General features: G+C 67.9%; 61 protein-coding genes and 4 tRNA genes (2 of these 65 cut by a window edge). 22 read left to right on the top strand and 43 right to left on the bottom strand.

The window, feature by feature from the left end:
• The 3 genes from JVH1_RS27415 to rplJ all read right to left on the bottom strand — a co-directional run.
• On the bottom strand, positions 1-303 hold the start of the coding sequence (locus JVH1_RS27415) for an ABC transporter ATP-binding protein (protein ID WP_005258257.1). It extends 792 nt beyond the left edge of the window; the window shows 303 of its 1,095 coding nt (coding positions 1-303); it begins with the start codon at positions 301-303; its stop codon lies off the left edge, out of view.
• 303 nt (positions 304-606) lie between these two features.
• Positions 607-993, bottom strand: a complete 387-nt coding sequence (rplL, locus tag JVH1_RS27410; RefSeq protein WP_005252104.1) for a 50S ribosomal protein L7/L12 — start codon at positions 991-993, stop codon at positions 607-609.
• Between the two features lie 78 nt (positions 994-1,071).
• On the bottom strand, positions 1,072-1,632 hold the full coding sequence (gene rplJ / locus JVH1_RS27405) for a 50S ribosomal protein L10 (protein ID WP_005252102.1): 561 nt from the start codon (positions 1,630-1,632) through the stop codon (positions 1,072-1,074).
• Between the two features lie 460 nt (positions 1,633-2,092).
• Between rplJ and JVH1_RS27400 the strand changes: the two genes are divergently transcribed.
• Positions 2,093-3,712 carry an MFS transporter gene (locus JVH1_RS27400; RefSeq protein WP_009474665.1) on the top strand — a complete coding sequence of 540 codons (1,620 nt, stop codon included), beginning with the start codon at positions 2,093-2,095 and terminating at the stop codon, positions 3,710-3,712.
• Positions 3,713-3,778: 66 nt separating this feature from the next.
• Here JVH1_RS27400 and rplA read toward each other — a convergent pair whose 3' ends face one another.
• From rplA to JVH1_RS27345, 11 genes are all read right to left on the bottom strand, one after another.
• Entirely contained in the window at positions 3,779-4,495 is a 717-nt protein-coding gene (rplA, locus tag JVH1_RS27395; RefSeq protein ID WP_005252097.1) for a 50S ribosomal protein L1, read from the bottom strand.
• A gap of 157 nt (positions 4,496-4,652) precedes the next feature.
• Complete coding sequence (gene rplK, locus JVH1_RS27390; protein ID WP_005252095.1) at positions 4,653-5,087, bottom strand: 50S ribosomal protein L11; 435 nt, start codon at positions 5,085-5,087, stop codon at positions 4,653-4,655.
• Between the two features lie 59 nt (positions 5,088-5,146).
• Positions 5,147-6,013, bottom strand: coding sequence for a transcription termination/antitermination protein NusG (gene nusG, locus JVH1_RS27385; RefSeq protein ID WP_009474666.1), 867 nt, complete (start codon positions 6,011-6,013; stop codon positions 5,147-5,149).
• Positions 6,014-6,071: 58 nt separating this feature from the next.
• A complete protein-coding gene (gene secE / locus JVH1_RS27380; protein WP_009474667.1) occupies positions 6,072-6,524 on the bottom strand; it encodes a preprotein translocase subunit SecE in 453 nt (150 codons plus the stop codon).
• 31 nt (positions 6,525-6,555) lie between these two features.
• Positions 6,556-6,628: transfer RNA gene (locus JVH1_RS27375), tRNA-Trp, on the bottom strand.
• A gap of 184 nt (positions 6,629-6,812) precedes the next feature.
• Positions 6,813-7,238 carry a (3R)-hydroxyacyl-ACP dehydratase subunit HadB gene (gene hadB, locus JVH1_RS27370; RefSeq protein ID WP_005252091.1) on the bottom strand — a complete coding sequence of 142 codons (426 nt, stop codon included), beginning with the start codon at positions 7,236-7,238 and terminating at the stop codon, positions 6,813-6,815.
• Positions 7,225-7,788 (bottom strand): (3R)-hydroxyacyl-ACP dehydratase subunit HadA, encoded by a 564-nt coding sequence (gene hadA / locus JVH1_RS27365; protein ID WP_009474668.1) that lies wholly within the window; start codon positions 7,786-7,788, stop codon positions 7,225-7,227. The genes hadB and hadA overlap by 14 nt, the downstream gene beginning before the upstream one ends.
• Positions 7,789-7,877: 89 nt before the next feature.
• A complete protein-coding gene (rpmG, locus tag JVH1_RS27360) occupies positions 7,878-8,045 on the bottom strand; it encodes a 50S ribosomal protein L33 (RefSeq protein ID WP_003941903.1) in 168 nt (55 codons plus the stop codon).
• Between the two features lie 61 nt (positions 8,046-8,106).
• Positions 8,107-8,179 (bottom strand) — tRNA-Met (locus JVH1_RS27355).
• Positions 8,180-8,224: 45 nt separating this feature from the next.
• Positions 8,225-8,297: transfer RNA gene (locus JVH1_RS27350), tRNA-Thr, on the bottom strand.
• Positions 8,298-8,513: 216 nt separating this feature from the next.
• A tRNA-Tyr gene (locus JVH1_RS27345) sits at positions 8,514-8,596 on the bottom strand.
• Positions 8,597-8,795: 199 nt separating this feature from the next.
• Here JVH1_RS27345 and JVH1_RS27340 point away from each other — a divergent pair.
• Complete coding sequence (locus JVH1_RS27340; protein WP_007298080.1) at positions 8,796-9,287, top strand: YajQ family cyclic di-GMP-binding protein; 492 nt, start codon at positions 8,796-8,798, stop codon at positions 9,285-9,287.
• A gap of 70 nt (positions 9,288-9,357) precedes the next feature.
• Here JVH1_RS27340 and htpX read toward each other — a convergent pair whose 3' ends face one another.
• Both htpX and JVH1_RS27330 read right to left on the bottom strand, forming a co-directional pair.
• Complete coding sequence (htpX, locus tag JVH1_RS27335) at positions 9,358-10,218, bottom strand: zinc metalloprotease HtpX (RefSeq protein ID WP_005252087.1); 861 nt, start codon at positions 10,216-10,218, stop codon at positions 9,358-9,360.
• A 143-nt stretch (positions 10,219-10,361) separates the two neighbouring features.
• Complete coding sequence (locus JVH1_RS27330) at positions 10,362-11,417, bottom strand: polyprenyl synthetase family protein (RefSeq protein ID WP_009474671.1); 1,056 nt, start codon at positions 11,415-11,417, stop codon at positions 10,362-10,364.
• 130 nt (positions 11,418-11,547) lie between these two features.
• Between JVH1_RS27330 and JVH1_RS27325 the strand changes: the two genes are divergently transcribed.
• Positions 11,548-12,810: a geranylgeranyl reductase family protein gene (locus JVH1_RS27325; RefSeq protein WP_009474672.1), complete on the top strand. Its 1,263-nt coding sequence runs from the start codon at positions 11,548-11,550 to the stop codon at positions 12,808-12,810.
• 3 nt (positions 12,811-12,813) lie between these two features.
• Here the strand turns inward: JVH1_RS27325 and JVH1_RS27320 are convergent, their stop codons facing one another.
• From JVH1_RS27320 to menD, 5 genes are all read right to left on the bottom strand, one after another.
• A complete protein-coding gene (locus JVH1_RS27320) occupies positions 12,814-13,512 on the bottom strand; it encodes a demethylmenaquinone methyltransferase (protein ID WP_009474673.1) in 699 nt (232 codons plus the stop codon).
• A gap of 62 nt (positions 13,513-13,574) precedes the next feature.
• Positions 13,575-14,951, bottom strand: a complete 1,377-nt coding sequence (locus JVH1_RS27315; RefSeq protein WP_009474674.1) for an NAD-dependent succinate-semialdehyde dehydrogenase — start codon at positions 14,949-14,951, stop codon at positions 13,575-13,577.
• Positions 14,952-15,007: 56 nt separating this feature from the next.
• Positions 15,008-16,153, bottom strand: coding sequence for a glycosyltransferase family 1 protein (locus JVH1_RS27310; RefSeq protein ID WP_009474675.1), 1,146 nt, complete (start codon positions 16,151-16,153; stop codon positions 15,008-15,010).
• A 72-nt stretch (positions 16,154-16,225) separates the two neighbouring features.
• Positions 16,226-16,666, bottom strand: a complete 441-nt coding sequence (locus JVH1_RS27305) for a DUF3592 domain-containing protein (protein WP_009474676.1) — start codon at positions 16,664-16,666, stop codon at positions 16,226-16,228.
• On the bottom strand, positions 16,663-18,288 hold the full coding sequence (gene menD, locus JVH1_RS27300; RefSeq protein WP_009474677.1) for a 2-succinyl-5-enolpyruvyl-6-hydroxy-3-cyclohexene-1-carboxylic-acid synthase: 1,626 nt from the start codon (positions 18,286-18,288) through the stop codon (positions 16,663-16,665). The genes JVH1_RS27305 and menD overlap by 4 nt, the downstream gene beginning before the upstream one ends.
• A 93-nt stretch (positions 18,289-18,381) precedes the next feature.
• Between menD and JVH1_RS27295 the strand changes: the two genes are divergently transcribed.
• Together JVH1_RS27295 and JVH1_RS27290 are read left to right on the top strand one after the other, a co-directional pair.
• Entirely contained in the window at positions 18,382-18,978 is a 597-nt protein-coding gene (locus tag JVH1_RS27295; protein WP_009474678.1) for a flavin reductase family protein, read from the top strand.
• Positions 18,979-19,039: 61 nt separating this feature from the next.
• The gene (locus JVH1_RS27290; RefSeq protein ID WP_009474679.1) at positions 19,040-19,867 is read left to right on the top strand and encodes a siderophore-interacting protein; all 828 of its coding nucleotides are present in this window, start codon (positions 19,040-19,042) and stop codon (positions 19,865-19,867) included.
• Positions 19,868-19,922: 55 nt separating this feature from the next.
• On the opposite strand, the gene JVH1_RS27285 is transcribed toward JVH1_RS27290, so the two are convergent.
• The 3 genes from JVH1_RS27285 to JVH1_RS27275 are packed head-to-tail and all read right to left on the bottom strand — an operon-like array spanning position 19,923 to position 22,074.
• The gene (locus JVH1_RS27285; protein ID WP_009474680.1) at positions 19,923-20,369 is read right to left on the bottom strand and encodes a hypothetical protein; all 447 of its coding nucleotides are present in this window, start codon (positions 20,367-20,369) and stop codon (positions 19,923-19,925) included.
• 45 nt (positions 20,370-20,414) lie between these two features.
• Positions 20,415-21,416, bottom strand: a complete 1,002-nt coding sequence (locus JVH1_RS27280) for an o-succinylbenzoate synthase (RefSeq protein WP_011594872.1) — start codon at positions 21,414-21,416, stop codon at positions 20,415-20,417.
• 4 nt (positions 21,417-21,420) lie between these two features.
• Positions 21,421-22,074, bottom strand: coding sequence for a PaaI family thioesterase (locus JVH1_RS27275; RefSeq protein WP_009474682.1), 654 nt, complete (start codon positions 22,072-22,074; stop codon positions 21,421-21,423).
• 73 nt (positions 22,075-22,147) lie between these two features.
• On the opposite strand from JVH1_RS27275, the gene JVH1_RS27270 reads away from it, so the two are divergent.
• Positions 22,148-23,041: a 1,4-dihydroxy-2-naphthoyl-CoA synthase gene (locus JVH1_RS27270; protein WP_009474683.1), complete on the top strand. Its 894-nt coding sequence runs from the start codon at positions 22,148-22,150 to the stop codon at positions 23,039-23,041.
• Positions 23,042-23,070: 29 nt separating this feature from the next.
• Here JVH1_RS27270 and JVH1_RS27265 read toward each other — a convergent pair whose 3' ends face one another.
• Positions 23,071-25,398, bottom strand: a complete 2,328-nt coding sequence (locus JVH1_RS27265) for an arylsulfatase (protein WP_037197096.1) — start codon at positions 25,396-25,398, stop codon at positions 23,071-23,073.
• Between the two features lie 153 nt (positions 25,399-25,551).
• Between JVH1_RS27265 and JVH1_RS27260 the strand changes: the two genes are divergently transcribed.
• From JVH1_RS27260 to JVH1_RS27215, 10 genes are all read left to right on the top strand, one after another.
• On the top strand, positions 25,552-26,001 hold the full coding sequence (locus JVH1_RS27260) for a hypothetical protein (RefSeq protein WP_009474685.1): 450 nt from the start codon (positions 25,552-25,554) through the stop codon (positions 25,999-26,001).
• 3 nt (positions 26,002-26,004) lie between these two features.
• On the top strand, positions 26,005-26,400 hold the full coding sequence (locus tag JVH1_RS27255; RefSeq protein WP_009474686.1) for a VOC family protein: 396 nt from the start codon (positions 26,005-26,007) through the stop codon (positions 26,398-26,400).
• A 79-nt stretch (positions 26,401-26,479) separates the two neighbouring features.
• Positions 26,480-27,688 carry an inorganic phosphate transporter gene (locus JVH1_RS27250; RefSeq protein WP_009474687.1) on the top strand — a complete coding sequence of 403 codons (1,209 nt, stop codon included), beginning with the start codon at positions 26,480-26,482 and terminating at the stop codon, positions 27,686-27,688.
• A gap of 10 nt (positions 27,689-27,698) precedes the next feature.
• Complete coding sequence (locus tag JVH1_RS27245; protein WP_009474688.1) at positions 27,699-27,965, top strand: hypothetical protein; 267 nt, start codon at positions 27,699-27,701, stop codon at positions 27,963-27,965.
• Positions 27,966-28,010: 45 nt separating this feature from the next.
• The gene (locus tag JVH1_RS27240; protein WP_011594875.1) at positions 28,011-28,364 is read left to right on the top strand and encodes a DUF3349 domain-containing protein; all 354 of its coding nucleotides are present in this window, start codon (positions 28,011-28,013) and stop codon (positions 28,362-28,364) included.
• A gap of 2 nt (positions 28,365-28,366) precedes the next feature.
• Complete coding sequence (locus JVH1_RS27235; protein ID WP_009474690.1) at positions 28,367-28,666, top strand: DUF3349 domain-containing protein; 300 nt, start codon at positions 28,367-28,369, stop codon at positions 28,664-28,666.
• A complete protein-coding gene (gene menE / locus JVH1_RS27230; RefSeq protein ID WP_009474691.1) occupies positions 28,663-29,808 on the top strand; it encodes an o-succinylbenzoate--CoA ligase in 1,146 nt (381 codons plus the stop codon). Before JVH1_RS27235 ends, menE begins: the two co-directional genes overlap by 4 nt.
• A 169-nt stretch (positions 29,809-29,977) precedes the next feature.
• Positions 29,978-30,892, top strand: a complete 915-nt coding sequence (locus JVH1_RS27225) for a hypothetical protein (RefSeq protein WP_009474692.1) — start codon at positions 29,978-29,980, stop codon at positions 30,890-30,892.
• 126 nt (positions 30,893-31,018) lie between these two features.
• Positions 31,019-32,005 carry a daunorubicin resistance protein DrrA family ABC transporter ATP-binding protein gene (locus JVH1_RS27220; RefSeq protein ID WP_043778864.1) on the top strand — a complete coding sequence of 329 codons (987 nt, stop codon included), beginning with the start codon at positions 31,019-31,021 and terminating at the stop codon, positions 32,003-32,005.
• On the top strand, positions 32,002-32,832 hold the full coding sequence (locus tag JVH1_RS27215) for an ABC transporter permease (protein ID WP_009474694.1): 831 nt from the start codon (positions 32,002-32,004) through the stop codon (positions 32,830-32,832). The genes JVH1_RS27220 and JVH1_RS27215 overlap by 4 nt, the downstream gene beginning before the upstream one ends.
• Positions 32,833-32,884: 52 nt before the next feature.
• Here the strand turns inward: JVH1_RS27215 and tatA are convergent, their stop codons facing one another.
• The 3 genes from tatA to JVH1_RS27200 are packed head-to-tail and all read right to left on the bottom strand — an operon-like array spanning position 32,885 to position 35,336.
• On the bottom strand, positions 32,885-33,052 hold the full coding sequence (tatA, locus tag JVH1_RS27210) for a Sec-independent protein translocase subunit TatA (protein WP_005252050.1): 168 nt from the start codon (positions 33,050-33,052) through the stop codon (positions 32,885-32,887).
• A complete protein-coding gene (locus JVH1_RS27205; protein ID WP_009474695.1) occupies positions 33,052-33,726 on the bottom strand; it encodes a Rid family hydrolase in 675 nt (224 codons plus the stop codon). Before JVH1_RS27205 ends, tatA begins: the two co-directional genes overlap by 1 nt.
• Positions 33,727-33,755: 29 nt before the next feature.
• Entirely contained in the window at positions 33,756-35,336 is a 1,581-nt protein-coding gene (locus JVH1_RS27200) for an FAD-dependent oxidoreductase (RefSeq protein WP_009474696.1), read from the bottom strand.
• 226 nt (positions 35,337-35,562) lie between these two features.
• Between JVH1_RS27200 and JVH1_RS27195 the strand changes: the two genes are divergently transcribed.
• Positions 35,563-37,077: an APC family permease gene (locus tag JVH1_RS27195; protein ID WP_009474698.1), complete on the top strand. Its 1,515-nt coding sequence runs from the start codon at positions 35,563-35,565 to the stop codon at positions 37,075-37,077.
• Entirely contained in the window at positions 37,077-37,817 is a 741-nt protein-coding gene (locus JVH1_RS27190; RefSeq protein ID WP_043778813.1) for an IclR family transcriptional regulator, read from the top strand. Before JVH1_RS27195 ends, JVH1_RS27190 begins: the two co-directional genes overlap by 1 nt.
• A 9-nt stretch (positions 37,818-37,826) precedes the next feature.
• Here the strand turns inward: JVH1_RS27190 and JVH1_RS27185 are convergent, their stop codons facing one another.
• A complete protein-coding gene (locus tag JVH1_RS27185; protein ID WP_051033667.1) occupies positions 37,827-41,078 on the bottom strand; it encodes a BTAD domain-containing putative transcriptional regulator in 3,252 nt (1,083 codons plus the stop codon).
• Positions 41,079-41,154: 76 nt separating this feature from the next.
• Here JVH1_RS27185 and JVH1_RS27180 point away from each other — a divergent pair, with 76 nt between their 5' ends.
• Positions 41,155-42,024 carry a 1,4-dihydroxy-2-naphthoate polyprenyltransferase gene (locus tag JVH1_RS27180; protein ID WP_009474701.1) on the top strand — a complete coding sequence of 290 codons (870 nt, stop codon included), beginning with the start codon at positions 41,155-41,157 and terminating at the stop codon, positions 42,022-42,024.
• A gap of 13 nt (positions 42,025-42,037) precedes the next feature.
• Here the strand turns inward: JVH1_RS27180 and JVH1_RS27175 are convergent, their stop codons facing one another.
• The 4 genes from JVH1_RS27175 to JVH1_RS27160 all read right to left on the bottom strand — a co-directional run bounded on the left by JVH1_RS27175 (position 42,038) and on the right by JVH1_RS27160 (position 44,085).
• Entirely contained in the window at positions 42,038-42,418 is a 381-nt protein-coding gene (locus tag JVH1_RS27175) for a phage holin family protein (protein WP_009474702.1), read from the bottom strand.
• Positions 42,419-42,477: 59 nt separating this feature from the next.
• On the bottom strand, positions 42,478-43,044 hold the full coding sequence (locus tag JVH1_RS27170) for a Clp protease N-terminal domain-containing protein (protein WP_009474703.1): 567 nt from the start codon (positions 43,042-43,044) through the stop codon (positions 42,478-42,480).
• Between the two features lie 6 nt (positions 43,045-43,050).
• Positions 43,051-43,266, bottom strand: a complete 216-nt coding sequence (locus JVH1_RS27165) for a hypothetical protein (RefSeq protein WP_005258323.1) — start codon at positions 43,264-43,266, stop codon at positions 43,051-43,053.
• Between the two features lie 66 nt (positions 43,267-43,332).
• Positions 43,333-44,085, bottom strand: coding sequence for a 1-acyl-sn-glycerol-3-phosphate acyltransferase (locus tag JVH1_RS27160; protein ID WP_009474704.1), 753 nt, complete (start codon positions 44,083-44,085; stop codon positions 43,333-43,335).
• 126 nt (positions 44,086-44,211) lie between these two features.
• Here JVH1_RS27160 and JVH1_RS27155 point away from each other — a divergent pair, with 126 nt between their 5' ends.
• A complete protein-coding gene (locus JVH1_RS27155; RefSeq protein ID WP_009474705.1) occupies positions 44,212-44,757 on the top strand; it encodes a GNAT family N-acetyltransferase in 546 nt (181 codons plus the stop codon).
• Here JVH1_RS27155 and JVH1_RS27150 read toward each other — a convergent pair.
• Together JVH1_RS27150 and JVH1_RS27145 are read right to left on the bottom strand one after the other, a co-directional pair.
• Positions 44,745-45,854: a PLP-dependent cysteine synthase family protein gene (locus JVH1_RS27150; RefSeq protein ID WP_009474706.1), complete on the bottom strand. Its 1,110-nt coding sequence runs from the start codon at positions 45,852-45,854 to the stop codon at positions 44,745-44,747. The genes JVH1_RS27155 and JVH1_RS27150 overlap by 13 nt on opposite strands.
• Positions 45,851-46,228, bottom strand: coding sequence for a DUF4229 domain-containing protein (locus JVH1_RS27145; RefSeq protein ID WP_009474707.1), 378 nt, complete (start codon positions 46,226-46,228; stop codon positions 45,851-45,853). The genes JVH1_RS27150 and JVH1_RS27145 overlap by 4 nt, the downstream gene beginning before the upstream one ends.
• Before the next feature lie 187 nt (positions 46,229-46,415).
• On the opposite strand from JVH1_RS27145, the gene JVH1_RS27140 reads away from it, so the two are divergent.
• The gene (locus JVH1_RS27140) at positions 46,416-46,643 is read left to right on the top strand and encodes a BldC family transcriptional regulator (protein ID WP_005252019.1); all 228 of its coding nucleotides are present in this window, start codon (positions 46,416-46,418) and stop codon (positions 46,641-46,643) included.
• A 136-nt stretch (positions 46,644-46,779) separates the two neighbouring features.
• Positions 46,780-46,983 carry a hypothetical protein gene (locus JVH1_RS27135; protein ID WP_009474708.1) on the top strand — a complete coding sequence of 68 codons (204 nt, stop codon included), beginning with the start codon at positions 46,780-46,782 and terminating at the stop codon, positions 46,981-46,983.
• Between the two features lie 47 nt (positions 46,984-47,030).
• On the opposite strand, the gene JVH1_RS27130 is transcribed toward JVH1_RS27135, so the two are convergent.
• The 8 genes from JVH1_RS27130 to JVH1_RS27095 form a co-directional block, all read right to left on the bottom strand.
• Positions 47,031-48,335, bottom strand: coding sequence for a MinD/ParA family protein (locus JVH1_RS27130; RefSeq protein WP_016882781.1), 1,305 nt, complete (start codon positions 48,333-48,335; stop codon positions 47,031-47,033).
• Between the two features lie 95 nt (positions 48,336-48,430).
• Complete coding sequence (gene ccsB / locus JVH1_RS27125; protein ID WP_009474711.1) at positions 48,431-49,408, bottom strand: c-type cytochrome biogenesis protein CcsB; 978 nt, start codon at positions 49,406-49,408, stop codon at positions 48,431-48,433.
• Positions 49,405-51,069 (bottom strand): cytochrome c biogenesis protein ResB, encoded by a 1,665-nt coding sequence (locus JVH1_RS27120; protein WP_009474712.1) that lies wholly within the window; start codon positions 51,067-51,069, stop codon positions 49,405-49,407. Before JVH1_RS27120 ends, ccsB begins: the two co-directional genes overlap by 4 nt.
• Positions 51,066-51,896 carry a cytochrome c biogenesis CcdA family protein gene (locus tag JVH1_RS27115; protein WP_009474713.1) on the bottom strand — a complete coding sequence of 277 codons (831 nt, stop codon included), beginning with the start codon at positions 51,894-51,896 and terminating at the stop codon, positions 51,066-51,068. Before JVH1_RS27115 ends, JVH1_RS27120 begins: the two co-directional genes overlap by 4 nt.
• Positions 51,893-52,492 carry a TlpA disulfide reductase family protein gene (locus JVH1_RS27110; RefSeq protein ID WP_009474714.1) on the bottom strand — a complete coding sequence of 200 codons (600 nt, stop codon included), beginning with the start codon at positions 52,490-52,492 and terminating at the stop codon, positions 51,893-51,895. Before JVH1_RS27110 ends, JVH1_RS27115 begins: the two co-directional genes overlap by 4 nt.
• Positions 52,489-53,148 carry a histidine phosphatase family protein gene (locus JVH1_RS27105; RefSeq protein ID WP_009474715.1) on the bottom strand — a complete coding sequence of 220 codons (660 nt, stop codon included), beginning with the start codon at positions 53,146-53,148 and terminating at the stop codon, positions 52,489-52,491. Before JVH1_RS27105 ends, JVH1_RS27110 begins: the two co-directional genes overlap by 4 nt.
• Before the next feature lie 79 nt (positions 53,149-53,227).
• Complete coding sequence (gene hemL, locus JVH1_RS27100) at positions 53,228-54,553, bottom strand: glutamate-1-semialdehyde 2,1-aminomutase (RefSeq protein WP_009474716.1); 1,326 nt, start codon at positions 54,551-54,553, stop codon at positions 53,228-53,230.
• Between the two features lie 61 nt (positions 54,554-54,614).
• Positions 54,615-54,902, bottom strand: the 3' portion of a protein-coding gene (locus JVH1_RS27095; protein ID WP_009474717.1) for a VOC family protein. 225 nt of this gene lie beyond the right edge of the window; only the last 288 of its 513 coding nucleotides appear in the window; its start codon lies beyond the right edge, outside the window; it ends in the stop codon at positions 54,615-54,617.

Raw genomic sequence — 54,902 nt, 5'->3', positions numbered from 1 at the left:
GTCGAACAGGTTCATCGAGCCGAACAGGGCGCCGTCCTGGAACAGCACACCGAACAGCTTGCGGATCTCGTAGAGCTCCTTGCTGGAGCACTCGAGAATGTTGGTGCCGTCGATCACGATCGAGCCCTGCTCCGGGCGGAGCAGACCGATCAGCGACTTCAGAAACACCGACTTACCCGTACCCGACGGCCCGAGCAACGCACTGACCTCACCGGCGGGAAGGGTCAACGTGACGTCCTGCCAGATCCTCTGCGAGCCGAACGACTTGGTCAGTCCCTCGACGGATACCTCGACTCCCACCATTACCTCCGCGACCGTTCGATGCACTCACCCCGTGTGGGTTGGGTCACTCTATCGCATCGACGTGTTACCTGTGACAAGGGATGCTACTCATGAGTAAGGAAGCATGCCAACAGCGGGTCCCACTATGCAAAACAACGCGTCTGAACTGGGATAACGGTAGCGAAATTTCTGGGCGCGCGTCCAGCTTTCGGCCAGGAATCTCGACACTCCGAAGCCGTCCGCGGACGCAAAAAGAGGGCCACTCCCCACGGATGGGGAGTGGCCCTCTTCGTCTGCTCGGTGAGCAGCGCGGAAGAGACCGTCTTACTTGACGGTGATCTTCGCGCCGGCAGCCTCGAGCTTCTCCTTGGCGGCGTCGGCCGCGTCCTTGGCAACCTTCTCCAGGATCGCCTTCGGAGCACCCTCGACGAGGTCCTTGGCTTCCTTCAGGCCGAGGCCGGAAACGACCTCACGGACGACCTTGATGACCTGGATCTTCTTGTCGCCGGCCGACTCGAGGACGACGTCGAACTCGTCCTGCTCCTCAGCAGCCTCGGCGGCAGCCGGTGCTCCGCCTGCAGCGGCAACGGCGACCGGGGCAGCGGCGGTGACCTCGAAGGTCTCCTCGAATGCCTTCACGAACTCCGAGAGCTCGAGGAGGGTGAGCTCCTTGAACTGGTCCAACAACTCTTCGGTGCTGAGCTTCGCCATTGTGGCGGTCCTTCCTGTAAGTCCCATGTCGCTGATCCGCGACCGGGCGGGGTTATAGCAGTGATGCGCGGGTGCGGATCAGCTTTCGGCTGCAGCCTCGGCGGGAGCTTCGGCAGCTCCGCCTTCTGCGGCCTTCTTTTCCTGCAGTGCAGCAGCCAGTCGGGCCACCTGCGAAGCAGGAGCGTTGAACAGGCCTGCGGCCTTTGCCAAGTTGCCCTTCATCGCGCCGGCAAGCTTGGCCAACAGGATCTCGCGGGACTCGAGGTCCGCGATCTTGTTGACCTCGTCCACGGACAGCGCAGCGCCGTCCATGTAGCCGCCCTTGATGATGAGCGCCTTGTTGTCCTTAGCGAAGTTCTTCAGAGCCTTCGCAGCATCGACGGGCTCGCCCTTGATGAATGCAATGGCGGTCGGACCGACGAAAAGGTCATCAAGGCCCTCGACGCCCGCTTCAGCAGCGGCACGCTTGACCAGGGTGTTCTTGGCGACGGAGTAGGTGGCACCTTCTCCGAGAGCGCGTCGCAGTGTCGTGATGTTGCCCACCGTCAGACCACGGTATTCCGTGATCACAGCAGCGGTCGAACCCTTGAACTGCTCGGTGATCTCCGCAACCGCGGAAACCTTCTCAGGCTTTGCCATACTTCGCCTCCTCTCATGACAGTCGTTATCCCACTTCGGAACCGCTGCGCACCGCCGGAATCCCGGAGCACACAATCCACGACATGCAAAACGCCCCGGTGCAGGGCACACGGGGCGTGAAAGGAAACGATACGGTCAGGGCGCGAGCCCACAACCGATACGCATCCCCCTACCTCGTCCTCCTGCGTGGGCCGCCGGACATTCCCGGACTTTCAATCACACCCTTGCGGGAGTGATCACCAACGGTCTTGGGTAGAACATGATTTGGGGTGAAGTTCAATTACTGCATTGAACTCCGCAGGACAGATTACGGCATGGCCTGCACAACCGCCAAATCGCGGCCGGACCCCGACCGTCATAGTGACCGGCGTCACTCGGCATGCGGGGGTGTGGTTCATCAGACTGCAGCTGCTCCCATTATCTGTTACGAGACGTAACAGATATGAGTTAGCTTTTCCTCATGACAATCCTCGAAGCCCGGGCCGTCGCGACCGGATCCCGGACACGCCGCTTCCTCGCGCTCGCCGTGATCTGCCTGGCCGAACTGCTGGTCGTGCTCGACAACACCATCGTCAACGTCGCTCTCCCGTCGATCGGTGTCGAACTCCGCACCAGTGTCAGCGGCCTGCAGTGGGTCGTCGACGCCTACACGCTGACGTTCGCGGGCCTGCTCCTGGCATTCGGCAACCTCGGCGACCGCTACGGTCGTCGACGCGTCATGGTCATCGGGCTGATCGGCGTCGCCGTCATGTCGATCGCCGGCGCCAACGCCGAGAGTCTGGGGCAGGTCATCGCGGCCCGCGCGGCGATGGGTGTCTTCGCGGCCGCAGTCTTCCCCGCGACCCTCGCCCTCGTCATCAACATCTTCACCGACGTCCGCGAACGGGCGCTGGCCATCGCCGCCTGGACTGCGATGGCCGGATTCGCGATCGCCATCGGGCCGATGGCCGGCGGGTGGCTGCTCGAGCATTTCAGCTGGCACTCCGTCTTCTGGATCAATGTTCCGATTGCGGTGGTCGTGGCAGCAGCGACGCTGCTCCTGGTGCCGGAATCACGCGCCTCCGTCATCGGACGCATGGACCTCGTCGGAATCGCCGCCTCGATCACCGGAATCACCGTCCTCGTGTGGGCCATCATCGAGGCCCCTCACCACGGGTGGACGTCGTCCGTCACCGTCGGCGCCATCGCCGTGTCGATCGCGGTCCTGGTCGGGTTCGTCCTCTGGGAACTGCGCACCGAGCACCCGATCCTCGACCTGCGGCTGTTCCGCAACCGCAGGTTCTCCCTGCCCGCCCTCGCGATCGCCATCGGGTACTTCTCGATGTTCGGCTTCCTGTTCCTCATCACGCAGTACTTCCAGGGCGTCCGGGAGTACACGCCGTTCGAGTTCGGTGTCGCGTCGCTGCCGTTCGCGGTGTCGGTGGCGGTCGGCGCCCCCGTCGCCACACTTCTGGCGCAGCGAGTCGGGACGACCCCGGTCATCGTGTTCGGCCTCCTCCTCACCGGTGTCGGGCTGTACCTCGGCGGTCAGGTGGCCGTCGACAGCAGCTACCTGACGGACGTCCTCCCGTCGATGGTGTCGATGGCGCTCGGCTTGGCCATCGTGCAGGGGCCCGCCACCGAGTCGATCATGGCATCGCTGCCTCTCGACGAGGCAGGAGCAGGCTCCGCCGTGAACGACACGACGAGGGAAATCGGTGGAACGCTGGGTGTCGCCGTGCTCGGATCGATCGTCGCGTCGTACTACGCGACGACGATAAGTCCGGTGCTCGACAGGATTCCTGCCACATTGATGAACGACGACGAGAAGGGCTTCGCGCGTGCGACGGTCCTGAGTGTGCTCGAGATCCGGAATCGGGAGATCCCGCCGTTCCTCGAACAGCAGCGTGAAAATCTCATCCTCACCATGAAGACGACGGTGTTGCAGGGGTCGCACACTGCGTCGCTCGTCGCGGCGGGCGCGGTGGTGGTCTGCGCGGTCGTCGTCGCGATCTTCATGCCCTGGGCGCCGGCACGCACGGATTCCGTGATGCTGGCGTGGCGGAAGAAGTCCGAATCGGGCACGGGCGACGAAGACTGATCCCGGAAAAAGCAGTTCGGCCGGTACGGGAGATTTCCGTACCGGCCGAACTGTGTGAAGCGTGACTTACGCGTCGGCATCCTCGAGAAGGTTGCGGGTGCGGTTCGGGTCCACCGGGATGCCCGGGCCGGTGGTGGTCGAAACGGTGACCTTCTTGACGTAGCGGCCCTTCGCAGAGGACGGCTTCGCACGCAGGATCTCGTCCAGCGCGGCGCCGTAGTTCTCCACCAGCTTGGCGTCGTCGAACGACGCCTTGCCGATCACGAAGTGCAGGTTGGCCTGCTTGTCGACGCGGAAGTTGATCTTTCCGCCCTTGATGTCCGCGACAGCCTTCGTGACGTCAGCCGTCACGGTGCCGGTCTTCGGGTTCGGCATCAGGCCACGCGGTCCGAGGACGCGGGCGATGCGGCCGACCTTGGCCATCTGATCGGGAGTCGCGATGGCGGCGTCGAAATCGAGCCATCCACCCTGGATCCGCTCGATGAGGTCCTCGGCACCGACGGCGTCGGCTCCAGCTGCCTCGGCCTCGGCGGCCTTCTCTCCGACTGCGAACACGATGACGCGGGCGGTCTTACCGGTGCCGTGCGGCAGGTTGACCGTGCCGCGGACCATCTGGTCCGCCTTGCGGGGGTCGACGCCCAGGCGGACTGCAACCTCGACGGTCGCGTCCATCTTGCTCGACGACGTCTCCTTCGCCAGCTTCGCAGCCTGCAGCGGGCTGTATAGCTTGTCGAAGTCGATCTTCTCAGCGGCGGCGAGATACGCCTTGCTGCGCTTTGCCATTTCTTCTGTCCTAACTTCTCACCGCAGTGTGTGTCTTGTCTGCGATGGTGAATGGTTCAGTAGTGGTCTGGGCCTGGCCGGCCCTCCCACGCTTTCTTCGACGGCGGTGCCATCAGTCGATCGCCGACGACGGTGCCGCCGATCGATCAGGGCTGACTCAGCCGTCGACCGTGATACCCATCGAGCGTGCGGTGCCGGCGATGATCTTCGCGGCCTGCTCGATGTCGTTCGCGTTGAGGTCTTCCTGCTTGGTCTTCGCGATCTCGCGCACCTGATCCATGGTCACGGAAGCGACCTTGGTCTTGTGCGGCTCGCCGGAGCCCTTCTGCACGCCTGCAGCCTTGAGCAGCAGCTTGGCAGCCGGAGGGGTCTTCAGCTTGAAATCGAAGGTCCGGTCTTCGTAGACCGAGATCTCGACCGGCACCACGTTGCCGCGCTGGGACTCAGTCGCCGCGTTGTAGGCCTTGCAGAATTCCATGATGTTCACGCCGTGCTGACCAAGCGCGGGACCCACGGGCGGTGCAGGGTTAGCCTGACCGGCCTGGATCTGAAGCTTGATGAGCCCTGCGAGCTTCTTCTTCTTGGGGGGCATCTCGATTTCCTAATTCTTGCTGGGTGTGTTTCTTGCTACTGCAGTGCAAGTATGTGGCGCTAGATCTTCGCGACCTGCGTGAAGGACAACTCGACCGGGGTCTCGCGACCGAAGATCGAGACCAGGACCTTGAGCTTCTGCTGCTCGGCGTTGACCTCGCTGATGCTGGCGGGCAGCGTGGCGAACGGGCCGTCCATGACGGTGACCGACTCGCCGACCTCGAAGTCGACCTCGATGAGCGGCTTCGCGAAGCTTTCTCCGCCGGTCTCGCCTGCCGAGACGGTTGCCGCGGCGGCCTGCTTCTTCTGCTCCTGCTGCGGGAGCAGGAACTTGATCACCTCGTTGAGGGTAAGCGGGGACGGGCGCGACGTCGCACCGACGAATCCGGTGACGCCGGGCGTGTTGCGCACAGCTCCCCAAGACTCGTCGTTGAGATCCATGCGGACCAGGATGTAGCCGGGCAGAACCTTGCGGTTGACCTGCTTGCGCTGTCCGTTCTTGATCTCGGTGACCTCTTCGGTGGGAACTTCCACCTGGAAGATGTAATCGCCGACGTCGAGGTTCTGGACACGGGTCTCGAGGTTGGCCTTGACCTTGTTCTCGTAACCCGCGTAGGAGTGGATGACGTACCAGTCACCGGGTGCGCGACGCAGAGCGGCCTTGAGTTCCGCAACGGGGTCCTCGGGCTCTTCGGCCGTCACTGCCTCGTCGGCGGACACAGCCTCGTCAGCGGTCACAGCCTCTTCGGCGGTCGCCTCGTCCTCGACGATCTCGTCGGCCGGGGCGTCCTCTGCACCGTCGTCACCGACGATTTCCGCGGCTTCGGTGCCCTCGGCGGCAGCCTCGACATCCACTTCGGCTGCCGCCTCGGCAGAAACACGCTCTTCGGCCAAAGCCTCATTCGTGTCGTTCTCGGGGGTGCTCACTGGGGCACTCGCTTCCTCTCGTCACTCACATACTTCGGATCCACCGGGGCGGATTCCGTCAACCGAACAACCAGGTGACGCCTTTGATGACCACCAGATCCAGCACGCCGATGAACGTCACCATGAACACCACGAAGACCAGGACGACGCTGGTGTAGGTGATCATCTGCTTGCGATTGGGCCAGATGACCTTGCGCAGCTCGGCGATGACCTCGCGGAGGAACCGGCGCAGGCGCTTGAAGATGTTTTCCTTGCGCGGCTTGTCGGCGCGATCCTTCTTTGCCGGCCTGACCTTGGTGGTCGTGTCCGACTTCGAGAGTTCCGGTGACTTCACGGAACTCGCGGCGACTTCGGTACCTGCCTGCGAACGACGGCCCTGGCGCTTACCGCTGGGCTTTCCCGAAGGAGTGGCGGAACGCGTGGTGGTTGCGTCGGCCGCGGTGTCGTCGGCACCGTCCGGGCGCGTCGACCCTGAAGTGTCGCCGTCGCGCTTGGCGCGCTCCTCGCTCACGTCGTTCCTCTCAGTCGCTGGCATCCGGGGGCAGGGGCGACAGGACTTGAACCTGCAACCTGCGGTTTTGGAGACCGCTGCTCTGCCAGTTGAGCTACGCCCCTTTGGTCGGGAGACCTGGTCCGAAACTAGCCTCGGACCAATTCTTGACCGACCTCTCTGTGATTACATGACACGCGCGCCACCCTTGCCGGCCGTACAGCACCGTAGGGCAGCGCGCAGCGCTGAGTAATCCCAGAAATCTCAGTGTACTTCAAAGCCCCGGAACAAACCCAATCCACCCGGCTGTCAGGCCAGACGGACCGTTGCGGTGGCGCGACCGAAGATCTTCTTTCCCTCGGAACGCGCCACGATCGCGACTACTGCTGTCTTGCTTTCTTCGTCGAGCGACTTCACCTTACCGGTGTACTCGACCTGCGCGGCCTCGTCCTCGCGGACGTAGACCGAGCTCGTGAAACGAACGTTGTATTCCTTGACGGCACCCGGATCGCCGAGCCACGACGTGACGAAGCCGCCGCCGAGACCCATGGTGAGCATTCCGTGCGCGATCACGTTGTCCAGACCGGCAAGCTTGACGACCTCGTCGCTCCAGTGGATCGGGTTGGGATCGCCGGACACGCCCGCGTAGTTGACCAGGTCGCCACGCGTGAGCTTCACGATGCGCTCGGGGAGTTCTTCACCCACCGAGACGTCCTCGAACTTACGAAGCGCCATGCATGATCACGTCCTTGACTGCGTGAGCGATGTTCTCGTCGACCTCGCCACCGGTGCGCGCGACGAGCGTCGTCCACGTGGTCTGGACCAGTTCGTCGTACTGATCGGTGACGATGTTCTTGGTGACGATGATGTCGCTGCCGCCCATCTGACGGAACGACTCCAGGTACACGTCACAGACCAGGCGGTCGCCGACCTTGATCGGCTTGTGGAACTCGAGCCGCTGATCGGTCTGGAGAATCTGGCTCGGGTCGTAGCCCGTGACGATCTCCTTGAAGAGACGTCCCTGGGCGATGATGCCGACGAGCGAGATGAACGTCAGAGGAGCGAGGAGACCGTCGTAGCCGAGGCCCTTCGCGGCTTCCTCGTCGTGGTGAGCGGGGTGCCAGTCCTGCACGGCACGCGCGTACTCGCGAACCTTCTCGCGTCCGACCTCGTAGAAGTCGTCGACGCGGTAGTGGTGCCCGACCATTGCCAGTGCGTGCGCGGCAGGATCAGCAGGAACAGCCTCGGGCACGTATGCCTCTGTCTCTGTCACAGTGTCAGTCACGCGAAAGAACCTCTTCTACCCTTGGCGTCAGCGCGTGAGGGCAGCCTAGAGGACTCCCTTCGCGAACGCAGTCCTAGTTCCGGACCGTGTTACTTGGACTCGCGATGCGACTGGTGAGTTCCGCAGTTCGGGCAGAACTTCTTGAGCTCCAGGCGATCGGGGTCGTTGCGCCGATTCTTCTTGGTGATGTAGTTGCGGTGCTTGCATACCTCGCAGGCCAAAGTGATCTTGGGCCGAACGTCAGTCGAGGAGGCCACGGGATGCCTTCTTTCGGGTGAATCTGATTACGAACAATCAGGGTGGATCATGCATATTGTGTAGCGGTGACCGGACTTGAACCGGCGACGCAACGATTATGAGTCGTTTGCTCTACCAACTGAGCTACACCGCCTCGGTGTCGAGTGTCGCGCACTAGGCGCTCCACTTCAATCCAGCGAGCCCCCTAACGGAATCGAACCGTTGACCTTTTCCTTACCATGGAAACGCTCTGCCGACTGAGCTAAGGGGGCGTGCTTCGCTCGCACATCGCTGCGCGCTGAAGCCTTGACGAGATTACACAGAGTTCGCGTCCAGAACCAAATTGCCTGGTCAGCGGCTTTCGTATGTCGCTGCACCCGACAGTTCGGGTCGGCAAACCCACGTAGACCGGGGTGCCGGCCGGACAACCGGTCCCGGCCACGAACGACAGAACCCCGGTGAGCTGTCGCTCACCGGGGTTCTGTGTGTGGCAGATGTAGGATTCGAACCTACGTAGGCATAAGCCGACGGATTTACAGTCCGCTCCCATTGGCCGCTCGGGCAATCTGCCGGGGTTGCACGAGGAGCGCGAAATCTGTGCGAAATCGCTCTCCGCTGCGGAAAGAAGAATACAACGAACGGCCCCCCGTTTTGCAAACCGGGTGGATACGGGCGGTTGCGAACCGATAGCGTCGAATCTGCTCGCCGGCATTCGGCGGGCCCCCGGCCGGGTCGCGGCGGGGAGAACTAGACGAAACCGGGAGTGTGAAGTGGCTGATTCGTCCTTCGATGTGGTGAGCAAGGTGGAGCGTCAAGAGGTGGACAACGCCCTGCATCAGGCCGGCAAGGAGCTGTCGACCCGGTTCGACTTCCGAAACACGGGAGCATCGATCGAATGGTCCGGCGAGGAAACCATCACCCTGACGGCCGACACCGAGGAGCGACTGCTCGCCGCCCTGGACGTGTTCAAGGAGAAACTGATCCGGCGTGACATCTCACTGAAGGCGTTCGACGCGGGCGAGCCGGCGCAGTCCGGAAAGATCTACAAGCTGTCGGGCAGCCTCGTCCAGGGCATCACCACGGAGAACGCCAAGAAGATCACCAAGAAGATCCGCGACGAGGGCCCCAAGGGCGTCAAGGCGCAGATCCAGGGCGACGAACTGCGGGTGAGCAGCAAGAAGCGCGACGACCTGCAGGCCGTCATCTCCCTGCTCAAGGGCGAGGACTTCGGGATCGCGCTGCAGTTCGTGAACTACCGGTAGAGGCGCTCCGCGCCCGTGCGCGGTTGACGAGTCCTTGCACTCGTTGACCACGCACGGGCGGCGAAGCCGCCTACATCCCCGCCATCCGCTCGAGCCGCTCGATCCGGTCGGCCATCGGCGGGTGGGTGGAGAACATCCGGCTCATCTTCTCGCCGGTGCGGAAGGGGTTGGCGATCATCAGGTGCGACTGCGCGGCGAGCTGAGGCTCCGGCGGCAGCGGCGCAGCCTGGGTGCCCTGCTCCAGCTTCCGCAGCGCGGACGCCAGCGCCAGGGGGTCTCCGGTGAGTTCTGCGCCCGACTGGTCGGCCTGGTACTCCCGGGACCGCGACACCGCGAGTTTGACGACGGTCGCGGCGATGGGTCCGAGCAGCGACACCAGCAGCAGCGCGATCGGGTTGGCGCCCTGTCCCCCGCCGCGTCCGCCGAACATGTTGGCGAACATGGCGAAGTTCGCAAGTCCCGACACGACGGCGGCCATGGCGCCGGCGACGGAGGAAATCAGGATGTCGCGGTTGTAGACGTGCGACAGCTCGTGTCCGAGCACGGCCCGCAACTCTCGTTCGTTGAGGATCTGCAGAATGCCGCTCGTGACGCACACCGCGGCGTGGCGCGGACTGCGCCCGGTGGCGAACGCGTTGGGCGCGGACGTGGGGCTGATGTAGAGCCGCGGCATCGGCTGGTGCGCAGTGGTGGCCAGTTCCCGGACGATGCGGTAGATGACCGGCGCCTGCACCTCGGTGATCGGCTGGGCGTGCATGGCCTTGAGCGCCATCTTGTCGCTGTTGAAGTACACGTACGCGTTCATTCCCACCGCGAACACGATCGCCAGCAGCAGGATGGTGGGGTTGCGGAACAACGCGCCGATGAACACGATCAGCGCCGACATGCCGACCAACAGAACCAGAGTCTTCGCCCCGTTTGCGTAGCGCACGTCACGCCTTCCTTGTCGTTGTCACCCGATCACGTCACCCGAGTTTCGGGATCTTGATCATTCAACGAAACACGGTGGCGGGACGGTTCCCGCACGGACGACGAGAATCGGGTGAAGACGTGTTCAGGTACTGACGATACGGCTCAGCCGACGCGCTCGATCGTGTAATCGACGAGCTTCACGAGGGCGTCGTTGGCGGGGCCCTGCGGCAGTTCGGCGAGCTGCGCGCGCGCCTGGACCGCGAACTGCTCCAGCTTCGCCTTGGCGGCGGCCATGCCTGGCGACCGTTCGAGGAGCGCGAGCGCCTCCGCGACGTCGTCGTCGTTGGTGACGGGGCCGTCGAGGAGCACCCGGAGGCGATCGGCGTCGGGTCCCTCGTCGCGCAGTGCGTACAGGACGGGCAGCGTGTGGACGCCCTCACGCAGGTCGGTTCCGGGTGTCTTGCCGGACTGCGCGGACACCGAGGAGATGTCGATGATGTCGTCGGAGATCTGGAAAGCGGTGCCCACGGCGTCGCCGAGGCGTTCGAGCCGCTTCACGTGGTCGGCGTCCGCGCCGGAGAACGTGCCGCCGAAGCGTCCGCACGCCGCGATGAGCGAGCCCGTCTTCTCCCACACGACCTTGAGGTAGTGCTCGACCGGATCCTGCTCGCCGCGAAGCCCGATCGTCTCGCGCATCTGGCCGGTGACGAGTTCGGCGAACGTCTCGGCGATGATGCGCACCGCCTCGGGTCCCAGCGTCGAGACGAGACGGGACGCGTGCGCGAACAGATAGTCGCCGGCGAGGATCGCAACGCTGTTGCCCCACCGCGAGTTCGCGCTGGGTGCACCGCGGCGCATCGACGCCTCGTCCATCACGTCGTCGTGGTACAGCGTGGCGAGGTGGACCAGCTCGACGACGGTGGCCGCCGTGACCACCGACGGGTCGGAGGCCTTCGGTCCGAGCTGGGCGGTGAGCACCGTGAACAGCGGGCGGAAACGCTTGCCGCCCGCCTTCGCGAGATGCAACGCCGCCTCCGTGAGGAAGTCCTCCCCGTCGGAGAGCTCACTGACCAGCAGTTCCTCGACTTGCTTCAGTCCTTCACGGACCGTGGCAGCGAGCTGCGGGTCGCCGAGATCGATCCCGGCGACCGTAGTGCCCACTACAGCGTCGGCAGCGGTGTGTGCTGCGCCCTCGGTGCTCACGTTCTCAGTACCCATTCCTGTCGTCAGTGACGGCTCGGTTCCCGCGCCGTCGGTGGCGGCTCGGCTACCACGGTAGTGAACCTAGCGGTTCCGCTGCCCGTCGGCCTCGCCGCGGTCGCATAGCGAAGCCTGACAGGATGTAGGTGTGGTCGCAGCAGAACAGTCGCCCGCGGGATCCCCGCTTCCCACCGCCACCGATGTCCTGGTCATCGGTGCTGGTCCGGCCGGTTCCTCGGCTGCCGCGTGGGCGGCGCGCGCCGGACGTGACGTGGTGCTCGCCGACGCGGCGGTGTTTCCCCGTGACAAGACATGTGGCGACGGACTCACCCCGCGTGCCGTCGCCGAGCTCGATCATCTGGGTCTCGGCGACTGGGTGCGGTCGAAGGGGACCAACCGCGGGCTGAGGCTCAGCGGGTTCGGCCAGGAGCTCGAACTCGAGTGGCCGGGACGGTCGTTCCCGGCCGTCGGCAGCGCGGTGGCCCGCACCGAGCTGGACGACAGGATCCGTGCGACCGCCGTCGACGCGGGGGCCGTCATGGTGCAGGGCGCCAAGGCGATCGGAGTCGAACGGGACGGCGACCGGGTGACGGCGGTGGCCCTGAAGACCTCCGACGGAGCCCACACCATCGGCTGCCGGACGCTGATCGTCGCGGACGGCGTCCGGTCCACGCTGGGCAAGCAGCTGGGCCGTGAATGGCACCGGGACACGGCATACGGTGTTGCGGCCCGCGCGTACATCGCCACCGACCGCAGCGCCGACCCGTGGATCACCTCGCACCTCGAACTGCGGGACGGTGCGGGGACGCTGCAGTCGGGCTACGGCTGGGTGTTCCCCCTCGGCACCGGAGAGGTGAACATCGGCGTCGGCACCCTCGCCACCGCCAAACGTCCGGCCCCGGGTGCGCTGCGACCGCTGCTCGACCTGTACACGGCGCAGCGGCGCGACGAGTGGAAGTGGGACGGCGAGCTGCGCGCGGTCGCGTCGGCGTTGCTGCCGATGGGCGGTGCGGTGTCGCACATCGCGGGCCGGAACTGGGCGATCATCGGCGACGCAGCGGCGTGCGTGAATCCGCTGAACGGCGAGGGCATCGACTACGGGCTCGAAGGGGGGCGCCTGGTCGCGGAGATCCTCGACTCCGACGACCTGACGGAGCTGTGGCCCGCGATCCTCCGGGAGCGGTACGGCCGGGCGTTCTCCGTGGCGCGGCGACTCGCCGGACTGCTGACCGTCCCCCGGGTTCTGCCCGCCTCCGGTCCGGTGGCGATGCGGTCCCGTGCGCTGATGACCATCGCGGTCCGGGTCATGGGCAACCTCGTCACCGAGGAGGACAGCGACCTCACCGCCCGCGCGTGGCGGGCGTCCGGTCTGCTGTCGACGAAGGTCGACTCGCGGCCGCTGTTCGGCTGAGGTTCAGCGGGTGGCGCGGTGCAGGGCCACCACACCGCCGGTGAGGTTGCGCCACTGCACGTTCCGCCATCCGGCCGCCTCGATGCGCAGCGCGAGTTCTTGCTGGGTCGGCCAGGCGCGGATCGATTCCGCGAGGTACACGTAGGCGTCGGGGTTGCTGCTGACGGCGCGCGCGACCCGCGGCAGCGCCCTCATCAGGTACTCCATGTAAACCGTGCGGAACGGCCCGAACACCGGGGTCGAGAACTCGCTCACGACGAGGCGTCCGCCGGGCTTGGTGACGCGGGCGATCTCGCGGAGACCGGCGTCGAAGTCGGAGACGTTGCGCAGCCCGAAGGAGATGGTTGCGGCGTCGAACACGGCGTCGGCGTAGGGCAGGTGCATGGCGTCGCCCGCGACCATCGGGACGTGGCGCCCGCTGCCTGCCTGCAGCATCCCCTTGGAGAAGTCGGTGGCCACACACCACGCACCCGACCGTCCGAGTTCGACCGTCGACACGCCGGTCCCCGCCGCGAGGTCGAGAACGCGCTCCCCCGGCTTCAGTGCCAGGGCCGAGCGCGTCGCCTTGCGCCAGCTGCGGTCCTGACCGAACGACAGGATCGTGTTGGTGAGGTCGTAGCGCTTCGCGACGCCGTCGAACATCGACGCGACCTCGTGCGGATCCTTTTCGAGCGACGCCCGCGAACCGTGTGTAGTTGCCACGTCCGAAACGCTACCAACCGCGCCCGGCGCCGATGTCGGCGCCGGGCGCGGGGGCGAGGCGGTTACTTCTTGGAGACCCGCACCAGCTTCTTGTTGACGAATTCGTCCATCCCCCACGGACCGAGTTCGCGGCCGACGCCGGAGCGCTTGACGCCACCGAACGGCAACCCGGGAAGCGTCGTGCCGTGTTCGTTGACGAAGGCCATGCCGACGTCGAGCCGGTCGGCGACTTCCCGCGCCCCGTCGAGGTCGGTGCTCCACACCGAACCGCTGAGCCCGTATGAGGAGGAGTTGGCGAGTTCCACGGCTTCATCGGCGGTGGCGACCTTGTAGACGACGCCGACCGGTCCGAACAGTTCCTCGCTGTACGCCCGCATCTCGGGGGTCACGTCGACGAGCAGTGTCGGTTCGACGTACGAGCCGGGGCCGTCGATCTTCTTCCCGCCCGCGAGGAGCGTCGCACCCTTGGCGACGGCGTCCTCGATCTGCTCGATCAGCGAATCCGCGGCGCTCTGCGAGGACAGCGGCCCGAGGACGGTCTTCGCGTCGAGCGGATCGCCGGTCGGGGTGGCCTTGAACGACTCGGCGAGCTTCGAGACGAACTCGTCGTAGTTCGGCTCGGTCACGATGAATCGCTTGGGCGAGTTGCAGGCCTGGCCCGCGTTGGACAGGCGGGCACGGGTCGCGGTCTTCACCGTGGCGTCCATGTCGTTGGTGTCCAGGACGACGAACACGTCGGACCCGCCGAGCTCGAGCACCACCTTCTTGAGGTTGCGGCCCGCCGTCTCGGCGACGCTGGTCCCGGCCCGCTCACTGCCGGTGAGGGAGACGCCCTGGACACGCGGATCCGCAATCATGTCGGCGATCTGCTCGTTGGTGGCGAACACGTTGATGTACGCATCCTCGGGGAGACCGGCCTGCCGGAAGATCTCCTCCATCAGCAGTGCCGACTGCGGACAGTTCGGGGCGTGCTTGAGCAGCACGGTGTTGCCGAGCATGAGGTTCGGCGCCGTGAAGCGTGCGACCTGGTAGTACGGGTAGTTCCACGGCATCACGCCGACGAGCGCACCGATCGGCCTGCGGTAGACCACGGATTCGTCCGCGCCCGGCACGTCGAGCCGTTCCGCCTCGAGCAGTGCGGGGCCGTTGTCCGCGTAGTAGCGGTAGATCGCCGAGGAGAGCTTGACTTCGCCTTTGGCCTCGCGGACGGGTTTGCCCATCTCGAGGGCGATCATCCGCGCCAGTTCGTCTTCACGTTCCGCGTAGAGATCGGCGGTTCGGCTCAGGACCCGGGCGCGTTCCTCGGCGGGGGTCGTCCGCCAGTCGAGATATCCGTTGTGGGCGCGGGAGAGCGCCGACTCCACTCCTGCATCGTCCAAGGTCGTGAATTCCCGGAGGGTTTCACCGGTCGCGGGATTGACAGTCTTGTACTTGGCCATACTCCGGGCAACCACGAGACGACCTCTCGAATTCCCCACCGGTATCGATGCGGTGGTCAGGCCGCTCGCGTCTCGCGAAAGCCCTCCCCGCCGACGACCGCCGCGTAGTGGCCCAGCAGCTCGTCGCAGATCGCGGGCCACGTGCGGTGCAGCACCGACTGCCGGGCGGCCTCCCCGAAGCGGGCCCGCATGCGGCGGTCGCACAGCGCCTCGACGGCGCTCGGCAGCAGTTCGCCGAACCGGTCGACCGGAAGCAGGTAGCCGTTGCGGCAGTGCGCGACCAGATCGCGCGGTCCCCCGGCATCCGGTCCGATCACCGGCACCCCGCTGGACAGCGCCTCCTGCACCGCCTGGCAGAACGTCTCGTGCTCGCCCGGGTGGACGAAGACGTCCAGGCTCGCGTAGGCCTCGGCCAGCTCCACACCGCCGAGCTGACCGGTGAACACCGCATCGGGCATCAACCGCTGCAGGCGCGCCCGCTCCGGACCGTCGCCGACGATCACCAGCCGGACCCGCTGGTCGCCGGCGAGTGCGGCGAGCCGCTCGACGTGTTTCTCGGGTGCGAGCCTGCCCACGAATCCGACGACCAGCCGGTCCGAACCGTCCAGCCAGGAGTCCCGCAGACCGGTGCTGCGGCGGGACGGCGCGAACCGAGCGGTCTCCACGCCGCGGGCCCAGCGGTGGACCCTCGGAATCCTCTGCTCGGCGAGCGCCTCGACCGCCGACGTGGACGGCGCGAGGGTGCGGGTGCAGCCCCGGTGGATGCGACGCGTCCAGGCCCACGCCGCACGGCTGGTGATGCCGAGGCCGTAGCTCTCGGCGAAACCCGCCACGTCCGTCTGGTACACCGCGACGGTGGGGACGTCGAGCCGGTGCGCCGCACCGAGCCCGCCCGCCCCGAGGAGGAACGGCGACGCCAGATGCACGACGTCGGGGTCGAACGCCCGCAGCGCGGCGGTGAGTCCGGGCTGCGGCAGACCGACCGGGAGTGAACTGACCTTCGGCACCATCACCGCGGGCACCCGGTGGACCGGCACACCGTCGTGTTCGGTCGGCGCGGACGTCAGCGATCCGACCGTGTCCGGGGCGACGACCATCGCCTGGTGTCCGGTGCGCTGGAGGTGGTCGAGGACCCGCAGCACCGAGTTGGTCACACCGTTCATGTTGGGAAGAAACGATTCCGCGACGATGGCTACTCTCACGCGCTCAGCGTGGCAGTGCTCGTGGTCACAGCAGCGAGATCGACGTGACCGTCGCGCGAAGTTCCGGGAAACTCAGGATGACACTGCCGGCTGGGCCTCCGCCGAACTCTCCCGCCGCCGCAGGTACCAGATCACCGGTCCCGCGATCAGCCAGGTCACGACGATCAGCGAACCGGCGGGGACGACGGCCACGCTGGCGTCGCGTCCGGACACCCGCACCAGGTCGGGGTCGCTGCGCGCGTACTCGACGTCGATCCGCTGCCCCACCGTGAGCTTGGTCGGGTACAGCACGCCCAGTTCGGGGTTGTGCGTCACCCCGTCGGGCGTGACGAAGCTGATGGCGGACCGCAGCGATCCCGCCGACAGCACCTCCGCCGTGGCCACGCCCCGGTCGGATTGGATGGTGTGGTCGTTGCGCCAGGCGGCCAGCACGAGGAGGATTGCGAGGACCGAGATGCCGATCGCCGTCACCAGCACCCCCCGCTGGACGCGCCGCGACACCCGCGCATTCACAGTTGTGCCCGCACCGCGGCGTGCAGTTCGCGCAGCCCGGAACGTTCGGTGGTCACCTCGAGCACCCGGATGCCGCGGTCGCCGGGCGCCTCCGGCGCGCTCAGCCGCGTCGACAGCTCACCCAGCCCCACCAGGTGATGCTCCACCCGGTAGGCAGCGCAGAGTGCGGCGAGATCCATCCCGTGCGGGGTGCCGAAGACCCGCTCGAACACCCCCGCGTACTGGGGATCGCCCTGTTCGAGCAGTTCGAAGATGCCGCCGCCGTCGTCGTTGGCGACCACGATGGTCAGGTCCCGGGGCCGCGGTTCGCCCGAACCGATGAGCAGCCCGGACGCGTCGTGCAGGAACGTGAGGTCGCCGAGCAGGGCCACCGTCCGCCCCTCCTCGTAGGCCAGGGCCGCCCCGACGGCGGCGGACACGGTGCCGTCGATGCCGGCGACACCCCGGTTGGACAGCACCCGGATCTTCGGCGCCGGATAGCTGACGAGCGCGGCGTCCCGCACGGGGTTGGACGCCCCGAGCAGCAACTGGTCACCGTCGGTCAGGGCGTCCATGACGGCGGCCGCCACGTGCAGTCCCGTCGCCTTCGGGTGCGCGGCGAGCTGCGCGCGCACCGCCTTGTCGGTGTGTTCGGACAGCGTGCGGCACCGATTGATCCAGGCCCGGTCGGGTTCACCGGACACGACCGCGCGGGTGCCGGTGGCCAGCACATTGCCGGACACGTCGGGCCAGCGGGGGCCGGTGGTGAGCGCGTAGACGGCCACCGACGGATCGGCGAGGACCTTCGACACGGACCGGTGGAGGGTGGGGCGCCCGGTGATGACGGCCTGCCGCGGTTTGAGCTGCGGCAACGCCATCGGATGCACCGGGATGCCGTGCAGCGGCGCGGTCGGCTCGGCGACCGTCGGAAGTCCGGCGAGTTCCGGCCGCAGCGCGGACCCGTGCCCGGAGATCACGATGGTGTCGGGGGTGAGGTCGAGGTCCATCGGCACGTCGAGGGTCGCGTGCTGGGTGGTGGTCCACGCCGCCCCACCCGGTCGTCCCTGCGGGACCGGGCCCTGCGCGTGGACGTCGGGAACGAGCGGTTCCCGGAGCGGGATGTCGAAGTGCACGGGACCGGCGTTGCCCGACCTCGTGCCGCGCGCTGCGGCGAGGACCCGGCACACGGCCGAACGCCACTGGCTGTTCTGCCCGGCGTCGTCCTCGGCCAGGCCCAGGCTGATGGTTGCGCGCACCTGGCTGCCGAACAGTCCGAGTTGCTCGATGGTCTGGTTGGCGCCCGTGCCGAGCATCTCGTACGGGCGGTTGGCGCTGAGCACCACGAGCGGCACCCGGGCGTAGTTCGCCTCGAGCACCGCGGGTCCGAGATTGGCGACCGCGGTGCCGGACGTCATGACGATCGGGACGGGGCGCTTGCCGGCCACGGCCAGGCCGAGCGCGAGGAATCCCGCGGTGCGTTCGTCGATGCGCATGTGCAGACGCAGCCGGCCCTCGAGGTCGGCGGCCTGCAGGGCGAACGCCAGCGGCGCGTTGCGCGAACCCGGGCAGAGCACGACCTCGCGTACTCCCCCGCGGACCAGTTCGTCGACGACCGCGGTGGCTTGTGCAGTGGACGGGTTCACGACATCAAGAGTGTCAGATACTCCGGCAGGTCCGTCCGGCGACCTCGCCGGGTGAGTTCACGGCCACATCGCGGGCGCTGACACCATGAACGCATGCGCACTGTCTTCGATCCCGCCGAGCTTCCCCCACACCGCATGTATCAGGTGCTGACCGCGTCGATCGTGCCCCGGCCGATCGCGTGGGTGTCCACCGTCTCGGCGGACGGGGTGGCCAACCTGGCCCCGTACAGCTTCTTCTCGGTGTCCAGCACGCACCCGCCGGTGGTGCAGTTCACCTCGGTGACCCGCAAGGACAGCCTCCGCAATATCGAGGCGACGGGAGAGTTCGTGATCAACGTGGCGACGGAGCCGCTGATCTCGACGGTGAACGCCAGCTCTGCCCCGTTCGACAGCGAGGTCGACGAGTTCGCCGCGCTGGGCATCGACACCGAACCCAGCGAGCGGGTCCGTCCCGTGCGGGTCGCGGGTTCGCCGGTCGCCATCGAGTGCACCCTGCACCAGGTGATACCTGTCGGTGATTCGTTCGTGGTGATGGGCGACGTCGTCACGGTCGCGGTGCGGCCCGAGGCGCTCGCCGACGACGGGCTTCCGGACTTCGCGGAACTCGCCCCGCTCAGCCGGCTCGGCCGCAACGAGTGGGGTCTGCCGCCGAAGGTCGTGATGCTCGACCGGCCGCATCGACCCGCATGACCGATCGATTGGTTAGGCTTACCTGACAAATCGCACCGCTACCGGGGGAGTAACCAACGCCATGGCTCAACGCAGCAAGTTCGTCAAACCTCGGAGTCGCCGGATCGCGTCCGCACGCGTCGTCGCGGGCAAGCAGATCAGCCCGAACTTCGTCCGCGTGACCATCGCGGGCGAGGAACTCGACTGCGTCAGCCCGATGGGGTTCGACCAGTGGTTCCGGATGTTCATCCCCCAGCGGGGACAGAGCACGCTGCGGCTTCCGACCAGCGCGAGCAACCTCTGGTACGCGCAGTACAAGCTGATGTCCAAGGACACCCGGCCGGTCGTGCGCAACTACACGATCCGCGAGATCCGCGTGGCGGGAACGGGAACGTTCGGCGACACCACCGAGATCGACATCGACTTCGCCTCGCACGGCGACCTCGGTCCCGCGTCGGCGTGGGCGAACTCGGCCGCGGCCGGTGACGAGGTGGCAATCCTCGACGAGGGGCTGATCTACAACCCGACGCCGGATGCGCAGTGGCAATTGCTCGTCGGTGACGAGAGCGCGCTTCCCGCCATCGTCGGGATCCTGCGGTCGGCGCCGCGGGACCTGCGGGCCGAAGTGTTCGTCGAGATTCCCGATGCCGAAGACGCTCAGGAGGTTTCGGTGGGTGACGGCGTGAACGTGCACTGGCTGGTGCGCGAGGACGCCGATGCCCGTCCGGGAGTGCTCGCGCTGAACACCGTGAAACAGGCGGAGTTGCCGGCCGGGCCGTCCTACACGTTCGTGGCCGGCGAGAGCGAGCTGACGACGGCGTTGCGGCGCCACCTCGTGAACGAGCGCCACATCCCGAAGTCCGATATCGCGTTCACCGGGTACTGGCGCCACGGCCACGCTGCCAACTGACCACAGGTGAGTGGCACGGCACGCCCGGGGCGCGCCGTGCCACTCACCCGGCTTCTCAGTTGGCGTGCTTCTGAACGAGGGCGCCCAGACGCGGAAGTGCCTCGATCACATTCTTCTTCGCCGACGGACGCAGCGACGAGTACACCTTCTTGACAGCACCGCGGTCGCTGCCCGCGATGCGCTCGTCGGTCACGCCGAGGAGCGAGTCCGCGACCTCGTCGCCACGCGCGACCAGGTACTCGGAGAATCCGGCCTCACCACTGGCGGTGAAGGCCTGCCAGTACGGCTCGAGCTTGGTGACGAATGCCGGCAGCAGGCCCTCGATGGCGTCCGGCACGATCGACGGTCCCACCTTCTTGACGGCGCCGTATCCACCCTTGAGTGCCAGTCCCGAAGCCCCCGACTTGTCCGAAACCTCCGCGTCGATGAGAGCCTGGACGTCTGCGATGACCGCAGGAACGCGCGACTCGTCGAGCAGGGTTTCGTTCAGAGCTGCAACCACTTTCAATGCCTCCGTATTGACTGAGCGATCAGGTCCGGCCAGACACTATACGAAAAACCGGACTCCGCGTTGTTCGAGCAGGCCATGGCACCGGCGTGCCCGCTCGATCCACCAGCGTGAACGCTCCGCGGACGCGGCGAGAGCCGTGACGCGTTCGACGTCGGGTACCACCGCTTCGACGGTGAGTTCGCCGTCGACGGGTTCGCGGGGGCGGGCCACGTCCGCCTCGAAGAGTCCCCCGGTACCCAGACCGCACGCGAACTGCAATTCGGGGAGGGCGGCGGCAGCGGCGACACCGGCGGCGATGCCGACAGCGGTGTCCAAGGCGCTCGACACGACCACCGGCACACCGTACGAAGACAACTCGTCCGCGAGCGACAGCAGCCGCCGCATCCCCCCGAGCGGGGCGACCTTCACGACGGCCACGTCGGCACCGCCTGCCCGCACGACCTTCAGCGGATCCTCGGCGCGCCGGATGCTCTCGTCGGCGGCCACCCGCACGTCGGGCATCCGCCTGCGGACCTCCACCAATTCGGGCACAGTCGCGCACGGCTGCTCGGCATATTCGAGCGGACCGTCGACGGTCAGTGCCCGCAGCGCGGCCTCGGCCTCGTCGACCGACCATCCCCCGTTCGCGTCGACGCGCACGTTCGGAACGAGTGCGCGGACCGCCCGCACCCGTGCGACGTCGTCGTCGAGGGTCTGACCACGTTCGGCCACTTTCACTTTCGCGGTCCGCGCGCCGGGGTAACGCTCGAGCAGGGCGGGCACCCGCGCGGCGTCGACGGCGGGGACGGTGGCGTTGATCGGCACCCGCGTGCGCACCGCGGGCGGCGGCCCCAGCCAGGCGTCCTCGATCGCCGACTGCAACCAGTGCGCCGCCTCGTCGTCCGCATACTCGGGGAACGGCGCGAACTCGCCCCACCCCGCGGGGCCCCGCAGCAGCAACGCTTCTCGCGTCGTGATGCCGCGGAACCGCACGCGCATGGGCAGACTCACCACGACGGCGTCGGCCAGGACCTCCTCCACGGAGGGCAGGGACGTCACGAGGTCAGGGCTGCCCGGGCAGCAACTGGAGCATGAGGGCCTCGCAGTCGGCGAGCAACGTGTCGTCCTGCATCAACCGTGCGGTGATGAACGTCTTGCGACCCTCCACTCGGTCGACGCTGCCCTCGACGGTCAGACGCGTGTCGAGCGGTGTGATCGCGCGGTAGTTCACGTGCAGGTAGGCGGTGCGGCTGATGGGCCGCCCGTACGCGTGGACGATCATGCCCATCAGGTCGTCGAACAGCAGCGGCAGCGTGCCGCCGTGCGCGGCGCCGTTGCCGCCGAGGTGGTAGCGCCGGAACATGCCCGCGCTGCGCACCCCCTCGGGCCCGAACTTCTCGATATTCCACGGCGGCATGAGGAGACTCCCCCGGCCCGGCAACTCGATCGTGCGGCCCGCCGGCGACCGCCCCTCGGGAACGACGTACGGTCCGAGCAGTTCGGCCAGCTTCTCCACCTGGTCCGCGGCCTGCGTGAGCACGTCGTCCGGGGCGTCGACCGACACCGCGAGGTCCTGCAACGTGCGCATTCCCTCGACGAACCGCGGCCAGTCCGGGCCGGGTGTCACCGGCTCGTACTTGGGGAACCCGCCGTGGTGCTCGTACTGGTCGTCGCCTTTGCCGTCGAGACGGGTGACGTCGGCAGCCTGTTCGCTCATACCTGCACGGTAAACCCGGGCAAACTCGTGCGCGCGCGGACACCCACCAACGGCACCCGATAACCTCGGAGCCGTGACTTTCAACCCGCAGCACTGGCGACCGGTTCCCGGTTTCGAGAACCTGACCGACATCACCTACCACCGGCATGTCACCCAGGGAATCGTCCGGGTGGCGTTCGACCGTCCCGAAGTGCGCAACGCCTTCCGCCCGCACACCGTCGACGAGTTGTACAAGGCGCTCGACCACGCCCGGATGACGTCCGACGTGGGCGCCGTGCTGCTCACCGGCAACGGTCCGAGCCCCAAGGACGAGGGCTGGGCGTTCTGCTCCGGCGGCGACCAGCGCATCCGCGGACGCAGCGGATACCAGTACGCGGAAGGGGAAACCGCGGACACCGTCGACAAGGCCCGCGCCGGACGTCTCCACATCCTCGAGGTCCAGCGGCTGATCCGGTTCATGCCGAAGGTGGTCATCTGCCTCGTCAACGGCTGGGCCGCGGGCGGCGGTCACAGCCTGCACGTGGTCTGCGACCTGACCCTCGCCAGCCGCGAACACGCCCGTTTCAAGCAGACCGACGCCGACGTCGGCAGCTTCGACGGCGGCTACGGCAGCGCCTACCTCGCCAAGATGGTCGGCCAGAAGTTCGCCCGCGAGATCTTCTTCCTCGGTGAGACGTACACCGCGGAGGAGATGCACCAGATGGGCGCCGTCAACAAGGTCGTCGACCACGCCGAACTCGAGGACGTGGCCATCGACTGGGCCACCAAGATCAACGGCAAGTCCCCGCAGGCCCAGCGCATGCTCAAATACGCATTCAACCTGCAGGACGACGGCCTCGTCGGTCAGCAACTGTTCGCCGGCGAGGCGACCCGCATGGCGTACATGACGGACGAGGCCGTCGAGGGCCGCGATTCCTTCCTCGAAAAGCGCGAACCCGACTGGAAGCCCTACCCCTGGTATTTCTGACGCGACCCGCATCCCGTATTTCTGAGCGCCTACGTGTACTCGACCGCCATCCGGTCGATGGTGCCGTTGAACGGGAACGGCGCCCGGTCGTAGTAGTCCAGCGACACCGGGGAACCGAGGCAGGTGCCGACGTCGAGACAGTCGTTGGCTGTGAACAGCAACGGCACGCTCACGGGCACCTGCCCCTCCCCGACGACATCGCCGTCGACACAGAGCTTCACGTTCAGCGGTCCACCGGGCCGCGCCTCGACGAACTCCGTGACCACCTGCACCGTGCGGGTGCCCGGCGGGATCGGCACTGTCGAACGAATCTTGGTGCGCATCAGGATGAACAGGTTGTACTCGTAACAGAGGTAGCCGTCGTCGACGAAACACGTGAGTCCGCCGGCGTTGCTCCCCAGCGCGTAGAGCACTCCGCTCGGATTGTCCGGCGCGGAGAGGTCGAGGGTGACCCGGTTGTTCTTGTTCCCCAGCGCGGGAGCGCAGAACTCGGGCATGCGGATCGTGTCGCCGGAGAACTCCCAGCTCGTGTACGGCGTCGTGATCCGCTGCTCGGGATGCAGCGCGATGACCCACAGCCCGCCGCCGACGGGGAGCGCGTTGTTCTTCGCAGCCTCGATCGCGAACAGTTCCCGCAATTGCGCCAGCTTCTGCGGATACTGCTCGGCGAGGTCCCGGTTCTGGGTCCAGTCCTCGTCCAGGTTGTAGAGCTCCCACACGTCGTCGTCCGGGCTCCAGTCGCGGATGCCGCCCGGCACACCCGCCGCCCAGGGTGCGCGTGGCCCGAACGCGGACGCCATCCAACCGTCGTGGTAAATCGCCCGGCTGCCCATGATCTCGAAGTACTGGGTGAGCTTTCCCCCGGTGGCGTCGCGTTCGACGAGCGTCTGCGCGAAGCTGGTGCCGTCCACCGGGTCCTGTGGAACACCGTTCACCGTCCGCGGCGGGGTGATTCCGACGATGTCGTACAGCGTCGGTACCACGTCGTTGCAGTGCAGGAAATGCGTGCGAGGCGTCGGGTCCGGTGTCACCTTCGCCGGCCACCGCACGACCATCGGGTTGCGGGTGCCACCGAGATGGGACGCCAGCAGCTTCATCCCCTTGTACGGCGCGCTGCCCGCCCACGCCCAGCCCGCGTGATACATGTTGTCGGTCTTCGGCGACCCCAGGACGTCGAGGCCACCGAGTTCCTCGAGGGCCGCGATGTGCTGGGCCGTTGTGGTGGGAATGCCGTTCTGCGCCAACAGTTCACTGATCGTTCCGTTCTGACCCTCACCCGACGAGCCGTTGTCGCCCCAGATGTACAGGACCAGTGTGTCGTCCCTGTAGCCCAGACGGTCGAGCTCGTCGAACAACCTGCCCACCTGGACGTCGCAGTGCTCGGCATACCCGGCCGCGACCTCCATCAGCCGGCGCTGGAAGGGTTTCTCGTCCTCGGGAATGTCGTCCCATGCGGCCATCGTCGGGTCCCGGTCGGTCAGCTCCGCTTCGGGGGGAATCCAGCCCTTCTCCTTCGCCCTCGTGAAGACCCGCTCCCGGTAGGCATCCCAGCCGTCGTCGAACTTCCCGGCGTACTTGTCGGCCCACGGCTTCATGATGTGGTGCGGTCCGTGCAGACAGCCGCTGGCCCAGTACATGAAGAACGGTTTGTCGGCGTCGAACGCCTTGTGCCTGCGCAGCCAGCCGATGGCATCGTCGGCGAGATCCTCACTGAGGTGGTATCCCTGCTCCGGGGTCTTCGGAGGCAGCACCACCGTCGTGTTCCGCACCAGGTTCGGCTCGTACTGCGACGCCTCGCCGGCGAGGAAGCCGTAGAAGTACTCGAACCCGAGACCCGTCGGCCAGTTGTCGAACGGGCCCGCGGCAGTGGTCTCCTCGGCCGGTGTGTTGTGCCATTTCCCGAAAGCGGCAGTGCTGTACCCGTAGTGGCGCAGCACCTCGGGCCCCGTCGCACTCGACCTCGGGATGCGGCCGGAGTAGCCGTCCCAGTCGTTGGCCAGTTCGGCGATCTGCCCGTTGCCGACGCGATGGTGGTTGCGTCCGGTCAGCAGCGACGCCCGGGTCGGCGAACACATTGCGGTCGTATGGAATCGGTTGTACCCGAGACCGTCCTGCAACATCGCGTCGAGCGTCGGGGTGTTCACCTCACCGCCGAGACCGCTCGGCAGACCGGGCCCGGCGTCGTCGATGAGGACGATCAGAATGTTCGGGGCGTCGTCGGGAAGCCGCCGTTCCTTCGGACGAGGGCTGTACACCGACTCCTGCATGGTCCGGCCGGCGATGCTTCCCGACGGTGTCGGCGGGAACGGTAACGATTCGCCGCCCGCTATCGGCTTGCCTGTCACGCTCGATGTCATGGCCCGGTCCCCTCGTCGTCCGATGCTGTCGATCCAGTCCAACATCGGGCGGTCGCGCACGAGTAGACCCTCCGTGGGTGAAATACGCGGGCCGATTCGTCGCCTCGGCAGGAGAGGACACGCGGGGTCTCCGATTCAGGCACACTGACCCACATGAGCATCGACCGCGAGCTCCCCGCACCGGAACATCGCCGTCCGCCCGGAGTGAGCGACGACACCGTCGCCGCGCTCGGGAAGTTGTCGGAGGCCCTCGAAACGGTCGAGCGTGCCCGCGGGCACCTCTACTCGTTCCATCAGCTGATCGGACACGCCGATCTTCAGCTCGGCGAAGCCGTCGACGCGCTCCGCGCCGCGGGACACGCGGCCGTCGCGGACCGGGTGGAGACCGAACTCGTGGGACGCAACGTCGTCGAGGGCCGGTGGACGTTCCAGATCGTCGAGGAGTTCGACGATCACTACTGGTCGCCGCTGCGCGAACACGAGCGTGACGCACGTCACGAACTCGCCGACGGACGGCGGCACCTGTTCGAGGCGGAGATGAAGGAAGATCGACGGACACACGGCCGGACGGGGCACGAAGCCCGTCCCGGCGAAGGAGGGTGACGCGTGGAGATCCTCAGCAGCAGGACGATTCTGCGGCCCCGCGACTACACGACGACGCTGAGCTTCTACCGCGACATCCTCGGACTCGCGACCGCCCGCGAATACCCCGGCGGCACGGTGTTCTTCGCCGGTCAGGGCCTGATCGAGGTTGCCGCGCACGGGGGAACCGGCGAGTCGTCCTCCTTCGACGGCGCCCTGTGGCTGCAGGTTCGCGATCTCACGGCGGTGCAGACCGAGCTGGTTCTGGCCGGGGTGAAGATCGACCGCGAAGCCCGGCAAGAACCGTGGGGGCTGTTCGAGATGTGGATCGCGGACCCCGACGGAATCCCGATCGTTCTGGTGCAGATCCCAGAGGATCACCCCATCCGCCGCGACACCCGTCCGAAGGGTGAGAACTGACGGAAGGCCATACGCAGGAGTGATCCTGTACACCGGACGTCAGCTGTACATTCTCGGTTGAAATCCGCACAATCTGGGTGTGACCGCAGAGCTCGTAGTTCTCCTGGTGGTGGTCGTCACCGCCCTCGCTTTCGATTTCACGAACGGCTTTCACGACACGGGCAATGCAATGGCCACCTCGATCGCGACGGGAGCTCTGCGACCCAAGGCCGCTGTCGCGCTCTCCGCATCGTTGAATCTGGTCGGCGCGTTCCTGTCCGTGGAGGTTGCGGCGACAGTCGCCAAGGGCGTGGTGAACCTGGGAGAAGTCGGCGGCGAGGATCTGCTGCTCATCGTGTTCGCCGGGCTGGTCGGCGGGATCATCTGGAATCTGGCGACGTGGCTGCTGGGCCTGCCGTCGAGCTCGTCCCACGCACTGTTCGGCGGACTGATCGGTGCGGCCATCGCGTCCATCGGCATGAGCGGTGTCGAGTGGGGCGGCGTGCTCAGCAAGGTCGTCGTTCCCGCCGTCCTCGCCCCCGTGGTCGCAGCGCTGGTCGCCACCGCGGGCACCAAGCTGGTCTACCGGATCACCTCCGGCGTGCCGGAGGACACCAAGGAGCACGGGTTCCGCATCGGCCAGATCGGTTCCGCATCCCTGGTATCGCTTGCCCACGGAACCAACGACGCCCAGAAGACGATGGGCGTGATCTTCCTCGCACTCGTCGCACACGGAAGCCTGTCAGCAGACGACGAGATGCCGTTCTGGGTGAAGCTCAGTTGCGCCATCGCCATCGCGCTCGGCACCTACCTCGGCGGCTGGCGCATCATCCGCACGCTCGGCAAGGGACTCGTCGAGATCGCCGCTCCCCAGGGCATGGCCGCGGAGTCGTCGTCCGCCGCAATCATCCTGACGTCCAGCCACCTCGGACTGCCGCTGTCCACCACGCACGTCGCGACCGGCTCCATCCTCGGCACCGGCCTCGGCCGCAAGGGCGCCGAGGTCCGCTGGGGCATCGCCGGACGCATGGCCGTCGCGTGGCTCGTCACGCTGCCGTCCGCGGCGATCGTGGGAGCCGTGTGCTGGGTCATCGCCCACATGATCGGCGGCCTGCCCGGTGTTCTCGTCGTGTTCGCCGCCCTGATCGTGCTCGCCGGGTTCATGTACCTGCGCTCCCGCCTGCAGCCGGTGACGTCCGGCAACGTCAACGCGGAGTGGGAGTCGGGCGGTGCCGACGTTCCCGCCGAACCCACCGAGCCGGGGGTGGCCGAGACCGCGGACTCCGCCGGTCCCGCCACGAGCCGCTGAGGGGCTCGCCATGACACTGCTGACCACCACCGTCAACTCGCTCTGGCAGGTCATCCTCGTCGGTCTGCTGTTCGGTGCCGGCCTACCCGCGATCTTCGCGCTCGGACTGCGCTCGCTCGGCGGCACGGACACCGGCGAGGGCGTCTCGCAGCCGACCGCCGCAGGCCGGATCGGCGCCTGGGCCTGCTTCGCCGTGGTGCTGATCGCGATCATCACTGGGATACTTCTCTTGATGCAGGGCTTTTTGGCCAGCAGCTTCGGTATCCACATCTTCTGAGCGGCGACCACGAGTCCCGTTCCATCGACGAAAGAAGCCGAACGCGTGCCCAAGAATTCACTTCGCTCCGTGCTCGACTGGCTACGCGCCGGGTACCCCGAGGGAATCCCGGCGAAGGACCATTTCGCGTTGCTGGCCGTGCTGCGTCGCCGTCTCACCGACGAGGAAATCGAACAGGTCGTCGCACTGTCCATCGAGACGGCCCACGAGACACCCGAACGCCACGTCGACTACGACAACATCCGCCGCCTCATCAGCGAGATCACCCACGAGGAACCCTCCGAGGAGGACGTCGCCCGGGTGACGGAGAACCTCGAGGCCGGAGGGTGGCCGGTCGGAACCGACGCCGAATGCGGCGAAGGCTCCGGCGACGGGGAAGAAACCCGCGACGCAGGCTAGCCATGAGCCTTCCACCGTTTCTCTCCTCCATCATCGGCTGGCTGCGAGCCGGCTATCCCAACGGCGTGCCCGAGCAGGACTACATTCCGTTGTTCGCGCTGCTCACCCGCCGCCTGTCGGAAGACGAGGTGGACGCCGTCGCCGACGCGCTCGTCGAGGAGGGTGACATTCCCATCGAGAAGACCGACATCCAGGTGCTCATCACCAAGGTCACCGACGAGTTGCCGCTGGAATCGGACGTCGACCGGGTGCGCAGCAACCTCGCCGCCGGCGGCTGGCCGCTGGCCGGGCCCGCCCAGTGAGCGAACTGCAGGTCCTGCCCGTCCCGTCGGGCGTCGGGGTTCTCGGCATCCTGCCGCAGCTGTCGGCGATCCTCGACGGAACCGCCCCCGCCGCGCTCCCCGTCCCCGCCTCGGACGAGCGGGAGACCCGCCGACTGACGGACGCACTGCGCCCCGGGGAGCCGATCGACGACGGTGTCGCCCTCGTGGTCGCGACGTCCGGGACGACGGGAGTGCCGAAGGGGGCCATGCTGTCCGCGTCCGCCCTCCGCGCCAGCGGTGACGCGACGCACGCGCGGCTCGGCGGTCCGGGCTCCTGGCTGCTGACCCTTCCCGCCCACCACATCGCGGGCATGCAGGTATTGCTTCGCAGTGTCCTCGCGGGCACCGAGCCGGTGGTGATCGACGTGACCGACGGCTTCGACCCCGGTGCGCTGCCTGCCGCAGTCGCGTCGATGAGCGGCCCCCGCCGCTACACCTCGCTCGTTCCGACCCAGCTGGTCAAGGCCCTCGACCACCCCGACGCCGTGGCATCGCTGGCCGCACTCGACGCCGTCCTCCTCGGCGGAGCCGCCACCCCCGCCCCCGTCCTGCGGCGCGCCGTCGACGCCGGCATCACCGTCGTCCGTACGTATGGCATGAGCGAGACGTGCGGTGGATGCGTGTACGACGGGGTGCCCCTCGACGGCGCCCGCGTGCGGATCGACGGTGACGGCCGCGTCCTCCTCGGCGGGCCCATGCTCGCGTCCGGTTACCGCGGACTCCCCGACCATCCCGCGTTCGCCGAACCCGGCTGGTTCCGCACCGACGACGCCGGCGCCGTCACCGACGGCGTCCTCGGCATCTCCGGCAGACTCGACGAAGCCATCTCCACCGGCGGTCTCACCGTCGTCCCGCAAGTGGTCGAGGCGGCTCTCGTCGCGCACCCCGCCGTCCGGGAATGCGCGGTGATCGGCCTCCCCGACGAGCGACTGGGACGCCGCGTCACCGCTGTCGTCGTCGCCGAGCCCGGCACCGCACCGACACTCGCCGAACTCCGCTCCTTCGTCGAACGCACCCTCGACCCCACCGCCGCACCCCGCGAACTGCACCTCGTCGACACCCTCCCCCTCAGAGGCCCGGGAAAGGTCGACCGGCGCGCCCTGGAATCGCGGTTCGGCTAGCAGGTCCGCCTGTCCGCGGAGACATTGGCCAGATGCGCCCGCAATTTCCGCGCGTCTGGCCAAAATCCACGCGGATGCTGTTGTCCACAAGCCGACCTCTATCCACAGGCTCCGCGAAAGCCCAGGTGAGCGAACCGATCACCGCTGTGGGGTGGGGCACGATGTCGCCATGAGCGACCACGTGATCTTCCGACGCCAAGCCCTGGCCGACGGTTTCACCGACTCCGAGATCCGGCGTGCACGCGATTCCGGGCGTCTCGTGCGAATCGCGGCGGGTGCGTACGTTCCCGACGAGCACTTCGCCGCACTCGATGCGCCTGCGCTGCACCGGGCCCGCATTGCGGCGGCCGTGCAGTCGCGCCCACCCGGCGTCGTGGTGAGCCACACCTCTGCGGCACTGCTGCACGGCATGGACCTCGGCGACCTCCCATTGGAACGGGTGCATCCGACGAGGAACCACGCCTCCGGCGGTGGCCGAACCACGGGAGTCCACGTCCACGCCACACCGTTGGACGCGCCCGACGTCGTCACCCTGGGCGGGCTGGCGGTCACCTCCCCCGCCCGGACCGTGGTCGACACCGCACGCATCTCGACGTTCGACCAGGCCGTCGTCGTCGGCGATTCGGCCCTGCACCGTCGACTCGTCGCGCTCGACGAGATTCTGGACGAGGTCGGTCGAGCGGGACCTCGCAAGGGCATCGCGACGGCGCGGCGGGCGGCGAGCTTCCTCGACGGTCGCAGCGAGAGCCCTGGGGAATCGCTGAGCCGCATCCGGATCCGCCGGCACGACCTGCCGTCTCCCGAACTCCAGCACGTGCTCCACGACGGCACCGGTACCTTCCTCGGCCGAGTCGATGTCTTCTGGAGAGAATTCGGCGTGGTCGGGGAGTTCGATGGCCTGGGAAACTACGGCGTCGACGGTGGCCAGGCGGCAGTCGCGGTCCATCGCGAGAAGCTCAGGGAGGACGCGATTCGCGACGCCGGGTACGAGGTCGTCCGGTGGACGTGGCGGGACCTGTTCGACTTCGCTGCCGTCAAGGCGCGCTTCGACAGGGCTTGCGCGCGTGCCGAGCACCGGCGCTGACAGACGTTTGCCGAGACATTCGCCAGATTCCGGCGCAATCGCCCCTGATTCAGGACGACGGTGTCCGCAAGCCCGTGCAAGAGGCGTGCAAGCCCGCTGCAAGGGGTGGGCTGCATCGTCTACGGCATGAAACTCACTGCAACTCCCCCAGCCATCGAGGCCGACGGGCTCGTGAAGCTCTTCGGCCGTCAGCGCGCCGTCGACGGCGTGAGCCTGTCCGTTCCGACCGGGTCGGTGTACGGAGTGCTCGGCCCGAACGGCGCCGGCAAGACCACGACGGTGCGGATGCTCGCGACGCTGTTGCGTCCGGACGGCGGCGAGGCCCGCATCTTCGGTCACGATGTGGTGCGCGAACCGAACGCGGTCCGCTCGCTGGTCGGGGTCACGGGCCAGTATGCGTCCGTCGACGAGGACCTGTCGGCGGTCGAGAACTTGGTGATCTTCGCCCGGTTGCTGGGCCTGAGCCGGGGTGATGCCCGCCGGAAGTGCACGGAACTGCTCGAGGAGTTCGACCTCACCGAGGCGGCGACGAAGCCGCTCAAGAATTTCTCGGGCGGCATGCGTCGACGTCTGGACCTGGCGGCCAGCCTGATCGCCCACCCTCCGCTGTTGTTCCTGGACGAGCCGACGACGGGTCTGGACCCTCGGACGCGCGCCCAGATGTGGGACACCATCCGCAGGCTGGTCGCGGACGGGTCGACGGTGCTGCTCACCACGCAGTATCTCGACGAGGCGGATCAGCTGGCCGATCGGATCGCCGTCATCGACCGTGGGAAGGTGATCGCGGACGGCACGGCCGACGAACTGAAGGCGTCCGTGGGCGTCTCCTCGCTGCAGTTGACCCTGGTCGATCGCGGGCAGACCGACGACGCGCGGTCGGTGATCGCACACACTCTCGGTGTGGAGGTGGCGATCACCCCGGAGATCGGCCGCCTCACCGCACCGATGACCGATCCGTCGCTCACCGTGGAACTGTTGATCCGACTGCGCGACCACGGGATCGCCGTCGACGAGATCACCGTCCAGAAGCCGAGTCTCGACGAGGTCTTCCTCACCATCACCGGCCACGGCGCAGACGCCACCGAGGCCGACACCGAACGGAGCGTCGCATGACCACCACCCTCGAATCCCGCACTCACGCGGGCCCCCAACCGATTCCGGAGGCCCGGAACCGGATCAGCCTCGAGCAGTCCGTCGCGAACACGCTGACGATGGCGTACCGGGGACTGCTCAAGATCAAGCACAACCCCGAGCAGCTGTTCGACGTCGTCGTCCAGCCGATCATCTTCACGTTGATGTTCACGTACATCTTCGGTGGCGCCATCTCCGGCGACGTGGCGTCGTATCTGCCGATCATCATCCCGGGCATCCTGGTCCAGACGGTGATCACCACGTCGATCGTGACGGGCACCCAGTTGCGGGAAGACATGGACAAGGGCGTCTTCGACCGCTTCAAGTCCCTGCCGATCGCCCGCATCGCGCCGCTGTCCGGTGCGCTCCTCGCCGACGTCGTGCGGTACGGCATCGCCACGACCATCACGTTCGCCGTCGGTATCGCGATGGGTTACCGGCCCGGCGGCGGTGTCGTCGGGGTGGTGTCGGCCGGCGCGCTCGTCATCGTCTGCGCCTTCTCGATCAGCTGGATCTTCGCCCTGATGGGTGTCCTGATGAGCAAAGCGTCGTCGGTGCAGGGTATTTCGATGCTCATTCTGTTCCCGCTGACGTTCATGTCGAACGCGTTCGTGCCCGCCGACACGATGCCGGGCTGGATGCAGGCGTTCGTGAACGTCAACCCCGTGTCGCACGTCGTGACCGCGGTGCGTGAACTCGTCAACGACGGCCACTTCGGTGTCCACGTCGTGTGGTCGCTGCTCGGCGCCGCCGTGATCGTCGCGATCATGGCTCCGCTGACGGTCCGGACGTACATGCGTAAGGCCTGACAACCGAAGAAGGAGCGAGCCGGTGGACGCGGGGTCCACCGGCTCGCTTCGTCTATTTCTCCAGTTCGGGGGCGTCCGCCTGCAACTCCCCCACCTCGGTCTTGAGGATCCGCATGGAGCGGCCCAGGCCGCGGGCGGCGTCAGGGAGTTTCTTCGACCCGAACAGCACCACGAGCACGACCGCGATGATCGCCCAGTGGCTCGGGCTCAGCGCCCCCACTACTGGGGCTCCTCACCGTCGGGGTACACGGCGTCCACCTCGACCTCGACGAGCCAGCCCGCGGCGGGCAGGCTCGCGACCTCGAGCGCGAACCGGCTGGGACGCGCGGAGTTCCGTTCCATCGGCGCGGCCGGTTCCGCGGTGCCGAGCGGGACCAGTTCGGTGTCCCCGGTGTCGAGGTTGGTGTTCGCGAAGAACTGCCGGTAGGCGCGGTTCCAGCCGGCGTAGTCGGCGCGGTCGGTGCCGGGGACGTTGTCGAGGAACACCCGCATGGTCACGACCTCCTCGAGCGTCAGTCCCTGCGCCTCGAGATTGTCGCGAATCCGCTTCAGCGCGTTGATGCCCTGCGCCTCGGTGATCGTGACTCCGGCCGGGAGTGCGCCGCCCGCGAACACGTCGGTGTCGATGTACGACTCGGGGGTGCCCTCGGGTGCGGTCTTGTTGGACGCGCCCGGGCCGATGCCGCTCGACTTGTAGACGGCGGTGCCGCCGCCGATCGCCACACCCTGCGCGATCATCGGATTCGCCTCGCCGACTTCGAGAACGGACTTCGACACGAAGGTGCTGCCGGGCGCCTCCGCCGCCGCTTCCTCGGAGGAGCACGACGTCGCCCCGGCGATCAGAGCGGATGCTGCGAGCGCGGCGGTCACGGCCTTGGTACGAAAAGACTTCACAGTTCACAACTCCTTGTTCGAGGGGAAGGTCAGGCTTCCTGGGCCACGCGCTCGTGGATGTGGGTGACGACGTCGCGGGCGGACGTCAGGGCGCCGTGCTGCCACGCGATCGCGTTGGACAGGTGGTCGCCGGCGAAGTAGATCTTGTCGACGGGTTCGAGCAGCTTCTCGTACTCGGGAGTGGCCGCCCCGCCGTGCGAGCCGCCGCTGCCCGCCCAGTTGGCCCAGGCACTCTCGGAGTACTTGGTGCGACGCCAGCTGCCCGAGAACGACGACGAGATGTCGCGGGTGTACTTCTCGCCGTGGATCTCCGAGCCCTCCGCGATCGCCTTGGCGAGCCGCTGGCGGTGGGTGAGAGACTCGAACGCTTCCTGACGCTTGCCGCTGCTGTAGTAGGCGACGACCACGCCTCGGTCGGAGTTGTAGTGGTCGTACGGGAACATGATCTGCGAGATGTCCTTGTCGGTGTTGGATGCGCCGCCGTAGATGCGGTCCTCCGTCTCCCACCACCGGCGCGAGTACTCGATGCCGAGCTTTCCGGACGACGACGGCTTGGCCGCCTTCAGTGCGGTGAGCACGTCGGCGGGCAGATTGTTCTGCAGTCGTCCGACGAGGTGCGGCGGGATCGTGCAGATCGCGTAGTCGGCGGTGATCGACTTCTTCGCGCCGCCCGCGGTGTATTCGACGGTGACGCCCTCGGACACGTTCTTCATCGACGTCACCTCGGCGCCGAAGACGATGTTGTCGGTGCCGATCCTGTCCTGGAAGGCGTAGTAGATCCGGTCCATGCCGCCGACCGGGGTGAACATCATCATCGCCTGGTCGTAGCCGAAGTCGAAGCTGAAGTTGCGGCCGATGCCGCTGCGGATCACTTCCTGCATCGCGAACGGCTTCTTCTCGGTGCCGAAGTTCAGGCCGGCCCCGGGCTCGGAATCATAACCGCGACGGGAGGATCCGAGATAGCGGCCGTCGTCGGACAGGTCACCGAAGTCGCTGAGGAACTCCGACAGCGCATCCTTGTCCTCCCGGCTCAGCACCTGGTCGAGGGCGCCCTGATCGGTGGCCTTCTTCAGCAGCTCCGACATGTAGCCGAACGTGTCGGCCTTCGCGGCGCGGTAGGTGACGGACTGGCCCGACAGCGACGTGTCGCTCTGGTAGTTCACGAACGTGTTGGCGTTCTGGTTTCCGAAGCCCTGGATCTCGACGCCGAGTTCGCGGCAGTAGTCGAGCGTGATGTGGCTCTGCGGGATGCGGGTGGCGCCGACGTTGTAGAAGTGCCCCTCGGAGAACGTGCATTTCTGCGTCTCGCCGTTCAGGTCGGTCTCCTCGGTGCCGCCCCGGGCCGTCCAGACGCGGCCGCCGGGCCGGGTGCGGGCCTCGAGGACCGTCACCGTGTACCCGGCCTTCTGCAGTTCGAACGCCGAACACAGACCGGCGGGGCCGCCGCCGAGCACGACCACGGAGTGACTGCCCTTCACCTTCCCGATCAGGTCGCCGGCCGCGAGCGGCTGGAACGCCCGGGCGGGAGCGGCGGTCGACGGTGCGAGCCCGAGCGTCGACATCGCGCCGTACGCGAGTCCCGCGCCCCCGGTGGCCCCGAGGCCCTTCATGAAAGATCTACGTGTGAATGCCAATTCGCGCTCCCATTCTTGCGCCCGGTGACCCGGGTAACTTGTCCGGATTCATCCTGGGAGGAACGCGAGTCGGGAAGTTGTCGGCGGCGAAACAGTCTGAGGCCGGCGAGCGAGAACGGGCGCGGGCCGTTCTCACTCCCGAAGCGCAGTTCGACCCGAAACCGAAACTTTCCGGCAACACGACCCGGCTAGTTTCACGCGCATGTCAGCCCTTTCCGACGCCATCGCGCGTTCGTTCGCCACCGGCGAGCCCGAACGTCAGGCCGTGTCGCCGCTGCGTGCGCTGGGCCGGCGGCAGTTGTCGGGCTTCGAGGTTCTCGCCCAGTCGGTGGCCACGACGGCTCCGGCGGTGTCGATGGTGGTCCTGCCCGTCACCATGTTCACCCACCAGATGCTGCTGAGTGGTCTGATCACGATCGTCGTCGCCACGGTGGTGGTCTCCCTGATCGCGGTGTGCGTCTCGCAGTTCACGCGACGCATGGCGGCCGCGGGCGGCCTCTACAGCTTCGTGTTCCAGGGCCTCGGCACGCGTGCCGCGCTCACCGCCGGGGTCGCCATGCTGACCAAGTACGTGGGCAGTGCGGTGATGACGCTGTACCACGGTGGCCAGGCCGTGATCGCGACGCTCGGCTTCTTCGGGCTGGAGTTGCGCGAACCCGCCGAACGTCTCCTCGTGTACGCCGGGATCGCGATCGTGATCCTCGGCTGCCTGGTCCGCGGAGTGCGGTTCGCGGCCCTCGCCATCCTCGCCGTCGAATCGTGCTCGTTGCTCTTCATCGTCGGTCTGATGATCGTGACCGGCGCGGGCGGCCAGCACGCCGCAGTGCCGCCGTCCGATTCCGCGTACGGGCCGCTACTCATGACGCTGGCCGCGGTGTTCGCCCTGGCCGGCTTCGAGAGCGCGACGTTCTTCGGCCCGGAGGCCAAGCGCCCGCTCGCCACCGTCACCCGCACCGTGATGCTCACGCCGATGATCTGCGGCGGCCTGTTCATCTTCTCGGCGTGGGCCGCCTGGTCCGGTCGCACGGACACCCTGGTCAACGCGTACCTGCACGGCACCGGCACCGGGGTCGACCCGGCCGTGGTGATCGCCCTGAACCTCGGGTTGGGCACGTCGTGGCTGGCGTCGGCGATGGCGTCGTCGAATGCCGCGTCGCGCCTGCTGTATTCGATGGGGATCGAACGGGTCGTCCCGCGTCTGTTCGCCCGCGTGCACCGCAGCTACCGCACCCCGTACGCGGCACTGGCGGTCATCGTGTGCGCCGTGTGCGTCGGTGCCGCGACGTTCGGCATCGTCGGCAAATCGACCGGATTTTCTCACGTGCAGTTGATCGCCAGGACCGCGGTGGTCGCGGCGTACGTGCTGGTGGCCGTGGCATCGGTGCGGTTCCTCAGTCGCATCGGGGAACACACCCCTCTCGTCCTTGCGGCGGGAGTGGCGGGCAGCGCCGCCGGCGGAATCGTCCTGGCCTACATGCTGTTCGTGAACGTGGCCCACGGCTTCGCGATGGTCCCCACCGTGGTGCTGACCCTGTTGCTGTCGGGTTCGGCGTGGCAGCTGTACCTGCGATGGCGCCACCCGGCGAGTCTGCGGTCGATGGGTGTGTTCGACACGGCGGAAACGGATGATGTGCTGCCGGGAGCCGGGGTGTTCGCCACGGACGCCGCCGGAAACCTCGCGTTGACGGCGGCTGGACGTACCCCCGGGTCCCGGTGATGGGCGCCCGAGCCGGGGAGATCGCGGGCCACGAACCACGCGCCGTGCAGAAGGCACTCGCCCTGCTCGAGGCCGTGGCTCAGCTCGGGTCCGGGGCGACCGCGCGAGACATCGCCGCGCACGCGGGGATCCCCCAGGCCACGGCGTACCGGTTGCTCAATCTCCTGACCGCCGACGGCTATCTGGTGCGGATCGCCGACCTGTCCGGGTTCGCGCTGGGCCGGCGGACCAGGCAGCTCGCGGGGGCGGAGGCGCCGGACTCGGTCGACCACCACGCCGTGCTCGAGGAACTGCGGGAGCAGGTGCGTTTCGGGGTCCATCTGGCGTCGTTCGCGGGCGGCCGGGTACGACTGATCGACCGGGACCCCGACCACGAACTCAGCGGTGAGAACACGATTGCCGCGCACCTGCACGCGTCCGCCATCGGCAAGATCCTCCTCGCGTCCCGTCCGGACCTGGTGCCGCCGAGTCTGCGCCGGGTCACGTCGCGGACCATCACCGACATCGCCGCGCTGCAGGGCGAACTCGACGCCGTCCGCCACACGGGTTCGGCCCGAGAAGTCGACGAGGTGCGGGTGGGCCGCAGCGCGGTCGCCGTCCCGGTGCACGATGCGCAGAACGCGGTGGTCGGCTGTCTTGCGGCGATCGGCAAGACCGGACGCCTGGCCGTCGACGATCCCGAACTCACCGACCTCCTGCGCTCGTGCGCGGCCCGGGTGAGCGGCCGGGTCCCCGCCTGAGGCCGCCACTCACCTCGAACCGGCGAGCATGTCCAGGATTTCGGCGCGCACCGCGCGACGCGACCAGTTGCCGAACCGCTCCTGCGCCGACTCCCAGCGGTCCTGGCCCACGCGCGCGAGCACGAACGCGACGTGCCGGGGGTGTCGCAGCGACGCGATGTCCTGCCGGGCACGGGCTTTCACGGAGAGCGCCAGCAGCGCGAGGCCCCGGTCGGGATCACCGTGCGCGAGCTCGAAGCACCCCACCCCGGCCGCGACGGTTCCGGTGACCGGCAGATCCTGGTAGGCACCCTGTCCCAGCCTCGACAGCGCCGCCTCCGCGAGCTTCGGCACGAACTCCACCATCATCTCGGACCGGCCGTGCAGCACGTGGGCGCACACCACCGACGCCGCCAGCATCATTCCGAACGGATCGGCGTGCGGCTCGGTCAACATCCGGGGATACACCATGTCCAGCGCCTCGCGGTAGCGGGCGAGCCCGCGTTCGACGTCGCCGTCCGCGAGATCGATTTCCGCGAGACTGCCGGTGGCGGCGGCCCGCCATTCGTCCGGCCGGTGGTCGTCGGTCCCGGTGCCCGCGCCGCGATGCTCGAGTACCGTCTCGGCCAGCACCTTCCGGCCGGCCTCCACGTCACCGGCGGCGATCAGCGCGGAGGCCTGGAAGCCCCACAGCTGATCGGCCTCCTCCTGCGCACCCAGCTTCCGCATGCCGTCGACAGCATCCTGATAGTGCCGCACCGCGTCCCGGTACTCACCGGACTGGCTCTGCAGGGAACCGAGAAACTGCGACGCCATCGCCGTGCCCCACACGTCACCGATCCTCCCGCACAGTTCGGACACGGTCGTGGCATCCTTCATCGCGCCGCGGAAGTCGCCGAGGTTCTCCCGCATACTGGCCCGCGCGGAGACGGCGGCCGCGCGGGTCTCTCGATCCTCGGACCGCACGCCTTCCGCGACGATCCTCGCCAGGCGCCGACCCGAACCCAGAGACAGGATGAGTCGCACCGCGAACCCGGTGACCGACGGTAGGTCGGGGCGCTCCCGGAGCAGGTGACGCAGCCGGATCCGGGCACGGGCGAGCGTGCGCGTCTGGCCACCGAACACCAGGTGCATCGCCGCGAGAAGGAACGTGTACGCCACCAGTTCCGAACCGACGTCCGTCAGGTCGGCGTCCGCCGTCGACCCGAGAATCCGCGGGGTCCAGTTCATCACTTCCGAGTGCGCGCCCCGAATGGCCAACAGTCCGCCCAGCACCGGGAACACGGTCGCCACCGTCTCGGCGTCGTCGCGCTCGACCGCCCACCGGAGGACCGCGAGCAGGTTGTCGTGGTCGGCGTCGATGTCGTCCGCGAGCGCGACCTGGTCGGCACGGCACCGGCGGAGCGCATCGGAAGCGAACTGGCTTGCCCAGACCCCTTGGCGAGCAAACACTTCCGTTCCCTCGCCGGCCGCCGCGAGTTGTTCCTCGCCGTATTCACGCACCGTCTCGAGCATGTAGTAGCGCAGTGTGTCCGACGTCTCCGACACGGACAGCAGCGATTGGTTGACGAGGCCCTCGACGGCGTCCACGACGTCGTCGACGCCGTCCCACTCCGCGATCGTCCGGGCGGCGTCGAGAGTGAACCCGGCCGGGAACCGGCAGAGTCTGCGCAGCGCGATCTGCTGTTGCTCACCCAGAAGCTGCCAGCTCCAGTCGATGACGGCGTGCAGGGTGCGGTGCCGTTCGGGCGACGTCGGGTCGTGGGATCGCAGTAGCGCGAACCGGTGCTCGAGCCGTCGGCCGATGTCCTCGACGCTCATGCTGCGCACCCGGGCCGCGGCGAGTTCGATCGCGAGCGGGAGACCGTCGAGGGTGCGGCAGACGCTGCGCACCGTTTCCGGGTCGAGGCGCGCGGTGGGCCGAACGGCGCGAGCCCGCGCCGTGAACAGTTGCACGGCCGGCGCGTCGTCGTCGTCGATCGCCAGCGGCGGCAGCGGGTACACGGCCTCGGACGCGAGCATGAGAGGGGACCGGCTGGTGGCGAGGACGGTCAGCTGGTCGCCGGCGGCCACCAGGTCGGCCACGACCTCGGAGCAGGCGCCGATGACGTGCTTACAGTTGTCGAGGATCAGGAGCATGGGCCCTGCCGACAGCGCTTCCCGGAGCCGTTCCCGCGCCGAATGGACGCGGCTGACCGTGAGCCGGCCCGGCGCGATGTCGACCTCGCTGAGCCCGAGCGTGCTGCTGATCGCCGCCACGACGTCCTCGCTGCTGCGCAGCGACGCGAGTTCCACCAGAGCCACGGACGTTCCCGCGGCTGCCCGCGCGCCCAGTTCGTGGGCGAGTCGCGTCTTGCCGGCACCGCCGGGCCCGAGGACGGTCACCACCCGCGAGGATGTGAGCAGCTTCTCGATCTCCGCGATGTCCGAGTCGCGTCCCAGGAGCGCGTTGGGTGCCGCGCGGAGCCCGATCGCCGTCCGATCCGGCGACGCGAGGTGCGGAGCCGCCACGTCATCGGAACGTCCGCCCCGCAGGATCTCGGTGTGCAGGGCGACGAGCGCCGGCGACGGATCGGACCCCAGCCGGGACACCATCCGCTTGCGGAACGTCGCGAACACGTCCAGCGCCTCGTTGTCCCGTCCGAGCCCGGCGAGCGCCCGCATCAGGTGCGCGTGCGCCTGCTCGTCGAGAGGTTCGGCGGCGACGTGGGCCAGCGCCTTCGGGAGGGCGGCGTCCCAGTCCTCCACCTTCACCAGCGCAGCAAGTTCCGCGGCCTCGAGTTGCGCCCGGATCACGGCGGCGTCGGCAGCGAGTTCCGTTGCGGCGGCACTGCCGGGAAGGTCGGCGCCGGGGTCGCCGCGCCACAGCGCGAGGACGTCGCGGATCTCGTCGGGCCCGACGCTGCGACCGTTCCCCCGGCCCCGCAGCCGACGTGCCACGTCTTCTGCGCGCGCCAGATCGACGGCATCCCTGGGCACCGCCAGCCGGTAACCGGCCGGGCCGATCTCCAGTGCTCCGTCCGGCAACGCCGCACGCAGACGGGAGACCTGCGTGTGCAGCGCGTTCATCGGGGACCGCGGCGGATCGTCGCCCCACACCTCGTCGATGAGGGCCTGCGCCGACCGACTCCGGCCGGGATCGCGGGCGAGCGCCACCAGCAGACTGCGCGCGCGGGTGCCGGGCAGCGGTGCGAGCACGCCCGATCGCCACGTCGATACCTCACCCAGCAAGGCGACCTGGATCGGTGTGCTCGCCGGCGCCACCCTCTCGTCCACGCTCATGTGCTGGTCCACCGCGTTCGATGGTATTGCACGGCGTGGGTGCGGGCGTCTTCTCGCTCGGTGCAAAGATCGGTACATGGCAACGGCTGCTCAATGGATCGAAGGCGCTCGACCGCGCACCCTCCCGAACGCGATCGCCCCGGTGCTCGTGGGCACCGGCGCCGCGGCGTCGCTCGGCGGCGCGGTGTGGTGGAAGGCAGTGTTGGCACTGGTGGTCTCTCTCGCGTTGATCGTGGGCGTCAATTTCGCCAACGACTACTCGGACGGGATCCGCGGCACCGACGACGAGCGGGTGGGGCCGCTGCGGCTCGTCGGGTCGAAGCTGGTGAAACCGTCGGCGGTGAAGGCTGCGGCCATCGCCTGCTTCGGCGTCGCCGCGGTGGCCGGTCTGGCCCTCGCCGTCACCACCGCCTGGTGGCTCGTGCTGATCGGCGCCCTCTGCATCGTGGGCGCCTGGTTCTACACCGGCGGCAAGAAGCCGTACGGGTACAGCGGCTTCGGCGAGGTCGCCGTCTTCGTGTTCTTCGGTCTCGTCGCCGTGCTGGGCACCCAGTACGTGCAGGCCGAGACGGTGGACTGGGCCGGTCTCGTGTCCGCGATCGCAGTCGGTTCGTTCTCGAGCGCGGTTCTCGTCGCCAACAATCTGCGGGACATTCCCACCGACACCGAGTCCGGCAAGCGCACGCTCGCCGTCCGGCTCGGCGACTCGCGCACCCGCATCCTGCATCTCGTCACGCTGACGGTTCCGTTCGTGGTGACTCTCGTCCTGGTGCTGCGCACCCCCTGGTCGCTCGTCGGGCTGCTCGCGCTGCCTCTCGCGGTCCGGGCGAACGCGCCGGTCCGCTCCGGCGGCCTGGGCCTCGCACTGATTCCCGCGCTTCGGGATTCGGGGCTGGCGATGCTGATGTGGGGCGCCGCCACCGCCGTGGCCCTGTCGGCCGCCTGAGCGGCCCGCCGGGTCAGTCGCCGTCCGGGAGGACGATACCGAGGATGAAGTTGACGATCGAGATGATCAGGCCTCCCCACACGGCGGTCCAGAAGCCGTCGACGGTCAGTCCGTAATCGGTCTGGGAGCTCAACCATGCGGTGAGCAGCAGCATCAGGGCGTTGATCACCAGGGTGAACAGGCCGAGCGTCAGGATCAGCAACGGCAGCGACAGCAGCTTCACCAGTGGTTTGACGAAGATGTTGACGACGGTGAACACCGCCGCGATGCCGAGCAGCACCACGATGTCCCATCCGGTTCCGTTGCCCGAACTGGAGATGTCGATGCCCGACACCCAGGCTGCCGCCAGCCAGATCGCGAACGCGTTGATGACGAGGCGTACCAAGAAGGTCATGGGTGCATGCTGGCACACCGTTCGGACAAACGGGAACCGGATAACCCGGGACCGGACGGTCAGGCGGCGCGGTCGTCGAGTGCCGCGTGGACGCGACGGCGGAGTTCGCCGACACCGATCTGGACCTCGAGGATCTCCCGCGTCGTGCCGTCGGCCATTCGCAGCACTCCGAGGAGAATGTGCTCGGCGCCGATGTGATCGTCCTTGCGCGCCAGCGCCTCCCGCAGTGACAGTTCGATCGCCTTCTTGGCGTCGCGGGTGAACCCGATGTGCCCCGACTTCCGGCCGAACCAGCCGCGCTTCTCCGACGGCTCCTCGGGATCGAGGACGCCCTTGCCGAAGTTCCGCTCGAGGCTCTGACGCACCGCGTCGAGGTCGATGCCGATCGATTCGAGCGCTTCCGCGTCGGCGGCACTCAAGGCCGTGCCGCGCGTCGCGACGGTCGATCGCGACTTCTCCTCCTCGATGGCGGCGTCGGCGAGGATGCCGTGGACGGGTTCGGTTTTGACGGACAGCAGCGCGAGCACGAGGTGTTCGGGCCCGATCTGTGGCGACTTCAGTACGCGCGCTTCCTGTTGCGCGCCGATCACCACGGCCCGAGCGTCCGTCGAGAATCGTTCGAACATGCGCCGTTACCTCCCTCTCCGATTGTGCTTCTGATGGACGGCCTGCCTGCTCACCTCGAGGGAGTCGGCGATCGCCTGCCAGGACCAGCCCTGGGCGCGGGCGTTGGCGACCTGGATGGCCTCGAGCCGTTCGAGGAGACGCCGCAGCGCACGCACGGCCCGCAACCCCTCGGCGGGGTCTGGGCTGCCCGCTGCTGCGGCGAGCGTGGTTGCTTCGGTCATGCATGTCAATCTAGGTTGACACCGATCGGGTGTCAACCCTCCTTGACAGATCCCCGGGGGCGGTCGTCAGTACGCCGCGACCGCCCCGTCGACGGCGATCTGCAGGTCCTTCTGCACGACGTGGGCGATGTCCATCGGTTTCGCCGGAAGGTCGAACAGCGGCTCGCCGACGAAGACGCTGGCCGACTTCACGTTCTCGGTATCGGGCCCATCGGCGTCCGGCCCGTAACTGAGGCCGATGGACAGCAGCACGGGTGAGACTCCGCGATCTGCCGCACGTTTCGCGATGTGACCGATGCCGCTGTTTATGTGCTGCAGGCGGGTCGGGTCGTCCTCGTTGCACGTGCCCTCGGGAAAGATCGCCAGGTTGTCACCGCGGCACAGCCGTTCGGCGGAGATGTCCATCATGAGCCTGCCTGCATCGGCGACCGCCCGCAGACCGTAGTTCTTGCTGCGGAACACCGGGATACCGCCCATCATGTCGACCTTCTTGTGCAGGTCGGGATCGACGAACAATTCGTCCTTCGCGAGCACCCGGGTGCGTCCGATCGCGCGGCGCAGCGGCGTCTTCCAGGCCGTGGCCGCGAGCGTGTACTGATCGCTGTGGGTGATGTGATTGGCGGCGACGATCAGCACCCTGCCGGACTTCACCAGCCCGGCCAGCTGCGCCTTCGCGTCGTCGGCGTACGTGATCCGCGGCCGGTACTTCGCATACAGCGACGCGTACGCCAGCTTGGCGAGCGCCCGATTCTGCTGATGGTCGCGGTAGTACGCGTACACCGCTTCGTAGTTCTCGAGAGTTACCTCGGGCTTGTCCATCCTCGTCCCCGATCCGTCGTCCTATCGCCAGGCTACCAACCTACGGTTGCGTAGCCTACGGTGGAGTAAGTTTGGGAAAGTGCAGGGAAACTGTGCGAACAGCACGATTTCGGGTAAAAAAGACCTGTGATCCGCCCGGCCATTTCCACCGACCTGCCCGCTCTGCAAGACATCGAAATCGCGGCGGGTGCGCCGTTTCGTGACATCGGAATGGACGCCGTCGCCGACGATCCCCCGTTCACACTCGACGAGCTGACCGAATACCTCCAGCTGGAATGCATTTGGGTCGCCGTCGACGCAGACGACGCACCGGTCGCATACGCACTCGTCGCCGTGGTCGACGGAGCCGCCCACATCGAGCAGGTGTCGGTCCACCCCGGCCACGCCCGCCAGGGGCTCGGCGCCCTGCTCCTCGACGAGATCTCGTCGTGGGCGGCGGTCCGCGGACTGCCCGCCCTCACCCTCACCACGTTCGTCGACGTCCCGTGGAACGCCCCCTACTACGAGCGGCTGGGTTTCCGTCCCCTGCCGGAAGACACCCTGACCCCGGGCCTGTCGCGCATCCGCGCCGACGAGGCCCGGCACGGCCTCGCCGCGTGGCCGCGGGTCACGATGTCCCGCCCGGTGACGGCGCCGGTGCGGACCGCCGCGACCGCGCCTCAGCCGGGCTGACCCGGCCACTCCCCCGTCGCAGCGAAGCGGTCGAGCACCGCGGCCGGACCCGTGAGGTCGATACCCTCCCCGGCCACCCAGTCGTCGTCGAAGTAGGTGTCCGCGTAGCGTTCGCCGCCGTCGCACAGGATCGTGACCACACTGCCGGACCGTCCGGCCGCGAGCATCTCGGCGACGACGGTGAACGCACCCCACAGGTTCGTTCCCGTGGAGCCGCCGACCCGGCGGCCCAGCACCGAACTGGCGTGCCGAGCCGTGGCGATGGACGCGGCGTCGGGCACCCGCATCATCCGGTCGATGACCTGCCCGACGAACGACGGCTCCACCCGCGGCCTGCCGATGCCCTCGATGCGCGAGGGCATCCCCGTCGCGTAGTCGCAGGAGTTGGAGTCGTAGCCGCCGAAGAACGCCGAGTTCTCCGGATCGACCACGAGCAGACGGGTCGCGTGCCTGCGGTAGCGGATGTACCGGCCTAGCGTCGCGCTGGTGCCGCCGGTTCCGGCGCTCATGACGAGCCAGTCCGGCACCGGATGCTCTTCACGAATCATCTGGTGGTAGATCGACTCGGCGATATTGTTGTTGCCCCGCCAGTCGGTGGCCCGCTCCGCGTGCGTGAACTGGTCCATGAAGTGACCGTTCGTTTCCGCGGCGAGCCGCCGGGCCTCGCTGTAGATCTCCGGCGGCCGGTCGATGAAGTGGCAGCGACCGCCCTGCGCCTCGATGAGCGCGATCTTCGCGCCGCTCGTGCTGCGCGGCATGACGGCCACGAAGTCGAGACCGAGCATCTTCGCGAAGTACGCCTCGCTGACGGCCGTGGACCCCGAGGACGCCTCGATGACCGTCGTCCCCTCGGTGATCCATCCGTTGCAGATCGCGTAGAGGAACAGCGACCGGGCCAGGCGATGCTTGAGGCTGCCCGTGATGTGGGTCGACTCGTCCTTCAGATAGAGCTGCACACCCCATTCGACGGGCAGCGGGTACCGCAGCAGGTGCGTGTCGGCGCTGCGCTGCGCATCGGCGTCGATGAGGCGGACGGCGTTGTCCACCCAGTCACGCGGAAAGCTCCGGTCGATGACGACGCAGTCGCCGTCCGTCACCGGGACGTGCCCTCACCGCGGAGCCTGGCACGCAGGTCGGCCTGGTCGGCGCGACGCTGCGCGTCGAACGCGGCGATCCCCTCGTTGACCCGCCGACGGAGTTTCGCGAACAGCAGCAGCGACAGCGGGAGCGCGATGAGGACCGCGAAGATGGCCGCGACGAGCAGCGGCACGGCGACTCCGACGAGTGCGGCCACCCCGAGGATGATGGCGCCGATGACGACGACCAGCAGTAGCCGGGCGATCGAATAGATCGCGACGTCGCGCGCTAACTGCCCCTTGGTCACCCGCCCGTCCGGCTTCGCCGGTGCGCTCGAATCGGCTGCGACGGGGCGCTCGACCTGGTCTTCTGGCTTCTCGGATGACTCACTCACGCTCCCAGGTTACCCATCGCCGAGGCCACTCCTCACACGTCCGACTTATCCGATTTGTCTATTACCTCCCCTTTACCAACATTAGATCGTTCGAGTACCCGGGGTGCCAGATGCCACGATGACCGAGATCAGTCGCAACAGCGGCCGGCTTCAGCACAGACCAGTCGAAAGCAGTGGAGGACCGTCGATGAGCGCACCCACCTACAACGGACCCGGATTCAGCGGATCCAACGAAGCCCTCATGACCCCGGGCCAGGTGGCTGCCCTGTTCCATGTCGACCCGAAGACCGTGACGCGATGGGCGCACGCGGGCCGGCTCGGATCGCTGCGCACCCCCGGCGGGCACCGCCGCTTCCGCGAGGCCGAGGTCATGCAGCTGCTCCGCTCCCTCACGACGGAGGCAGGCCGACCCTGACGCTGGGCGGGCAGCCGCAGGGCTGACCGCGACCGCACTACCCGGGACGCACTGCGACCGGGCAGGTGCCCTCTGCCGCCGAGGCGGCTACGCTCAGGGATACCGGCTACCCTCGAGCGGTGTAAGGAGGTGCGCGGTGATCTATCTGTTGGCACTCATCGGGCTCGTGACAGTGGCGGTCCTGCTCTGGAAGGCATTCGGCCCGAACACGAGGCCCGTGCTCAGCAATCGGGTGCAGGGACCCGACGACGACCCGGATTTCCTCTGGAAGGTGGATCGGGAGACCCGTCGGAAGAAGTCCGACGAACCCGAGGCCGGTCCGGCGGACCCCGCCGGGTGAGCCGAAGCCGGGGTGCCGGTCGACCCGGCACCCTCGGCGTCATTGCCTCAGCGACGATCCTGTAGCGCGAAACTGGACGCAGGGAAGTCCGACGCGACCGCGGCGGCCAATTCGAGAAGAGCGGTGCGCGTCTTGGGACGCAGCCGCTCGAGTTCGATTTCGGCTCCCTCTTCGAGGTGCGGATCGAACGGAATCAGCCGGACGAGGCGGCACCGCTGCTCGAAGTGCTCGACGACCTTCGGCAGGTCCACCTTGCCCGACCGTGGTCGCACCGCGTTCACGACGGCCACCGACCGGGACACCAGTTCGCGGTATCCGTGGGCGTCGAGCCAGTCGAGGGTCGCGGAGGCGCTGCGGGCGCCGTCGACGGAGCCCGAGCTGACCACCACGAGCGCGTCGGCCTCTTCGAGGATGGTCTGCATGGCGGAATGCATCAGCCCGGTGCCGCAGTCGGTGAGGACGATGCTGTAGAACTTCTCGAGCATCGTGACGGTCCGCGAGTAGTCGTCCGCGCTGAACGCCTCCGACACCGCCGGGTCGCTGTCGGATGCGAGCACCTCGAGCCGGTGCCTGCTCTGGGACGTGTAACTGCGGACGTCGCTGTACTTTTCGATGCTCTGCTCGTCGCGCAGCAGGTTGCGCACCGTGGCCGGGGTCTCGAGGGGAATCTTCTGACTGAGCGTGCCCCGGTCGGGGTTGGCGTCGACGGCGATGACGCGGTCGCCGCGCAGTGACGCGAACGTGGAGCCGAGGGTCGCGGTGGTGGTGGTCTTGCCCACTCCGCCCTTGAGGCTCAGCAAGGCGATCTTGTAGCAACCCTGCAGCGGCTGGTTGACCTGCTTGGTCAGCTCGATCCGACGCTGTTCCTTCGCACTGTTGCCGACGTTGATGTAGCGGCCGGACAGTTGGTACAGCGCCTTGCGCCACCCCGTGGTGGGGGCCGGCTTGACCTGCTTGAGGAGCAGCGACGTCGACAGGTCACGCGCCGACACCGCGTACTGCTGATCGGCATTCGTGTCGTGGGGGCGGGGATGCTGGGGTGTGTGCTGGATCGGCGCCTGCTGCGGCGGCGTGAACGCTCCCTGCGCGGGAGCCTGCTGCGGAGCCGGGGCCTGCTGCGGGGCAGGCGCCTGTTGCGGGACGGGTGCGGCGGCCGGGGCCTGGGTCTGCGGCCGCGCGGGTGCGGCGGAGGGGGCCTGGACACCGGGCTGCGCGAACGGGTTGGGACCCTGCGGCTGGACGTACGGGGCCTGCCGCGCGGCGTTCCATGCGGCGGCCGATGCGTGGTCGTCCAAGGGCGGATTCGATGCAGGCCGTACCGGCTCCCACATGCCGGCGTTGTTTTCGGACATGGCTGAACATCCCCCTCGTGAAGTCTCCATCGTCCCCACCGGTTTCACACCGGTCGGAGACGTCGCGGCGGAAGGATATCAGTCGGTGACTACCGTCAGTTGAGGCCCGCGTACGAGTGCAATCCCGACACCACCATGTTGATGATGAACAGGTTGAACAGCATCGCGACGAAGCCCGCCACGTTGATCCATGCGGCCTTGGTGTCGCGCCAGCCCGACGTCGCGCGGGCGTGGAGGTAGGCGGCGTAGATCACCCAGGCGATGAACGACACCGTTTCCTTGGGGTCCCAGCCCCAGAATCGGCCCCAGGCGGCCTCGGCCCAGATGGCGCCGAGGATGACGCCCGCACCGAACAGCGGGAACCCGATGATGGTGGTCTTGTACGCCAGCCGGTCCAGGGTCTGCGCGTCGGGCAGCCGCTCCGCGATCCGCGCGAACACGCCCGTTCCCTCCTCGCCGCGCGGGTACCGCATGCGCAGCAGGAACAGCAGGCTCGCGATGCCCGACACCAGGAACACACCGGAACCGACGCTCACGATGGTGACGTGGATGGGCAGCCAGTACGACCGCAGTGCGGGCACCACGGGCGCCGCGTCCGCGTACAGCACGGTGGCGGCGAGGAACATCAGGATCAGGACGGGGACGAGCAGGAACACCCACATCGACCGGTACGCCGGCTTCGACAGGAGTGCGAGACCGACGACGAGTGCGGCCGCGCAGGCCATGGTCACGAACTCGTACATGTTGCCGAGCGGGAACCGTTCGGTGGCGAATCCGCGCAGCACGATCGACGCGAAGATCAGCACCGTGCCGACGACGAGCACGGCCGCGCCCATCCCGCCGAAGCGCTCGGACATGGGCTTCTTCGGCTGCTCGACCACTCGGCCGGGAACCGAGGGCGCATCGGCCGGGCGGGTGCCGGAGCCTGCCGACACGAGTTCCCGGTCCTGCACGGCCTGCGCCCGGGTGGACGCGTACTGCACGATGAGCAGCACGAGTGCCAGCACCAGCACGGTGAAGGCTGATCGGAAGGCCCAGTCGCTGTACTGCGCCAGTGTCTCGTTGGTCGTCATCGTTGGCTCTCCTGCGCGTCAGGCTTCGTGTCGTCCGTGAGCAGACGGGTGCAGAGTCGGCCGAACTCGTCGCCCCAGCCGGCCTGATCGGTCCGGGCGAGTCCACCAAGCTCTACTACAGTACGTCGTGGGTCAAGATCGGAAGCGCCCGCGGGGTAGATGCGAGCCCAGACGCGGCGACGCTTGACCAGCAGCGAGACGAGCAACCCGGCCATCATCGTCAGCGCCGACACCAGCACCCACTGCTGCGCCGGGTCGTGCGACACCTGCAGGTTCACGAAGTCCACGGCACCGTCGAACCGCACCTGGGTGCCGTCGGCCAGCGTCGAACTCTCCCCCGGTTTCAGATTCACCCGGTCCTGCTTCACGAGCCGGCCCTGGTTGATCAGTTCGGTGTTCAGCGAGAACAACGACTGCGGATTGCCGGTGTCGAGGCCGGTGTCGCCCTTGTAGATGTCGATGGCCACGGCCGGGTCGTTCATGGCCGGGTAACTCGACGCCAGCAGATTTCCGTGGAACAGCGCGGTCGGGGCGAACAGTCCCTCGATCGCGATCTGATTCTTCCGGCGCTCGTCGGTGTCCGTGTACAAGCCGCCGGGCGGGTCGAACCGCATCGCGCCGCTGCTGAGGAACGTCGTCGCGTCGTCGGGCCGCCACTGCAGCGTCTCCGTGCGGGTTTCCCCGTTCGGGAACGTGACGGTGAACGTCGGCGCGTACCCGTGCCCCTGCAGGTAGACGCGGTCACCCTCGACGCGCAGCGGGTGGTTGACCTGCAACTGTCCGTCCCGCCACGTGTTCGTCTCGAGGTCGTCGCCGGCCTGGTAGGCGATGTTGGACGTGAACATCTCGGCCTGACCGCTGTCGAGGTAGTCGGCCGCGAAGTCCTTGACCTTGACGCACAGCGGCGTCATGCCGGTGCCGTCCTGCGTGTTGCCCGCTTTGAAGGAGTCGAAGACCGCGGGCGACGTGGTGCAGAAGCCGGGACCGTTGTTGGCGACCACGATGACGTTGCCCTCGTAGCCGAACAGCTTGCCGACGGCGATCGCGACCAGCAACGCGACGAGCGACAGGTGGAAGACGAGGTTACCGAGTTCGCGGAAGTACCCCTTCTCCGCCGAGATGGTGATCTCGCCGGCGTGTGCGGCGCGTTCCCCGCCCTCGCGGGTCTCGACCCGCCACCCCTTCAGGTGAGCGCGGATGCGGGTGGCGAGTTCCTCCGGTGTCTCGTCGACGCGGTCCTCGTGGTGGTGCGGAAGTCGCGCGAGGTTCCGCGGGGCAGGCACCGGACGGGTGCGCAGCGCCTTGGCGTGGTCGACGCAGCGCGGAAGGATGCAGCCGACGAGGGAGACGAAGAGCAGGACGTAGATCGCGGTGAACCAGAAGCTGCCGAACACGTCGAACAGCTCGAGCTTGTCCATCCACGGGCCGAGGGTCGGCCGGTTCGAGATGTACTCGTCGACCTTGCCCGCGTTGAGGCTGCGCTGCGGGAGCAGGGCGCCCGGAATGGCCGCGAGGGCCAGCAGGAACAGCAGCACCAGCGCGGTGCGCATGGACGTGAGGCCACGCCAGGTGTTGCGGACGAGCGCGAATGCGCGACCCGGCAGCGATTGACGGGGCACCGGTGCGGCTTCCGGGGCCTCGGGGGTCTGGGTGTCGCTCATATGGGGAGAGTCACTTCCGAGATGAAGGCGTCGCGAACCCAGCCGACGAACTGGTCCCACGCGCCGGTGACGAGGGCGATGCCCACGGCCACCAGCATGATTCCGCCGAAGATTTGAATGGTGCGCGCGTTGCGGCGCAGCCAGCCGACACCGCGCAGCGCGCGGGACGAGCCGAGCGCCAGGATCACGAACGGCAGCCCGAGGCCGAGGCAGTACGCGACGATCAGGGCCACTCCGCGGGCGGCGGTGGCACCGTCGGTGCCTGCGGCCAGGGAGATGACACCCGCCAGGGTGGGGCCGAGGCACGGGGTCCAGCCCAGTGCAAACACGGCACCGAGGAGAGGCGCCCCGGCCAGGCTGGAGATCCGGCGCGGCTCGAGCCTCGTGTCCCGCTGCAGGGCCGGGATCAGACCGATGAACACCAGGCCCATGGCGATGGTGACCACCCCACCGACCCGCATCAGGACGTCGCGGTTGATCGCGAGGGCCGAGATGGCGCCGAACACGGACGCGGTGGCCAGCACGAATACCACGGTGAAACCGGCGACGAACAGGGCCGCGGCGCCCGCGACCCGCAGCCGTCCGTCGGCGGCAGTCTTCGTGCGGGTGGCCGCCTCCTCCGCGGTGACGGCCGGTGCGTCCGCGCCGACCACACCTGCGAGGTAGGACAGGTATCCCGGAACGAGAGGCACGACGCACGGCGACGCGAACGACACCAGACCGGCGAGGACGCACGCACCGAGCGCGAGCAGCAGCGGTCCGGATGCCGCGGTGGACTGGAAGGCGTCGCCGACGCCGCCGGCGAGAAGGGTGGTGCTGGTGCTCACGATTCCTGTGCCACCCGTTCGACCACCGGCTTCAGGTCCTCGGCGAGCAGTTCCTTCAGGAACACGGCGGCCACGCGGTGTTCCCGGTCGAGCACGATCGTGGTGGGGATGACGCTCGTGGGGTAGTTCTGCCCCAGCGCGATCATCGTCCGCATGGCGGGGTCGTAGATCGACGGATACGACACCTTGTTGTCGATCACGAAGTCCTGCGCCTTGTCCTGCTGGTTGTCCCGCACGTTGATCCCGAGGAACGACACTCCCTGATCCTTGGTCTCCTCGTACACCTGCTCGAGGTCGTTCGCCTCACCCCGGCACGGGCCGCACCACTGCCCCCACACGTTGAGGACAACCACCTGCCCCTCGAAATCGTCGAGCGAGGTGGTCTTGCCCTCGGTCATCAGGTCGGGTCCGGACACCGTGCCGATGGTGCCGCGGTCGGCAGGCGGGTCGTAGAAGATCTCCGTCTGCCCGCCCGGCGACACGAAGTCGAACGTGCCGCCCTGGGCCACGGCGTCGTCGCCGGACGCACACGCCGTCAGCGACACCGCGGCCGTACAGATCACCGCGAGAAGCCCGGCGAAGCGCCCCCGACTCATGCCCCGGTCACCCTCGGATCCGACGCGCCCGCGGGCTCCGAGTACACGATGTCGATGAGGGTGTCGCCCTCGTAGACGAGGGAGGTCAGCGACGCGAGACCGCACTGACGGTGCCGCGGGTCGTGCCACAGCCGCTCCCCCTGCAGGAACCGGCGGAGGGTCCAGACGGGGAGTTGGTGGCTGACGACGACGGCCTCGTGACCCACCGCCGACACGCGGGCGCTGTTGACGGCGGCCAGCATGCGGTGCGCGATCTGCAGGTACGGCTCGCCCCACGACGGGGTGAACGGGTCGCGGAGTTTCCACCAGTGCCGGGGGCGAGACAGCGCGCCGTCGCCGACGGACACCTTGAGGCCCTCGAATTCGTTGCCCGCCTCGATGAGGTTCTCGTCGGTCGCGAGCTCGACGCCGTGTGCGTCGGCGATCGGGGCGGCCGTCTCCTGCGCCCGCTGCAGCGGCGAGGACACCACGTGGGTGATGTCGTGCTTGGCCAGTACCGACGCCACCGCGCGGGCCTGCGCCTCACCCGTCACCGACAGCCGGAACCCGGGGAGCCTGCCGTAGAGGATTCCCCGCGGGTTGTGCACCTCGCCGTGCCGGAGCACGTGCACGATGGTGCGGGTCTGTGTGTGGTCGGGATGATCGGCTTCGGTCACGTTGCGGTTCCTCGGGTCGGGACGGGAGGGCGGGTGGGTGTCGGCGGCAAGGCTGCCGGCCGCGAGGGGAGACGTCACGTCAGGGCTGGACGGCCGCGGCGGCGGCCTTCGCGGCGTGCGGCAGGGCGTCGGCGATGATCGAGAAGGCTCTGTCGTCCATGGCGGCGGAGACGAACCACGCCTCGAACGCGCTCGGCGGCGGGTACACCCCGCGCGAGAGCAGCCCGTGGAAGAACGCGGGGAAGCGCCAGGTCTGGGCGGCCTTGGCCTCGGCGTAGTTGGTCACCGGGTCTTCGCTGAAGAACACGCTGAGCATCGTGCCTGCGGTCTGCACCCGGTGCGGCACGCTCTCGGCGGTCAGCGCGTCGGACAGCAGGGTCCGCAGCGTGGCGCTGTTGCGCTCGAGTGCGTCGTACACGCCCTGGTCCGCGGCGCGCAGGCTGGCGAGCCCGGCGGCGACGGCGACGGGGTTCCCGGACAGGGTGCCCGCCTGGTAGACGGGTCCGGCCGGGGCGAGATGGGCCATGACGTCGGCGCGGCCACCGAATGCGGCGGCGGGCAGACCGCCGCTCATCACCTTGCCGAACGTGTAGAGGTCACCGGCGACGCCGTCGAGTCCGAACCAGCCGGCGGAGCTGACGCGGAATCCGGTCATCACCTCGTCCATGATGAGCAGCGCGCCGTTGTCGCTGGTCAGCGTCCGCAGACCCTCGTTGAATCCGGGCTGCGGCGCCACTGCGCCCATGTTGCCGGCGGCGGCCTCGGTGATGACGCACGCGATCCGGCCCTCGTTCGCCGCGAAGGCCTGGGCGACGGCGTCGAGGTCGTTGTAAGGAACGACGATGGTGTCCTCGGCCTGCGCACCCGTCACGCCGGGCGACGTCGGGAGGCCGAACGTGGCGAGCCCCGAACCGGCATCGGCCAGCAGGGCGTCGACGTGTCCGTGGTAGCAGCCGGAGAACTTGAGGACCTTGGTTCGGCCGGTGAATCCGCGGGCCAGGCGGACGGCGCTCATGGTGGCTTCGGTGCCGGAGTTGACCAGGCGCACCTTCTCCACCGGCGCGACCCGGCCGACGATCTCCTCGGCCAGTTCGATCTCGCCCTCGGTGGGCGCGCCGAACGACAGGCCGGTGGCGGCCGCCTTCTGCACGGCCTCGACGACGGCGGGGTGCGCGTGCCCGAGGATCATCGGTCCCCAGGAGCAGATGAGGTCGACGTAGTCGTTGCCGTCGACGTCGGTGAGCGTGTAACCGGACGCTTCCTTGATGAACCGCGGGGTGCCGCCGACCGAGTGGAAGGCTCGCACCGGGGAGTTGACGCCGCCGGGAATGACCAGATCAGCCCTCTCGAAGAGCTGGGCGGAGCGGGATGCGTGCACGTCGGGGTCACCGGAGGAAACAGTCACGGCCTCCAGTGTCCCAGTTCTGTCGAATTTGCCAACGACAGGGTGTAGTGGGTGGCCAGGATCACTCTGCCCGATCCGCCGCACCGGGTGGTTCCGGGACGAGCGAGGCGAACATCGCGCGCATCTCCTCGGAGAGTTTCATCAGTTCCACGTATCCGCCGAGCGGGCCGCCCTCGAGGTACGCGAACTCCATCCCGACGCCCTCGAACCGGCCCCGCTGCACCACCGGCAGTCCCCGGCACCCGGCCTCGGCGAGGGTGGCCTCGAAGTCGTCGGGGACCCAGGCCACATGATGGACGCCGGGACCGCTCGTCTCCAGTTGTTCTGTGTAGAGGTTGCGTCCCGACAC

The organism is Rhodococcus sp. JVH1, assembly GCF_000280725.2.
Taxonomy (GTDB): Bacteria; Actinomycetota; Actinomycetes; order Mycobacteriales; family Mycobacteriaceae; genus Rhodococcus_F; species Rhodococcus_F jostii_A.
The sequence above is the reverse complement of the archived record's forward strand: the minus strand, read 5'-3'. Positions and strand labels throughout refer to the sequence as shown.

Excerpts from the sequence above, each read along its gene's own strand:
- rplL (WP_005252104.1), bottom strand. The coding sequence starts at position 993 with ATGGCGAAGCTCAGCACCGAAGAGTTGTTGGACCAGTTCAAGGAGCTC.
- rplJ (WP_005252102.1), bottom strand. The coding sequence starts at position 1,632 with ATGGCAAAGCCTGAGAAGGTTTCCGCGGTTGCGGAGATCACCGAGCAG.
- JVH1_RS27400 (WP_009474665.1), top strand. The coding sequence starts at position 2,093 with ATGACAATCCTCGAAGCCCGGGCCGTCGCGACCGGATCCCGGACACGC.
- rplA (WP_005252097.1), bottom strand. The coding sequence starts at position 4,495 with ATGGCAAAGCGCAGCAAGGCGTATCTCGCCGCCGCTGAGAAGATCGAC.
- rplK (WP_005252095.1), bottom strand. The coding sequence starts at position 5,087 with ATGCCCCCCAAGAAGAAGAAGCTCGCAGGGCTCATCAAGCTTCAGATC.
- hadB (WP_005252091.1), bottom strand. The coding sequence starts at position 7,238 with ATGGCGCTTCGTAAGTTCGAGGACGTCTCGGTGGGTGAAGAACTCCCC.
- JVH1_RS27330 (WP_009474671.1), bottom strand. The coding sequence starts at position 11,417 with ATGGGTACTGAGAACGTGAGCACCGAGGGCGCAGCACACACCGCTGCC.
- JVH1_RS27315 (WP_009474674.1), bottom strand. The coding sequence starts at position 14,951 with ATGGCCAAGTACAAGACTGTCAATCCCGCGACCGGTGAAACCCTCCGG.
- JVH1_RS27295 (WP_009474678.1), top strand. The coding sequence starts at position 18,382 with ATGCGCACTGTCTTCGATCCCGCCGAGCTTCCCCCACACCGCATGTAT.
- JVH1_RS27290 (WP_009474679.1), top strand. The coding sequence starts at position 19,040 with ATGGCTCAACGCAGCAAGTTCGTCAAACCTCGGAGTCGCCGGATCGCG.
- JVH1_RS27275 (WP_009474682.1), bottom strand. The coding sequence starts at position 22,074 with ATGAGCGAACAGGCTGCCGACGTCACCCGTCTCGACGGCAAAGGCGAC.
- JVH1_RS27265 (WP_037197096.1), bottom strand. The coding sequence starts at position 25,398 with ATGACATCGAGCGTGACAGGCAAGCCGATAGCGGGCGGCGAATCGTTA.
- JVH1_RS27260 (WP_009474685.1), top strand. The coding sequence starts at position 25,552 with ATGAGCATCGACCGCGAGCTCCCCGCACCGGAACATCGCCGTCCGCCC.
- JVH1_RS27245 (WP_009474688.1), top strand. The coding sequence starts at position 27,699 with ATGACACTGCTGACCACCACCGTCAACTCGCTCTGGCAGGTCATCCTC.
- JVH1_RS27235 (WP_009474690.1), top strand. The coding sequence starts at position 28,367 with ATGAGCCTTCCACCGTTTCTCTCCTCCATCATCGGCTGGCTGCGAGCC.
- JVH1_RS27225 (WP_009474692.1), top strand. The coding sequence starts at position 29,978 with ATGAGCGACCACGTGATCTTCCGACGCCAAGCCCTGGCCGACGGTTTC.
- JVH1_RS27220 (WP_043778864.1), top strand. The coding sequence starts at position 31,019 with ATGAAACTCACTGCAACTCCCCCAGCCATCGAGGCCGACGGGCTCGTG.
- JVH1_RS27215 (WP_009474694.1), top strand. The coding sequence starts at position 32,002 with ATGACCACCACCCTCGAATCCCGCACTCACGCGGGCCCCCAACCGATT.
- JVH1_RS27200 (WP_009474696.1), bottom strand. The coding sequence starts at position 35,336 with ATGAAGGGCCTCGGGGCCACCGGGGGCGCGGGACTCGCGTACGGCGCG.
- JVH1_RS27195 (WP_009474698.1), top strand. The coding sequence starts at position 35,563 with ATGTCAGCCCTTTCCGACGCCATCGCGCGTTCGTTCGCCACCGGCGAG.
- JVH1_RS27190 (WP_043778813.1), top strand. The coding sequence starts at position 37,077 with ATGGGCGCCCGAGCCGGGGAGATCGCGGGCCACGAACCACGCGCCGTG.
- JVH1_RS27185 (WP_051033667.1), bottom strand. The coding sequence starts at position 41,078 with ATGAGCGTGGACGAGAGGGTGGCGCCGGCGAGCACACCGATCCAGGTC.
- JVH1_RS27180 (WP_009474701.1), top strand. The coding sequence starts at position 41,155 with ATGGCAACGGCTGCTCAATGGATCGAAGGCGCTCGACCGCGCACCCTC.
- JVH1_RS27175 (WP_009474702.1), bottom strand. The coding sequence starts at position 42,418 with ATGACCTTCTTGGTACGCCTCGTCATCAACGCGTTCGCGATCTGGCTG.
- JVH1_RS27170 (WP_009474703.1), bottom strand. The coding sequence starts at position 43,044 with ATGTTCGAACGATTCTCGACGGACGCTCGGGCCGTGGTGATCGGCGCG.
- JVH1_RS27165 (WP_005258323.1), bottom strand. The coding sequence starts at position 43,266 with ATGACCGAAGCAACCACGCTCGCCGCAGCAGCGGGCAGCCCAGACCCC.
- JVH1_RS27160 (WP_009474704.1), bottom strand. The coding sequence starts at position 44,085 with ATGGACAAGCCCGAGGTAACTCTCGAGAACTACGAAGCGGTGTACGCG.
- JVH1_RS27140 (WP_005252019.1), top strand. The coding sequence starts at position 46,416 with ATGAGCGCACCCACCTACAACGGACCCGGATTCAGCGGATCCAACGAA.
- JVH1_RS27130 (WP_016882781.1), bottom strand. The coding sequence starts at position 48,335 with ATGTCCGAAAACAACGCCGGCATGTGGGAGCCGGTACGGCCTGCATCG.
- ccsB (WP_009474711.1), bottom strand. The coding sequence starts at position 49,408 with ATGACGACCAACGAGACACTGGCGCAGTACAGCGACTGGGCCTTCCGA.
- JVH1_RS27120 (WP_009474712.1), bottom strand. The coding sequence starts at position 51,069 with ATGAGCGACACCCAGACCCCCGAGGCCCCGGAAGCCGCACCGGTGCCC.
- JVH1_RS27110 (WP_009474714.1), bottom strand. The coding sequence starts at position 52,492 with ATGAGTCGGGGGCGCTTCGCCGGGCTTCTCGCGGTGATCTGTACGGCC.